General features: G+C 70.8%; 47 protein-coding genes (1 of these 47 only partly in view). 23 read left to right on the top strand and 24 right to left on the bottom strand.

The genetic code is table 11. From position 1 onward, the window contains the following. Nucleotides 1-1047 precede the first annotated feature (1047 nt). The 3 genes from MXD62_RS15045 to MXD62_RS15035 form a co-directional block, all read right to left on the bottom strand. Complete coding sequence (locus MXD62_RS15045; RefSeq protein ID WP_248829878.1) at nt 1048-1692, bottom strand: dihydrofolate reductase family protein; 645 nt, start codon at nt 1690-1692, stop codon at nt 1048-1050. 325 nt (nt 1693-2017) lie between these two features. Further along, nucleotides 2018-2368: a hypothetical protein gene (locus tag MXD62_RS15040; RefSeq protein ID WP_248829877.1), complete on the bottom strand. Its 351-nt coding sequence runs from the start codon at nt 2366-2368 to the stop codon at nt 2018-2020. A gap of 336 nt (nt 2369-2704) precedes the next feature. Continuing rightward, nucleotides 2705-3784: a GlxA family transcriptional regulator gene (locus tag MXD62_RS15035; protein ID WP_248829876.1), complete on the bottom strand. Its 1080-nt coding sequence runs from the start codon at nt 3782-3784 to the stop codon at nt 2705-2707. Between the two features lie 130 nt (nt 3785-3914). On the opposite strand from MXD62_RS15035, the gene MXD62_RS15030 reads away from it, so the two are divergent. Further along, entirely contained in the window at nt 3915-4976 is a 1062-nt protein-coding gene (locus MXD62_RS15030; RefSeq protein WP_248829875.1) for an NADPH:quinone reductase, read from the top strand. 61 nt (nt 4977-5037) lie between these two features. On the opposite strand, the gene MXD62_RS15025 is transcribed toward MXD62_RS15030, so the two are convergent. Together MXD62_RS15025 and MXD62_RS15020 are read right to left on the bottom strand one after the other, a co-directional pair. Then, entirely contained in the window at nt 5038-6435 is a 1398-nt protein-coding gene (locus tag MXD62_RS15025; RefSeq protein WP_248829874.1) for a YhgE/Pip domain-containing protein, read from the bottom strand. Nucleotides 6436-6574: 139 nt separating this feature from the next. Beyond that, nucleotides 6575-7273: an alpha/beta hydrolase gene (locus MXD62_RS15020; protein WP_248829873.1), complete on the bottom strand. Its 699-nt coding sequence runs from the start codon at nt 7271-7273 to the stop codon at nt 6575-6577. Nucleotides 7274-7442: 169 nt separating this feature from the next. Here MXD62_RS15020 and MXD62_RS15015 point away from each other — a divergent pair, with 169 nt between their 5' ends. Next, the gene (locus tag MXD62_RS15015; protein WP_248829872.1) at nt 7443-8018 is read left to right on the top strand and encodes a hypothetical protein; all 576 of its coding nucleotides are present in this window, start codon (nt 7443-7445) and stop codon (nt 8016-8018) included. Nucleotides 8019-8074: 56 nt separating this feature from the next. Here the strand turns inward: MXD62_RS15015 and MXD62_RS15010 are convergent, their stop codons facing one another. From MXD62_RS15010 to MXD62_RS15000, 3 genes are all read right to left on the bottom strand, one after another. Next, nucleotides 8075-9799, bottom strand: coding sequence for a SulP family inorganic anion transporter (locus MXD62_RS15010; protein WP_248829871.1), 1725 nt, complete (start codon nt 9797-9799; stop codon nt 8075-8077). 56 nt (nt 9800-9855) lie between these two features. Then, entirely contained in the window at nt 9856-10197 is a 342-nt protein-coding gene (locus MXD62_RS15005) for a metalloregulator ArsR/SmtB family transcription factor (RefSeq protein WP_248829899.1), read from the bottom strand. Nucleotides 10198-10340: 143 nt separating this feature from the next. Then, the gene (locus MXD62_RS15000; protein WP_248829870.1) at nt 10341-10505 is read right to left on the bottom strand and encodes a hypothetical protein; all 165 of its coding nucleotides are present in this window, start codon (nt 10503-10505) and stop codon (nt 10341-10343) included. 179 nt (nt 10506-10684) lie between these two features. Here MXD62_RS15000 and MXD62_RS14995 point away from each other — a divergent pair, with 179 nt between their 5' ends. The 3 genes from MXD62_RS14995 to MXD62_RS14985 all read left to right on the top strand — a co-directional run bounded on the left by MXD62_RS14995 (nt 10685) and on the right by MXD62_RS14985 (nt 15668). Next, nucleotides 10685-13138 (top strand): endonuclease/exonuclease/phosphatase family protein, encoded by a 2454-nt coding sequence (locus MXD62_RS14995; protein ID WP_248829869.1) that lies wholly within the window; start codon nt 10685-10687, stop codon nt 13136-13138. A gap of 350 nt (nt 13139-13488) precedes the next feature. Further along, nucleotides 13489-14697 carry a PLP-dependent aminotransferase family protein gene (locus tag MXD62_RS14990; RefSeq protein ID WP_248829898.1) on the top strand — a complete coding sequence of 403 codons (1209 nt, stop codon included), beginning with the start codon at nt 13489-13491 and terminating at the stop codon, nt 14695-14697. A gap of 11 nt (nt 14698-14708) precedes the next feature. After that, nucleotides 14709-15668: a D-alanine--D-alanine ligase gene (locus tag MXD62_RS14985; protein WP_248829868.1), complete on the top strand. Its 960-nt coding sequence runs from the start codon at nt 14709-14711 to the stop codon at nt 15666-15668. An 83-nt stretch (nt 15669-15751) separates the two neighbouring features. Here MXD62_RS14985 and MXD62_RS14980 read toward each other — a convergent pair whose 3' ends face one another. The 4 genes from MXD62_RS14980 to MXD62_RS14965 form a co-directional block, all read right to left on the bottom strand. Next, complete coding sequence (locus MXD62_RS14980) at nt 15752-16225, bottom strand: TspO/MBR family protein (RefSeq protein WP_368862403.1); 474 nt, start codon at nt 16223-16225, stop codon at nt 15752-15754. A 151-nt stretch (nt 16226-16376) separates the two neighbouring features. Beyond that, nucleotides 16377-17522 carry a transposase gene (locus MXD62_RS14975; protein WP_251081716.1) on the bottom strand — a complete coding sequence of 382 codons (1146 nt, stop codon included), beginning with the start codon at nt 17520-17522 and terminating at the stop codon, nt 16377-16379. Between the two features lie 113 nt (nt 17523-17635). Continuing rightward, entirely contained in the window at nt 17636-19543 is a 1908-nt protein-coding gene (locus tag MXD62_RS14970) for an Ig-like domain-containing protein (RefSeq protein WP_248829866.1), read from the bottom strand. Between the two features lie 363 nt (nt 19544-19906). Continuing rightward, nucleotides 19907-21022, bottom strand: coding sequence for a hypothetical protein (locus MXD62_RS14965; protein WP_248829865.1), 1116 nt, complete (start codon nt 21020-21022; stop codon nt 19907-19909). 949 nt (nt 21023-21971) lie between these two features. Between MXD62_RS14965 and MXD62_RS14960 the strand changes: the two genes are divergently transcribed. Continuing rightward, nucleotides 21972-23180 (top strand): ABC transporter substrate-binding protein, encoded by a 1209-nt coding sequence (locus tag MXD62_RS14960; protein WP_248829864.1) that lies wholly within the window; start codon nt 21972-21974, stop codon nt 23178-23180. A 41-nt stretch (nt 23181-23221) separates the two neighbouring features. Here the strand turns inward: MXD62_RS14960 and MXD62_RS14955 are convergent, their stop codons facing one another. After that, nucleotides 23222-23503, bottom strand: a complete 282-nt coding sequence (locus tag MXD62_RS14955) for a hypothetical protein (protein WP_248829863.1) — start codon at nt 23501-23503, stop codon at nt 23222-23224. A gap of 182 nt (nt 23504-23685) precedes the next feature. On the opposite strand from MXD62_RS14955, the gene MXD62_RS14950 reads away from it, so the two are divergent. Continuing rightward, nucleotides 23686-24750, top strand: a complete 1065-nt coding sequence (locus MXD62_RS14950; protein ID WP_248829896.1) for an NAD(P)-dependent alcohol dehydrogenase — start codon at nt 23686-23688, stop codon at nt 24748-24750. A gap of 54 nt (nt 24751-24804) precedes the next feature. Here MXD62_RS14950 and MXD62_RS14945 read toward each other — a convergent pair whose 3' ends face one another. The 5 genes from MXD62_RS14945 to MXD62_RS14925 form a co-directional block, all read right to left on the bottom strand. Continuing rightward, complete coding sequence (locus tag MXD62_RS14945; protein WP_248829895.1) at nt 24805-25419, bottom strand: class I SAM-dependent methyltransferase; 615 nt, start codon at nt 25417-25419, stop codon at nt 24805-24807. A 128-nt stretch (nt 25420-25547) separates the two neighbouring features. Then, nucleotides 25548-26462, bottom strand: a complete 915-nt coding sequence (locus MXD62_RS14940; protein ID WP_248829862.1) for an IclR family transcriptional regulator — start codon at nt 26460-26462, stop codon at nt 25548-25550. 27 nt (nt 26463-26489) lie between these two features. Further along, nucleotides 26490-27338: an SDR family NAD(P)-dependent oxidoreductase gene (locus MXD62_RS14935; protein ID WP_248829861.1), complete on the bottom strand. Its 849-nt coding sequence runs from the start codon at nt 27336-27338 to the stop codon at nt 26490-26492. After that, nucleotides 27335-28207, bottom strand: coding sequence for an SDR family oxidoreductase (locus tag MXD62_RS14930; RefSeq protein ID WP_248829860.1), 873 nt, complete (start codon nt 28205-28207; stop codon nt 27335-27337). Before MXD62_RS14930 ends, MXD62_RS14935 begins: the two co-directional genes overlap by 4 nt. A gap of 78 nt (nt 28208-28285) precedes the next feature. Next, nucleotides 28286-29443 (bottom strand): LLM class flavin-dependent oxidoreductase, encoded by a 1158-nt coding sequence (locus MXD62_RS14925; RefSeq protein WP_248829859.1) that lies wholly within the window; start codon nt 29441-29443, stop codon nt 28286-28288. Between the two features lie 423 nt (nt 29444-29866). Here MXD62_RS14925 and MXD62_RS14920 point away from each other — a divergent pair, with 423 nt between their 5' ends. Genes MXD62_RS14920 through MXD62_RS14900 form a run of 5 tightly spaced genes read left to right on the top strand, consistent with a single transcriptional unit; the run spans nt 29867 to nt 33671 of the window. Next, nucleotides 29867-30682 (top strand): SGNH/GDSL hydrolase family protein, encoded by an 816-nt coding sequence (locus MXD62_RS14920; RefSeq protein WP_248829858.1) that lies wholly within the window; start codon nt 29867-29869, stop codon nt 30680-30682. Beyond that, nucleotides 30679-31191, top strand: a complete 513-nt coding sequence (locus tag MXD62_RS14915) for a flavin reductase family protein (RefSeq protein ID WP_248829857.1) — start codon at nt 30679-30681, stop codon at nt 31189-31191. Before MXD62_RS14920 ends, MXD62_RS14915 begins: the two co-directional genes overlap by 4 nt. A 39-nt stretch (nt 31192-31230) precedes the next feature. Then, nucleotides 31231-31653, top strand: coding sequence for a cupin domain-containing protein (locus MXD62_RS14910; RefSeq protein WP_248829856.1), 423 nt, complete (start codon nt 31231-31233; stop codon nt 31651-31653). Between the two features lie 54 nt (nt 31654-31707). Then, on the top strand, nt 31708-32454 hold the full coding sequence (locus MXD62_RS14905; RefSeq protein ID WP_248829855.1) for an SDR family NAD(P)-dependent oxidoreductase: 747 nt from the start codon (nt 31708-31710) through the stop codon (nt 32452-32454). A 44-nt stretch (nt 32455-32498) separates the two neighbouring features. Continuing rightward, entirely contained in the window at nt 32499-33671 is a 1173-nt protein-coding gene (locus MXD62_RS14900) for an epoxide hydrolase family protein (protein ID WP_248829854.1), read from the top strand. 68 nt (nt 33672-33739) lie between these two features. On the opposite strand, the gene MXD62_RS14895 is transcribed toward MXD62_RS14900, so the two are convergent. Further along, nucleotides 33740-35389 (bottom strand): zinc metalloprotease HtpX, encoded by a 1650-nt coding sequence (locus MXD62_RS14895; RefSeq protein ID WP_248829853.1) that lies wholly within the window; start codon nt 35387-35389, stop codon nt 33740-33742. Between the two features lie 124 nt (nt 35390-35513). Here MXD62_RS14895 and MXD62_RS14890 point away from each other — a divergent pair, with 124 nt between their 5' ends. The 3 genes from MXD62_RS14890 to MXD62_RS14880 all read left to right on the top strand — a co-directional run bounded on the left by MXD62_RS14890 (nt 35514) and on the right by MXD62_RS14880 (nt 36521). Beyond that, nucleotides 35514-35903: an MmcQ/YjbR family DNA-binding protein gene (locus MXD62_RS14890; protein ID WP_248829852.1), complete on the top strand. Its 390-nt coding sequence runs from the start codon at nt 35514-35516 to the stop codon at nt 35901-35903. Between the two features lie 133 nt (nt 35904-36036). Beyond that, a complete protein-coding gene (locus MXD62_RS14885; protein ID WP_248829851.1) occupies nt 36037-36201 on the top strand; it encodes a hypothetical protein in 165 nt (54 codons plus the stop codon). A 125-nt stretch (nt 36202-36326) separates the two neighbouring features. Next, on the top strand, nt 36327-36521 hold the full coding sequence (locus tag MXD62_RS14880) for a hypothetical protein (RefSeq protein ID WP_248829850.1): 195 nt from the start codon (nt 36327-36329) through the stop codon (nt 36519-36521). On the opposite strand, the gene MXD62_RS14875 is transcribed toward MXD62_RS14880, so the two are convergent. Next, nucleotides 36496-38028, bottom strand: coding sequence for a PstS family phosphate ABC transporter substrate-binding protein (locus MXD62_RS14875; protein WP_248829849.1), 1533 nt, complete (start codon nt 38026-38028; stop codon nt 36496-36498). The genes MXD62_RS14880 and MXD62_RS14875 overlap by 26 nt on opposite strands. Nucleotides 38029-38384: 356 nt before the next feature. Between MXD62_RS14875 and MXD62_RS14870 the strand changes: the two genes are divergently transcribed. Then, entirely contained in the window at nt 38385-41624 is a 3240-nt protein-coding gene (locus MXD62_RS14870; protein WP_248829848.1) for a BTAD domain-containing putative transcriptional regulator, read from the top strand. 59 nt (nt 41625-41683) lie between these two features. On the opposite strand, the gene MXD62_RS14865 is transcribed toward MXD62_RS14870, so the two are convergent. Both MXD62_RS14865 and MXD62_RS14860 read right to left on the bottom strand, forming a co-directional pair. Then, the gene (locus MXD62_RS14865; RefSeq protein ID WP_248829847.1) at nt 41684-42541 is read right to left on the bottom strand and encodes an ABC transporter permease; all 858 of its coding nucleotides are present in this window, start codon (nt 42539-42541) and stop codon (nt 41684-41686) included. Beyond that, nucleotides 42538-43581 (bottom strand): ATP-binding cassette domain-containing protein, encoded by a 1044-nt coding sequence (locus tag MXD62_RS14860; RefSeq protein ID WP_248829846.1) that lies wholly within the window; start codon nt 43579-43581, stop codon nt 42538-42540. The genes MXD62_RS14865 and MXD62_RS14860 overlap by 4 nt, the downstream gene beginning before the upstream one ends. 145 nt (nt 43582-43726) lie before the next feature. Between MXD62_RS14860 and MXD62_RS14855 the strand changes: the two genes are divergently transcribed. Then, entirely contained in the window at nt 43727-44578 is an 852-nt protein-coding gene (locus MXD62_RS14855; RefSeq protein WP_248829845.1) for a DUF72 domain-containing protein, read from the top strand. Between the two features lie 40 nt (nt 44579-44618). On the opposite strand, the gene MXD62_RS14850 is transcribed toward MXD62_RS14855, so the two are convergent. Together MXD62_RS14850 and MXD62_RS14845 are read right to left on the bottom strand one after the other, a co-directional pair. Further along, nucleotides 44619-46142 (bottom strand): hypothetical protein, encoded by a 1524-nt coding sequence (locus tag MXD62_RS14850; protein ID WP_248829844.1) that lies wholly within the window; start codon nt 46140-46142, stop codon nt 44619-44621. Nucleotides 46143-46729: 587 nt separating this feature from the next. Further along, nucleotides 46730-48298 carry an ABC transporter substrate-binding protein gene (locus tag MXD62_RS14845; protein ID WP_248829843.1) on the bottom strand — a complete coding sequence of 523 codons (1569 nt, stop codon included), beginning with the start codon at nt 48296-48298 and terminating at the stop codon, nt 46730-46732. Between the two features lie 556 nt (nt 48299-48854). Between MXD62_RS14845 and MXD62_RS14840 the strand changes: the two genes are divergently transcribed. From MXD62_RS14840 to MXD62_RS14815, 6 genes are all read left to right on the top strand, one after another. After that, nucleotides 48855-49712: an LLM class F420-dependent oxidoreductase gene (locus MXD62_RS14840; RefSeq protein WP_248829842.1), complete on the top strand. Its 858-nt coding sequence runs from the start codon at nt 48855-48857 to the stop codon at nt 49710-49712. A gap of 63 nt (nt 49713-49775) precedes the next feature. Beyond that, nucleotides 49776-50573, top strand: coding sequence for an enoyl-CoA hydratase/isomerase family protein (locus MXD62_RS14835; RefSeq protein WP_020463678.1), 798 nt, complete (start codon nt 49776-49778; stop codon nt 50571-50573). A 363-nt stretch (nt 50574-50936) separates the two neighbouring features. Then, complete coding sequence (locus tag MXD62_RS14830) at nt 50937-52199, top strand: GGDEF domain-containing protein (protein ID WP_248829841.1); 1263 nt, start codon at nt 50937-50939, stop codon at nt 52197-52199. Nucleotides 52200-52247: 48 nt separating this feature from the next. After that, nucleotides 52248-57140: an FtsK/SpoIIIE domain-containing protein gene (locus MXD62_RS14825; protein WP_248829840.1), complete on the top strand. Its 4893-nt coding sequence runs from the start codon at nt 52248-52250 to the stop codon at nt 57138-57140. 122 nt (nt 57141-57262) lie between these two features. Then, complete coding sequence (locus MXD62_RS14820) at nt 57263-57532, top strand: hypothetical protein (protein WP_020463714.1); 270 nt, start codon at nt 57263-57265, stop codon at nt 57530-57532. 69 nt (nt 57533-57601) lie between these two features. Continuing rightward, a protein-coding gene (locus tag MXD62_RS14815; protein ID WP_020463715.1) for a hypothetical protein crosses the window boundary here: on the top strand, nt 57602-57671 show its 5' end (the start). Its footprint extends 218 nt past the window's final position; 70 of the gene's 288 nt are visible here — the first part of the coding sequence; its start codon is at nt 57602-57604; the stop codon falls past the right edge of the window.

Below are 57671 nucleotides of genomic sequence, written 5' to 3'. Positions count from 1 at the left end.
GACGGGACCCGCTCTTGTCGTAGCTGACCATCATGGTCCGATCACTCTGTCCCGAGTCCGAGATCTTCGGCTGGCGTGCGGCCACACCCCTCAACCTCTATCCCATCTTCCTGGCGTTCGTGTTGCCGGCGTAACCGGCTCCGCCCCTTCAGGGATGACCTGCAGGTTCAGGTTCGCATTAGTGCTGGTTGGGTGCACAAACCAGCACTGACCTGCGCTGGACCCGACTAATGGCGATCTTGAGGGTCGGGGACAGCGTTTCTACACGTGTTAGCTTTCCGCGCATGGCCGATCTTCGTGAGGGCTTGGACCCTCTCTGGGGCCTGTTGCCGACGAGCTGGAACCGCTCCATGGAAGCGGCACGCAAGGCCCCCGAGACACGTGCGCTCTACCTCGACGCCGCGACCGCACTGATCAACTACCTGGGATCAACTACCTGGCCGACTCCGCCAACCCGCCCGACGGAGTCGAGGAGATCACGAAGGCACAGGTCGAGGAGTTCCTGATCTGGTTCGGCACCGTGCCGACGCCACGCCGGCCGCAGGGCCGTGGCGACGCCTACGTGAACCAGACCTTCCGCGCCCTTCAGCAGTGGTTCAGGTGGCTTCTCGACGAAGAGGAGATCGCGCACTCACCGCTGGAGCGGATGTCACCGTCGAAGGTCGACGAGAAGCCCGTCCCGGTGCTGCACGAGGACGAGATCAGGGCGGTCCTGGCGGCATGCGCGGGCAAGACGTTCGTCGATCGTCGCGATCATCCGCTGTCTGCTCGACTCCGGCGGGCGACGCACCGAGATCGCCAAGCTCCGCGTCGAGGACGTCGACCTCACACGGAAGGTGCTGCACCCTCACCAGGTCCGCCGCTGGAACTCCTGGCAGCGGTGGACAACCATGGCCATGCTCGCCCACGCCTTCCTCACCGTCCTGGACACCGTGATGAACGCCGCCGGGCCCACCACCGACACGGCTGTAGTACCGACGCCGTGACGGAATGCCGGCCTGACGGATTCACCGCCGACGACACGGACTCACCTGCCGAGAGGCGGCTTCAGTCGTCATGCCCGGCACCGCGATCGGGTGCGCTCATGTCCCCCGTCCCGGGCGTGCCCTCGGCGAGCCCGTAGCGCAGGTACACGGTGCCCTTCGGGCCGGCTACCGGTGGTTCGAGGAGTGTGACGTTCGTGGGCACCGCGCCCCCGTCGAACACCTTCTTCCCGACGCCGAGCACGATCGGGTGCACCCAGAGGTCGAGACGGTCGAAGAGTTTCTCGCGCAGGAGGGTCTGCACCAGGTTCAGGCTCCCGACGACCTTCACGTGCTCGTGCCGGTCACGGATCTCGCGCACCGCGCCGGCCAGATCCGGGCCGAGCCGCGTGGACCCGGCCCACGAGAGGTCGGGCCTGCCGCGGGAGGCCACGTACTTCGGGACGCTGTTGAAGAGCGTGGCGATCTCGTTGTCCTCGCCGCCCTCCTGGTACGGCCAGTAGGCGGCGAAGATGTCATACGTCCGCCGGCCGAGCAGGAGGGCGTCCGTGCCCTCGTACGCGGCACCGACCTGCGCCCCGGCGACCTCGTCCAGCAGGGGCGCCTGCCAGCCGCCGAACGGGAACCCCACCGGGTCCTCCTCGGGGCCGCCGGGCGACTGCCCGACGAGGTCGAGGGTTGCGAACAGCTCGATGTGGATGAGGCCCATGCCTTACTCCCGATGAGTTGGTTGTCTCGGTCGAGAGGTAGACCTGTGGACGCCGGCAGACTCATCGCTGCGACGGCACCCAGCTTCGTACTCGTCGACCGCCTCGCCCGGCGCATCGGTCACCACCCCGTCCCGGGTCAGCGTCCTTGCGACGCCCGGCAGGTATGCCGTGCGCCTTGATCCAGGCCCGCACGTCCGATTCCTCGAACAGCACGTGCCGACCGATCCTGAAGCGCGCGGCACGGTACCCTGCTTACGTCACCAGGCCGGGACGCCGCACCGGCACTCCCGCAAACCCTGATCCGAATGTGGCCCATCCAGGGTGTCAGGGGCCGCCGGACAAGGCGTAGGAGACGAGGTGGGTGTCGTCCGGGTCAGCCACCCAGATGACGGTCGAGCACAGTGTCTCGCCAGCGACCACGGCCAAGTGCTCGGGACGGAACACAGTTGCGCCCCCCGGCGTGCGGCCGACGGCCACGAGCATTCCGCCTTCCAGATCGACCTCTGTCCTCGCCGCCGGACCGCCTCTCAGGTAGTCGCGACCGTCGCAGTACGTCAGCTTCTCCGGGAACCGCCCCGGAAAGAACTCGCCGTATTCCGAGTGCCGCCGGTCAAGGACGACACCCGCCGCGACGAGTAAACCCAGGACGATCAGCCCGACCACCGCCACGACCATGGGCAGAAACCGTCGGCATGAATCCCGCCCCCACGCCAAGATCGCGATCATGGTGACAGTGTCACACATTCCCTCCCACCTGGCGGACAGTGACGGGTGAGGCGGTTTCGGGGCCGGTCTGCCGGCGCTTGCCGCAAGCGGCATAGGTGCTTGCGTAAGCGCTCATGTAAAGCGGGCAATACCCGCCTTGGGCTGCTGGTCTGAGCGTAAGCGCCTTGGTTGCCGGAGCGGCGAGAACCAGCGAAACCGGCCTTGCGGCCCTCCTGTGCCGAGCCGCTGGCCGAGCCAGGGCTCTACCAGGGGCACCACACCCATGCTGACCTGCGACAGACCCGACTACCAACGATCCAGTGGATTAAGTACCGCGCTGCTGGACCCCGAACGAGGTGTGAGGGTCGCACCGCCGCGGTCACGGAAGGTCTGCCGGTAGGCAGTTGGTGAGACACCCGTCGCGGCTCGGAAGTGCTGACGCAGCGAGATCCCGGTCACGAAGCCCGTGTGCCGGGCGACCTGGTCGATCGGCAGGTCGCTGCTCTCGAGCAGATGCCTGGCCCGCTCGACCCGTTGCCCGGTCAGCCACTGCCCGGGTGGGAGGCCGACCTCGTCCCGGAACCTGCGGCTGAATGTCCGCACGCTCATTCGCGCGTGTGCAGCGAGCTCGGAGAGGCTGGTCGGCTCGCCCAGGCGACGGAGCATCCACTCCCGGGTACTGGCCGTGCTCGTCCCGGAGGGCGGCGGTACCGGGCGTTCGATGTACTGCGCCTGGCCGCCGTCGCGCCAGGGCGGCACGACACAGCGGCGGGCCGCGCGATTCGCGACCTCGCTGCCGTGATCGCGGCGGACGAGGTGCAGACACAGATCAATGCCGGACGCGGCGCCCGCCGAGGTCAGCACGTCCCCGTCATCGACGAACAGGACGTCGGGGTCGACCGTCACCCGGGGGAACATCCGGGCCAGGCGCTCGGCCTCGAACCAGTGGGTGGTGGCCCGGCGTCCGTCAAGCAGCCCGGTGGCTGCGAGCAGGAACGACGCCGTGCAGATCGAGACGACCCGGGTGCCCGCCGCGACCCTGGCGAGGGCCGAGGCCACCAGGGCGGCTGACCGGGGGTCGACCAACCTGCTCCGTTCGTCCGGCTCGTCCGATCCGGGCCAGCGGGACGAGCCGGACGGGCCGGTCTCCTGCGGATGGACCGGCGCGAGAACCACGGTGTTCGCCGTCCCCAGTATGTCGGCCGTGTGATCGACGGCGACGGTGAACCCGGCGGCCGTGCGTACGGGCTCGCCGTCGACGGTGCAGACGACGACGTCGTAGAGCGGATCGCCGGCCGGCCCGACCGCCGCCCCGAAGACACGGGCGGGTATGCCCAGCTCGAACGGGATGACGCCGTCAAGCGCGAGGACGGCGACGCGATGCATGGCCAGATCCTATCGAACAGTGACTATCAAGCCACTCCTGTCCACGCCCCGGCCGGGGCATCCTGACCTCACGACGCGGAGCGCACCAGGAACTGATCTGGGTCTGAGGAACGATGAGAGGACGAGATCGATGAGGGCGATCGTGTACGAACGCACCGGTGATTCGGAGGTGCTCCGGCTGGTGGAGCGTCCCCGTACGGATCCCGGGCCGGGCCAGGTCCGAGTACGGGTCGCGGTGTCGGGAGTGAACCCGACGGACTGGAAGGCCCGCCGTGGCGCGCACGGACCGGTCCCACCGGGCGGGCTGGTCCCGAACCAGGACGGCGCCGGTGTCGTGGACGCCGTCGGCGCCGGAGTCGATCCCGCCCGGGTCGGGGAACGGGTGTGGATCTGGGAGGCGGCCTGGCGACGGCCCGACGGCACCGCGCAGGAGGAGATCGTGCTGCCCGCCCGCCAGGCGGTACCGCTGCCACCCGGTGCATCCTTCGATCTCGGAGCCAGCCTGGGCATCCCGGCGATGACCGCGCACCGGACCCTCACCGTCCATCCGGAGGGCCCGGCCACGCTCGGACCGTCGGCGCTGGCCGGCCGGACCGTGCTTGTCGCGGGTGGCGCTGGCGCGGTCGGACACGCGGCGATCGAGCTTGCGCGCTGGTCCGGCGCGAACGTCGTGACCACCGTCAGCTCACCCGGGAAAGCGGCGCTGGCCGCCGCCGCAGGTGCCCACCATGTGGTCAACTACCGCGAACCCGACGCCGCGGAGGCGATCGGCAAGGCTGCGCCGGACGGCGTCCACATAGTCGTCGAGGTGAACCCAGGCGCGAACGCCGAGCTCAACCAGCAGGTCCTGGCTACCAACGGAGTAGTGGTGATCTACGCCGACGGCGGCGGGACGCATCTGCCCATCCCGATTCTGCCGTCCATGATGTCGAACACCCGCCTGCAGTTCATCCTCGTCTACACCATGCCGGACACGGCCAAACTCCAGGCTGTCAAGGACATCACAGCAGCGGCAGCAGTCGGCGCGCTGCGCGTCGGCACGGACGCCGGTCTCCCGCTACACCGGTTCCGGCTGGAACAGACCGCCGCAGCGCATGACGCGGTCGAGGCAGGAACCGTCGGAAAGGTCCTCGTCGACGTCACCCATGCCCCGAAAGATCCCGAACAAGTTCACCTTCCGGACGAGGAATAGTTTCTTCTCTTCCGCCCGGTTATTCGAGATCCAAAGAGGACGACCACGACGGTCCGTGCTCTCATTCGGCCCGTCCCTGGGCCCGATAGTCCTGGACGGCGCGATCGACGTACGCCAGCAGCTCCGGAGTCAGCCGGTGCAGCGCCCGTCGGTCGTACCAGCGGACGACAAGGGTGCCCACGGCGAGCCAGCAGAGCAGGCCGATCGCGGCCGCCACGACGCCACGGGTCAGACCCGCGTCAGCCTGGGCGCCGAAGTACAGGATCGCCCGGTCGCCGGCGAGGATCTGCCGCAGCGGCTCAGCCTCGCTGAGCAGCCGGAAGAAGCCGGGTAGTGCCTCCACGGGGACGGTCCCGCCGGCCGAGGCCAGGCCGGCGTAGACGAACAGCAGGATGGCGGCCAGCTGCCCGGGGGTGCCGAGCACCGCGAAGAGCACAATCGTCCCGGCGGCGACGCTCGCCGCGCACAGCCACGCGTACAGCCACAGCAGCAGCGGATGCGGCGCGTCCATGCCCACCGCGCCGGCCGCGACCGCGAGCATCAGGCCGGTCACCACCGCGGTCAGCACCGCCGCCATCGCCCATTTGATCAGCAGGGTCCGCCACCGGCTGATCGCCTTGGGCTGGAGCTGGGTCCATCGGGGGCCGACCTCGGAGGTCCCGTAGCCGAGTGCCGCGTCCACCGTGGAATGCAGGATGGTCCCGGCCAGGAACCCGCACATGAGGGTCAGCAGGGCCAGGTAGAAGGCGCTGAGGCCAAGCGCGCTGCTCGCGGGTGGGGGATGGAACTGGCTGGTCGTGACCGTCACCGGGTTCGCCAGGAACGCCTTCGTCGCGGCGTCGTGGGGCCCCGCGCCGGCCACCGCCGTGAGCTGGCCGCTGACCGTCCGCGAGGCGGCGGCGACAGCGGGCTGCAGGATGCCGGTGGCCAGGCTCACCCCCAGCGTGCCGGCCCGCGGGTTGGTCAGCAGCTGGATCGCCCCGGCACCCGCTGTCCCGGCCGACGGCGGACCGGCTGCCGACGAGCCGGCTGGCGGCAGACCGGCCTGTGTCAGGAGCGAGGCGGTGAAGTCGGGCGGGATCACGACGGTCGCGTACGCGCGCCCGCGGTTCATGGCTCGTTCGGCCTCGGACCGGGTCACCGGCTCCAGCCGCAGCCGGCCGGACACCGCGGGGCTCGCCCGCAGGCCGGTCTCGATCCGCCTGCCGATGTCGAGGTGTTCTGTTCCCAGCGTGGCCCCGCGGTCGCTGTTCACCACCTCGACCGGCAGGTCGCGCACATGAGCCAGCGGGTTCACCGCCGACGCGAGGTACAGCGCGGTCATCGACGCGACGACGACCGAGGCCAGGACCAGCGGCAGCACCCACACCGCGCGTTGGCGCAGCAGGTCGCGCACGCGAACCGGATAGTCGTCCCGCGGTGTCCCGTTCTCCGGACCCAACAGACTGTCTCGTCTCACTCAGGCCCCGTGGGCACACGGTTCACGGGCCGGCCAGAAGGCCGCCGGCCCGCCACCGGGACACGCGGGCATCGCGTCAAGCACTCTCGGGGAGGATCGGGCCCGGGGGGAGGCTTCCGGGGCGCGACTCGTCGTCAGGTCAGGCGGTCACCGACTTGACGGCCGCCCTGATCAGGTCCGCCACCACGGTCGGCTGGGAGAACATCACCAGGTGCGACGAGTCCACCTCGACCGTGTCGACGCCCGCGCGCTGGTAGCCGAAGCGCTCGACCTCAGGATTGATGGCGTGATCCGACGTGGCGACGATGCCCCAGGCCGGCCTGGTCCGCCACGCCGCGGCGGGTGCCTTCTCACCGAACGCCGCCGCGGACAACGGCCGCTGCGACACGGCGAGCACCGCGGTGACGGCCGGGTCGACGTCGTGGGCGAAGACCGCCCGAAACTTCTGGACGTCGACCGAGAGATCGACACCGCCCGGGAACGGTGTGGCGACCAGCGCCGCGGCCAGGTCGGAGTCGGGGAACCGCCCCTGGAGCTCGCCCAGGGCCTCGCCCTCCTCGAGGACGAAGCCGGCGAGGTAGACCAGGGCCTTCACGTTCTCGGCGACGCCGGCCACAGTGGCCACCGCGCAGCCGTACGAGTGGCCGACGAGGACGACGGGACCGTCGATCGCCGCGAGGACCGACCCGAGGTACTCGGCGTCGCCGACGAGCGAGCGGTTCGGGATCGCCGGTGCCACCACCGCGAGGCCGTCGGCGAGCAGCTCGGGAACCACCCTGGCGAAGCTGGACGCGTCGGCGAAGGCGCCGTGGACGAGGACGACAGTGGGCTGCGACATGCTTTTCCATCTCCCCTGGTCGAAGTTGTGCGGCCCGAGTACACCAGGGTGTACTTGACGATTTGTGTAGCGTCTCCGTACCGGGCGACCGCGCCCGTCGACATGCGATGCTGTCGAAGCGGGACCTGAAGACTCTTCGCCGCCAACTCCCGGGCGTGGACGTCGGGCGATGAGGATCCGTAGCGGTATCACGGCGCGGGCCGTCGAACTCGAACGGCTACACGCCGACGTACACCGACTGTGGGCGCGGCGGGACCTGAACGCGGACCAGTGGGATGCCTGGGCTCGGGAGGCGGACCGCTTCGACCTGGCGGTCCGCAACTTCTACGGCCCGTTCGACCGCGCCGCCAAAGCACTACGGAGCGGGGAGACCGACGAGGTCGAGACCGCCGTCCAGTTCCTCGAAGCCGATCCGTGGTGCTTTCGATCCGGCTACATGAAAGCCGAACTGATGCACCGCCTCGCCAACGGCCCCGATCTGGACGCCCATCACCATCGACTCCACGACGTCGTGGGCAGACGGCTGACGCACCCGCAACCCCGTCTCCTGCGCCACGCCGCCCGCCTGGCCGCCGCCGTGTGGGACGACGAGCTGCGCCGGCGAGTCGACCAACTTCCCTGCCCCGAACCCCCCAGGGCGCATCAGGTTCGGCTCTTCCTGCACCTCGTCGAACAACGGCTGCGGACCGAAGGCAGAACCCTCGACGGGCGCCCCGGTCGCGACAGCAGCCACCGACCGCGCTGACCTTGCGAGGGGGACGACACCGCCAGCCTGAGCCCGGAACGCCGATGCATCCTCGTTCACGAAGGGCCGTGGGGCTGGGCGGGGATGAGTGCTCGGGCGTATGCCAGCGCGGAGGGGGCGTCGGGAAACATCCGTCGCCGGTCACCGGACTCTGCTGTGATGCCATAGGCGCCGAGCGTCTGGTGGTGTTCAGGGCGGACCCCGGACAGCAGGGGCACGACTCCGCGTGCTTCGAGGTCGGTGAGGGCGACGGACAGCGCGGCGGCTCCGGTGGCGTCGACGGCGCTGACCCGTGACATCCGGATGAGGACCACCGAGTCGTCGTGAACGTGTTCCAGCGTGGGCAGCAGACGGTGGGCGGCGGTGAACGACAGCGGCCCGTCGATCCGGAGCACGGTGACCGGAGCGGGGCCGGTCCCGGGGCCGGAGCCGGAGCCGGGTCCTTGGGGACGGCTGTCGTCGTCGGACGGAAGGTGTTCCACCCACGCGGTGCCGGCGACCTGGCGAAGCGCCAGCGCCCCGGCGAGGGCCAGCCCCACGGCAACGGCCACGACGAGGTCGACCACCAGTGTCACCGCACCCGTCAGTACCATCACGGCCAGTTCACCGCGTCCGGCGCGGGCCAGGGCCCGGACGGCGTCGGTCTCCACCATGCGGATCGCGGTCGCCACCAGGACACCGGCGAGTGCGGCCAGGGGGATGTACCTGACCAGTCCCGCCGCCGCGGCCACCACGGCGGCGATCACGACGGCGTGGATGACGGCGGACAGCCGGGAGGCCGCACCCGAACGCACGTTGACCGCCGTCCTGGCGATCGCCGCTGTCGCCGGCATTCCACCGAACAGCGGCACGGCGAGGTTGGCGACGCCCTGGCCGAACAGTTCGCGGTCGGGGTCGTGGCGCCGCCAGCCGCCGGCCCCGTTCGAGCCCCGGCCCGGGTCCGACGATGCGCGCATCTCGTCGGCGACCGTCGCCGACAGTAGCGATTCCAGGCCGGCGAGTGCGGCGATGGCGGCGGCGGCCGGCAGCAACTCCGGGACCATTCCCGGGTCGAGGAATCCCCACGACGGCGCCTGCAGACCCGCTGGCAATGCCCCGACCCGGGCGACACCGTCGACGTGGACCAGTTCGACGGCGACCGTGGCGAGGGCAACGGCCGGCAGGGACATCGGCACCGAGGGCCGCAGCCGCGCACCCAGCAGCACCACGACGGCGACCGCGGCGCTTACCGTCACCGACGTCCAGCGCGGTTCGTCAGCGAAGCGGGCGAGGGCGCGGGCGGCCACCGTCACCACCTTCTCGCCCTCGGGTGTCGGCACCCCGAGGGCCGCCGGGACCTGCTGCAGGGCGATCACGGCGGCGATTCCGACGGTGAATCCGACGATCACCGGCATGGGCACGAGCCGTACCAGGCCGCCGACCCGCCCGAGCCCCAGCCCGACCAGGATCACCCCGGCCATGAATCCCGCCATCAGCACGCCGTCAACTCCGCGGGCGTGTACGACGGGTACCAGCACCACGGTCATCGCCCCGGTCGGCCCGGAGACCTGGAAGTCCGAACCACCGAAGACCGCGGCGAGCACGCCGGCGATGATCGCGGTCGCCAGCCCGGCCTCGGTTCCCATCCCCGAGGAGATCCCGAAGCCGAGCGCCAGTGGCAACGCGACGACGGCGACCGTCACCCCGGCCAGCAGGTCTTTGGCGGGAGCCCGGCGGACCGAGCGAACGGTGGCCGAGTCGGGCAGTACCGCCCGGAGCCGTTCCCACAAGGCCGCCGTCATGTTCCGCAAGAACGGCCGCCGCGACGGCGGGCCCGACAGCGCTTCGCCGGCGGCGTTCACTCGGACCTCGCGTCCGCGTCGCACAGTTCGGCCAGGAGTTCCTCCTGGCCGAGGAGAAGATCGGTGAGAATGCGCCGCGCGGCGCGCATCAGGTCCGCGACGTCGGTTCCGGCGAGGGCGTAGACGACCGTCGTGCTGTCGCGGGTGGCGGTGACGATGCCTGCGCGGCGCAGTACGGCGAGCTGCTGGGACAGGTTCGAGGGCTCGACGTCAATGGCCGCGAGCAGGGCCCGGACGGGCATGGGCCCGAGCTGGAGGAGCTCCAGTACCCGGATCCGCACCGGGTGGCCGAGCATGCGGAAGAACTCCGCCTTGGCCTGGTAGAGCGGCACCGACATCATCGTTTCCAGGAGATCCTTCTCGGGTTTGGCGCACCTGGGACGGCCGCGCGAGTGCGGCGCCCACCTGTCCGCAGAAGCATAACAACTTGAAGAAGTCTTCAATTCATCATCAACCAGCAGTGCGGGGGGTCACACCGGCCTCAGCGCCAGTACGTGGTGGTCGCGGGATGCCGGACCCTCCCACCGGTGACCGTCAGTCCACCGGGATGCGCGTTTCCGCAGTTCGGGCGCCAGCTGGTCAGCCCGAGCGGGACGGCGGCCGTCTGCGCGCCGACGGCGGACGGCTCCTGACTGATCACCGCCACACCAGGGCGATCATCGACCTGCCGACCTCGGCACTGCTCCCCACCAGCAGTGAAACATGATGGAAAGAGACGAGGAACATTTAGAATAATCACGGCAGTTCGTCAAAATTGGTACTTTCACCAGATCACGACGAGCACCATGCTCCTGGGGAGAATCTTCCCTTAGGAGCAGAACACCTGTGGCAACTCTCAGAGCACGCCGCTGGATCATGGCGGCGAGTCTGCCGTTAGTGGTCGCGGCCACCCTGACGACCCTCCCGGCTCCCGCTAACGCCCTCTCGACCGACGTCGTCATCTCCGCCGTCTACGGCGGAGGCGGCAACTCGGGAGCAGCCTTCAAGAACGACTTCATCGAGCTGGCGAACCGTACGGACAGCCCGATCAGCGTCGCGGGCTGGACCGTTCAATACGCCTCAGCGGCGGGTGTCGTCTTCCAGACGACGGCCCTGTCCGGCTCGATCCCGGCCAACGGCCGTTACCTGATCCAGGAAGCCGCCGGCGCGGCCGGCACGCTCGACCTGCCGACCCCCGACGCCTCGGGCAGCGTCCCGATGTCGGCCACCTCCGGCGTCGTCGCCCTGGTCACCTCCACCATCCCGCTGGTCGGCTGCGGCACCGCCTGCGCCACCGCGCCGAACGTCAAGGACCTCATCGGCTACGGCGCCACCGCCAACGTCGAGACCCTCGCCGCTCCCGGGCTGACCAACACCACGGCCAACGCCCGCGGCGGCGCGCTGGTCGACACCGACAACAACTCGGTCGACTTCACCTCGGGCGCGCCGAAGGCCACCAACTCGGCCGGTGTCACCGTGACCGTAGGCGATGACCCGACCGGCCCGACCGACCCGACCCCCGGCACCACCCGGATCCACGACATCCAGGGCGCCGGCCGGATCTCCCCGATCGTCGGCCAGAGCGTCACCAATGTGCCCGGCATCGTGACCGCCGTCCGCACCACGGGCAGCTCCCGCGGCTACTGGATGCAGGACCCGTCGGCCGACGCCGACCCGCTGACCAGCGAAGGCATCTTCGTCTTCACGGGCAGCACCACCCCCGCCGTCGCCAGCGGCGACTCGGTGCTGGCCACCGGCAGGGTCACCGAGTTCCGACCCGCCACCGGTTCGCAGGCGCTGACCGAGCTCGGCGGCCCGATCAACACCATCAAGCTGACCAGCGGCAACGCGCTACCCGCGCCGATCCCCGTCAGCTTCCCCGATGCCTTCACCAAGACGGGCAGTCTGGAGGCCCAGCCGCTTGAGCCGGGCGCGTACGTGCTCGACTGGCTGGAGGTCCACGAGGGCATGCGGGTCACCGTCGCCCAGGACACCCGCCTCATCAGCCCGGTCGACACCGAGTTCGGCGAGCTCTGGGTCACCCTGAAGCCGGCCCAGAACCCGACCCCGCGTGGCGGTTCGGCGTACGTCTCCTACGACGACCCCAACAGCGGACGTCTGATGCTCCAGGCCCTCAACGGCGCCCCCGCCGCCAACGTCGGCTCCACCCTCGCGGGCGGCTCGGTCGGCGTCGTCGACTACCAGTCGTTCGGCGGGTACGTCATCCAGGCCACCACTCTCGGCGCCATCACCGAGGGTGGCCTCAAGCCGCAGACGGTCACCCCGCCGAAGAAGGCCGGCGACCTGTCCGTCGTCACCTACAACGTCGAGAACCTCACCGTTGCCGACCCCGACGCCAAATACGCGCGTCTGGCCCAGGCCGTCGTCGTGAACCTCGGCAAGCCCGACATCATCGCCCTGGAGGAGATCCAGGACAACAACGGCACCGCCGGTGGCGGCGTCGTCGCCGCCGACCAGACCGTCGCCAAGTTCATCGCGGCGATCGCGGCGGCCGGTGGCCCGACCTACGGCTGGCGTTCGATCGACCCCAACGACGGCACCGACGGTGGCGCCCCCGGCGGCAACATCCGCCAGGTGTTCCTGTTCAACCCGGCCCGGACGACCTTCGTCGACCGTCCCGGCGGCGACGCGAACACGGCCGTGACCGTGCTCAAGGCGCGCCCGACCAGCAACCAGATCATGCTGTCGGCCTCCCCCGGCCGCATCAACCCGACCAGCTCCGTCTGGAACGCCAGCCGCAAGCCCCTGGTCGGCGAGTTCCTGTACGACGGCAACAAGCAGCTGTTCGTCATCGCCAACCACTTCAACAGCAAGGGCGGCGACTACCCCCTCGCTGCCGCGGTGCAGCCGCCGAACCGGACCTCCGAGGTCCAGCGCGTCGGCCAGGCGACGGAGGTGCGCGACTTCGTCGCCGACCTGGCTGCCAAGAGCGGCAACACCGCTCGCGTGGTCGTGCTGGGTGACATCAACGACTACCAGTTCAGCCCGACCCTGGCGACGCTGACCGACAACGGTGCGCTGCTGAGGACGCTGATCAGCGAGCTGCCCGTGAACGAGCGGTACAGCTACGTTTTCGACGGTAACTCGCAGACGCTGGACCACATCCTGATCAGCCCGACCATCAAGGGCTACTCGTACGGTGTGGTGCACATCAACGCCGAGTTCTCCGACCAGGCCAGCGACCACGACCCGCAGATTCTTCGGATTCTGACGGGGTGCGGGTCCGAGCCGCTGCCCGAGCGCTGCCACCCTGGTAGCCCCGTGGTGGATGTCAGGTAACACCCTCTCGCGGTAAGAAAGCGCCCGTCCTCTTCCCCGGGGGACGGGCGCTTTTTGTTTCACGCGGACTTGCGGCCCACACCCGGGGTAGGTCAGCTCCGCCGCTCGCACGGCTCAGAAGTGGGCTCTGAAGCAGGTAACTTCCGAGTACTTCCGCGCTCGGGCGCTCAGCGAGCTTCCGGTCCGGGGCGGCTGCCGGTCGTGACGCCGGGCGTCCGGCCCCAGAGCACGCGGGTAGGGTCACTCGTCGACGTCGACAACGGGGTGGACGGGTGGACGAGCAGCAACCGGTAAGCGGCACCGCGCCGACGGATCGCTGGTGGGGGGCGTACGCTGCCCGCGCGTCGGGGATGCTGGCGTCCGAGGTACGGGCCCTGTTCGCGGTCGCGAGCCGTCCGGAGATCGTGTCTCTGGCCGGGGGGATGCCGGCTGTGGACGCGCTGCCGTTGGAGGCGGTCGCGTCGACCATGTCGGATCTGGTGACGAAGCGCGGCGCGGTGGCGTTGCAGTACGGCTCCGCCCAGGGTGATCCGGGGCTGCGCGCGCGGATCTGCGACGTGATGGCCATGGAGGGCATCACCGACGCCCACCCGGACAGCGTGATCGTGACAGTCGGTTCCCAGCAGGCGCTCGACCTGCTCACCCGAGTGTTCATCGATCCCGGTGATGTCGTGCTCACCGAGGGGCCTACGTATGTCACGGCCATCAACACGTTCGCCGCCTACCAGGCGCGGGTCGTGCACGTGGCAATGGACGGCGACGGCCTCTCCCCCGACGCGCTGTGCGAGACCCTGAGCCGGCTCGCGGCCGAAGGCGCCCGGGTGAAGTTGCTCTACACGGTGCCGACATTCCAGAACCCGGGCGGGATCACCCTGACCCAGCCACGGCGGGCCGAGATCCTGGAGGCGTGCCGGCGGGCGGGGGTGCTCGTGGTGGAGGACAACCCGTACGGGCTGCTGTCGTTCACCGGCGAGCCGGTGCGGGCGATGCGCGCGGACGCCCCCGACGACGTCGTCTACCTGGGATCGTTCTCGAAGACGCTGGCGCCGGGGATGCGGGTCGGGTGGGCGCTGGCGCCGCCGCCGGTGACGGCCCGGCTCGTCCTGGCCGCGGAGTCCGCGATCCTGTCGCATTCCATGCTCACGCAGCTCGCGGTGGAACGGTATCTGGCGACCCAGCCGTGGCCGGAGCAGCTCAAGGAGTTCCGGGAGATGTACCGGGAACGCCGTGACGTCATGCTCGACACCCTCGCCGAGACGATGCCCCCGGGCACGACCTGGACCCGGCCGGATGGCGGGTTCTTCGTGTGGCTGACCGTCCCGGACGGAGTCGACACCAAGGCGATGCTGCCCCGGGCGATCGCCGCCCGGGTCGCCTACGTTCCCGGCACCGGCTTCTACGCCGACGGGTCGGGCCGCAACGCCATGCGGCTGTCGTACTGCTACCCGCCGCCGGAGCGCATCCGTGACGGCGTCCAGCGCCTCGCCAAGGTGCTCCGCGCCGAGATCGACCTCCGGCGGACCTTCGTACCCCGCCATGGCAGCACCACGGACGAGTGAAGGACACGACGATGACCGATCTTGGCCATGTGCTCGTCCTCGCCGGTGGCCTGTCACCCGAACGTGAGGTGTCGCTGCGCTCCGGGGGCAGGCTGCGGGACGCGCTGGCCCGGATCGACGTCGACGTCGAGCTGCGGGACGTCGACGCCGGGACGCTTCCCGCGCTCGCCGCCGACCCGCCCGCGGTCGTCTTCCCCGTCCTGCATGGAATCTCGGGTGAGGACGGCACCATCCGCGAAGTCCTGGACCTGTACGGCCTGCCCTACGTCGGCGCCGTGCCCGCGGCATGCCGGGCCGCGTTCGACAAGGCGACGGCGAAGGCCACGGTCGCGGCCGCGGGCATCGCGACGCCGGAGGCCGTGACGCTGCCCCGCGAGGTGTTCCACGACCTCGGCGCCGCCGCACTCATCGACCGGATCGCGGGCAGGCTGGGCCTGCCCGTGATCGTGAAGCCACGCGCCGGAGGCTCCGCGCTCGGTGTCGGGCGCGTCGACGACGCCGGGCAGCTCGCCGAAGCCCTGATGGCCTGCTTCGGCTATCACGACTGGGCACTGATCGAACGCGCCGTGACCGGGGTCGAGATCGCGGTCGGTGTCATCGACACCGGTGACGGCCCGATCGCCCTGCCCGCCGTCGAGGTCGAGCCGGCAGGCGGGGTGTACGACTACGCCGCCCGGTACACCGCCGGCGCGACCACCTTCCACATACCGGCCCGTCTCGACGGCGCGGTGCTGCACGCCGCCGCGGAAACCGCGGTCACCGCGCACCGGACACTGGGCCTACGCGACCTCTCCCGCACAGACATGATCGTGGACACGAACGGCACAGCCCAGCTCCTCGAAGTGAACGTGGCCCCGGGCATGACCGACACCAGCACCTGGCCAATGGCCCTGCACGCCGCCGGCCTCGACTTCGCGGTGGTAGCCCGCGACCTCGCCGCCCAGGCCCGGGACCGCGCGGCCCGCCGCTGACGTCCCGAGCGGGGACAGCGGTGGACCGACACGTAACCCGGTTTTTCACCGACGGGCCCCGGCCCGGGAGAGTGTCCACTCAGTCAGTGGCCGGGGTTGCGGGCGGCGATCGCGGCGTTCAGCGCGGTGGCGAAGCCGGTCCAGGCGAGGTAGGGCAACAGCGCCGCCCCGGCCAGCCGATCGGCCCGCCAGGCCCTGGCCACGAGGGTCGTGTTGGCCGCGTCCAGCGCGAGGATCTCCGCGAGCGCGAGGCGCGGGCGTCGGGCCCGAAAGAACAGCGGCGTCCAGGCGGCGTTCAGGGCAAGGTTGATCCCGAACGAGCGCCGGAGCCGCTTCCGCTGGTCGTCGCTGGTGCTGCCGTCGAGCGCCCGCGCGCCGGCGAAGGCGATCAACGCGTAGATCGGTGTCCAGACCGCGGGAAACGCCGCCCGGGGCGGCTGCCACCCAGGTTTGTCCAGCGACAGGTACCAGGCCGAGTCGGGCCTGGTTGCGACCGTGCCGACGCCGGCGGCGGCCGCCGTGGCCGCACTCGTCCTCACCAAGGTCGAAGTACTCATCCCAGCCTGGTACCCGCAGGAGCGAGGCCTGTCCCACGGACCTGCGCCACACTGCCACGATCGAACATTGACATCCTCCCCGGCATTCATGCCGGGGATTCCCGCACCTCGCGATGCGGGTTCCTGCTTCGTCAACGGACGCCTCCTCGCTTCAGGAGCGAGGCGGTCTCACTCCATCTCCACAGGCAGCCACCGCGAGCCCCGCGGCCAGAATGTTCCGCGCCGCATTCACGTCCCGGTCGTGAACTGTGCCGCAGCCGCGGCAGGCCCATTCCCGGACGTTCAACGGCATCTTCTCGACGATCGACCCGCACACCGAACAGGTCTTGCTGCTCGGGTAGAAACGATCGATCGCGATCACGGTGCGGCCGTACCAGCCGGCCTTGTACTCCAGCATCGTCCGCAGCTCCGACCACGATGCGTCGGAGATCGCCCGTGCGAGCGCATGGTTGCGGACCATGTTGCGGACGGACAGGTCCTCGATGACCACCGTTTGGTTCTCGCGGATGATCCTCGTGGACAGCTTGTGCAGATGATCCCGGCGACGGTCCCGGATACGGCCGTGGACCTTCGCGACCCTCGCGCGGGCTTTCGCCCGGTTCGCCGAGCCCTTCTCCTTGCGGGACAGTTCCCGCTGTGCGCGTGCGAGCCGAGCCCGGTCGGCACGCTCGTGCCGGGGGTTGGTGACCTTCTCCCCGGTCGACAGAGTGACCAGACTCGTGATCCCCGCGTCGATCTCCACCTGCCCCGATGTCGGAGGCAGGGTGGTGATGGTCTCCTCGACCAGGATCGAGATGTGGTACTGGCCGCGACTGTTCCGCGACACCGTCACCTGCGACACGTCCGCGCCGTCGGGCAGCGGACGCGACCAGACGATGTCCAGCGACCGGTCCTGCTTGGCGAGGGTGACAGCACCGTTCCGGTAGCTGAAGCAGTTCCGGAAGTAGGTCGCCGAATCGAGGGTCTTGCCCTTCTTCTTGAAGGACGGGTAGCCGGCCCGCTTCTCCCAGAAGTTCACGAACGCCGACTGAAGGTGCCGTAGCGTGGCCTGCAAGGGTCCTTTCGACGGCTCGGCGAGCCATGCCGTCTCCGGGCCCCGTTTCCACGCGGTGAGCATCTTGTCGGTCTCGGCGTGCGTGATGCGGCGCTGTTCCTGGAACCACGCGCGAGACCGCTCGGCGAGCGCCCGGTTGTAGACGTAGCGGACGCAGCCGAAGGTGCGGGCGAGCTGCTCGGCCTGCTCTGGGGTCGGGTGGAAGCGGTAGCGGTACGCCCGCTTCACCACCCTGCTCCCCATAGCTGACAGGATACCGTCTTTGCCTGTCACTCTGTCGTTGATGCGCTATCCCCGCACTGAAGGACGGGGCCTGCGCGCTACGTTCCCCGGTCAGCGGCCCAGCTCGACTGCCCCTACCTGCACTGTCCGGATCGGGGGCCGGTCACGGTGTTGTCTGTCTGGCGCAGGGTCGGGGTGTTCCCGCTGCAGCCGAGCGGGCCACCGACCCGGTTCGCGGTGAACGCGGGGACGGCATCCTCGGGGAGCAGGCCGCTGCCGCTGTTGTTGCCGATCTGAACCGGCCCACTGACCGTGTAACCGGAGACCTGCATTCCGCCGGTGTTGCCACTCACGTTCAGCGGCCCGTTGATACTGCCGCCCGGGCAGGGCAGGTGGTCTGAGCCGATCAGGACATAACCGGTGCTGCCCCGAACCGTGACCGGCCCGCTCACCGACACCTGGCACAGCGTGAGCGCCGCGGCGCCGTCGCTGGACACCGGTCCGGAGATCTGGGCCCCGGTTACGGCAAGCGCACCGCCCGGTTTGATCGTCACCGGCCCCGACTGCCTGCCGCCAGGCCCGAAGCAGAGGGACTGGCCGGCTGCCACCGTCAGAGGTGCGTTGTGTGCCGTGGTGATGCAGGGCTGGCTGAAGCCGACCGTGATGGTGGTCGGTGCCGCGGTGGCGCTGGGCTTGAAGGTCGGGCCTCCGCTGTAGCTGGCCGTGATCTGGTGTGCGCCGGGCTGCAGCCTGGTGGTGCTGAAGGTGGCCTTCCCCGCGGTCAGCGGAACGGTCGCCAGCGGAGTCGCCCCGTCGGAGAACGTCACGGTTCCACTCGGGCTGCCGACATCGGGCACACCCGGCTGCACCGAGGCTGTCAGGTCAACGGGCCGCCCGAACAGCGGGGTTGTGGTGTTCGCCGTCAGCGAGATCGACGTGTCATGATCGAAATCGGCGCACAGCGCGAAGCCGCTCGCGACCTGGTCGCCCGTGCCACCGGACCCGCCTGCCGCGATGATCGCACTCCAGGACGTGGGATTGGTCGACCCGTTGACAACGGGATCGCCGGCCGAGTCGCTGGGGTAGCTGCCGCGCAGGTGGGTGCCGCCGGTAGGACTCCCCCCTGTGACACCCTTCTCCAGGTGCTGGCCGCCTCCCAGCAGGGTGCGACCCGCCGGGCAGCTCGCGGTCATGATTGCGTAGGTGCTGCCCTCCTGCGGGCCGAGACCAACCGTCCGGACCACCGAGATGTCCATATCACCGGGCTCGGCGCACACGGCGTACGCGAAGGTCTGCGCAGTCGCCTCGGCCCGCCCGCCCGCGATACCCATGGCGGTCCAGTACCGGGGGTTGGTCGCCCCGTCCGGAAGCGGGTTCCCCTGCGCGTCGCTGGGGAAGCTGCCCACCGTCTTCAGGCTGGCCGCCTCCGGGGGCAGTGTGTGCCCGCCACCACCCACCACGACGGTCCCCTCGGGACACGCAGTGGTGACCTGGGCGGAGCCAAGCTGGCGCGGGGCGGGGACGGAGGCGACTGAGATCACCCGGTGGTCGAGCTTCGTCCCTTCGGCGCACATCGCAAAGCTGGTGATCTTGTCGCCCTCTTCGGCCTGCCCACCGAAATTGCCCAGAGCCGCCCAGAACTGCGGGTTCTGCGCACCGTTCGTGCTCATGGTTCCGCTTGCGTCACTGGGGAAGGTCCCCTTCGCCCGCAGCCCGTTGATCGGCGGGACCGGGTCGGTGGCATCAGTCCTGCTGCCCCACATACCCCCACTGACCAGCACACTGCCCACCGGACACGAGGTCACCGCAGTCGCCCACGCCGACGGCGCACCCGGGACGGGAAGGTTGGCGGTGGTCACATGGACCACCGGCTCAGCCGGCGTACCCGCCTCAGGTACACCCGGCGTCGGTGCCGCGGCGGCAGGCGCCGCCGCGGCGAAGACCAACGCGAGTGCGGACAGCCCGACGACCACACCACCCGGCGACGATCTCGTCGCCGACTTCGGCCCACCCAGGCCCTCGGTCCAGCCCCTGCGAAGCATCTCCCCGCCCCCCCGGAATCACCTGGTTGATCTCAGACGCGGCAACAGCCCGCACCCGACTTGGAGCCCACCCAGGTGACGACGCGGGACCGGACACGCCAGGAGATCATCCGCGGCTGCGGATCGTCACCTGCCTGAGCGACAGGACCGTACTACTTGCATCGACGCAAATGCGAGAGATTACTGGCAAAAGTTTCCGCATCCGCGGAATAAGCCGACAGGTCGCCACTGCATGCGATAGATCCACCACGTCAAGTTGCCCGGCAGGCGGGCCGCGCGTCGGGCGCCGCGCCCGTCTGCCGGGTTCGTGCCGTTACTCCCCGACCTGAGCAGCCGTGGCCGCGCGCGCCGGTCGGTTGCCGGTCAGTTGCCGGTCATGCACAGCGCCCAGACATGGGATCTGGTGGCGCTCGTCGAGCCCATTCCGCCGGTGTGCGTGGTGGACGTCCAGTCGGCCGGCGAGCTGGTGAGCGGGTTACCGCTCCCGTCGCTGGGGTAGCTGCCGTTCAAGTGATCACCCTGCGCTCCGGGTGCGCTGAAGTCGGACGTCGTGATGTCGCCCCCGCTGATACCGGCGCCGCCGCTGATCAGCGTCCCGTCACCTTCCCCGCAGCCGACGGTGGTCTTCTGGGGCGCACCGACGCTGGTCGGGCCGCTTGACTCGTTGTACCGCACGGTGACGGTCACGCCACTGACGTCGATGTCATCCCCGCTGCAGATCGCATACGCGTAGGTGGTGTTGGCAGAGCCTGTGGTTGTGGAGCCATACAGGCCGCCCGCCGCCCAGGAGTCCGGGTTGGTCTCCCCGTCATCGGCGGCGATCCCACCGTTGTCGTGCGTGCTCGCACCAGTGCCGTCGAAGTAAGTGGGGTAGCTGACGACAGGCTTGAGGGCCCCCACGGTGCCCGGGGTGGTTCGCGCCCCGCCGCCCAGCAGTCGCGTGCCCTCTGGGCAGGTCGCCACCGCCAGGTCGATCGTCCCACCAGCGGCGGTCGGCCCGGCGACGCTGTTCATCACGATCTGGGTGCCCGTGACCGTGTCACCGGGGTCCAGGCACATGACATACGGCGTGGAACCGAATGCGGCATCGAGGCCGCCGCCCGACCCACCTGTGCCGCCGATGGCTCGCGCCTGCGTCGCATCAGTGTCGACGACCCCGGCCGAGTAACCGGGGGCGACGTACTCAGCAGTCCCGTCAAAGGGGACGATTCCCTTGACGTGCAGATTGCTCTGCGCTGTTCCGGTACCGACAGTCTGGTTGATCCCAACACCGGAGACCACGTCGTCGATGTCACCACCGGTCCGGCAGTTCGCGTTGCTCGTGCTCTCCGAATTGGCCGAGCCCGGCCCAGCCGTGGCACCGGGACTACGCACCGTGATAGTGGTTGACGCATATGCGGTTCCTGGCAGCGTGACGGCCAGCGCGGCCCCCAGGACGAGCGCCGTGAACAAGGGGGGACGTAGGGATTTTTTCGCCATCGCCTTCTTCCTTGCCGGAGAGATGGAATTGCCTACCAACCGCGACCTGGCGAGAGAGTGAGAGCCGGCCACCGAATTATTCCGCGCCGAATTTCTTGCACAGCAAAAAGCGCGACCTGGACCTTCTTGGAGCTGCGTCCAAGCACCGGCTGACTGACCGCCCAGTCGGCTCTCCGCAGCACGAACACGCCCAGCGGCACCGGAGCCGCACCGCTCGCTCCGCAGGGGAACCCCGGAGCGCGTGCCTACTTCACTGACCTCTCACGCCCAACCCTCCACAGCAGGAGGGATCCTCGGTAGCGGCAGCATAAGCCATTACATGTTGCGGATACGTGGTTTTGGCGATGCTTTCTCCGCATCTGCGGATTCACGTTGCTCGCGCCGTCACAGGCTGGTCGGGTCTGGAACGGAGCCGACATGCGCGATGCACGGATAGTGATTATCAGACGACTTACCGGAGTGACGATCCGGGATGAGGAGTGACCACCGCGCGATCAGCGCGAGAGCGGCCAGGTGGTCGAGCGCATCCCGCCCCTGCGCGGCCCCTCGGCAGGCTTGCCGCCCCCGGCCAGCTCTCGACCGTACGCCGGACGTCCTCAGCCGGCTGACACCGGGAGATGACGCTTCTCGGACAAAGTCTTCCTATGTGACCAAATCACCCAAGGGTTAGCGGTCACTACCGTTGGCGAAGTCCGCTGCGGAGAGAGTCCCGCCGACGAGTCGGCGCGGAAATCGCGCGGCCGGGCCAATCGCCCTCGCGCCTTCGCTCCCGCCTCGAAGGCGAGTCCGACCCGCCCCTCGGAACGTCGAGCGGGGCCGGTCGCTACCATCCTGAGCTGCGACATCGTCTAAATAGGCTAGAGAAATGACCTGACCGACGGCGGAAGACAAGCTGGTGCGCCGCACCGATGCCCTCCACCGTCTTCGTCGATCCATCGTGGAGGTACGGGTGCGCTTAGGTAGAACGACACGGTTACTTGGCGTGGCTGCCGCGGTTCTCGTTGCGGCAGTCACTGGTTGCTCCTCGACACCGGGGGCGGCAAACGCCGCGACGTGCGACAGCCCTGGCGTCACCCCCGGCGAGGTGAACCTCGGCCTGGTGTTCTCCGATTCGGGCGTGGGCAGTGACGCGTTCGCCTCGGCCCGAGCCGGGGCAGACGCCCGGTTCGGCCTGGCCAACGAGGAGGGCGGGGTACACGGCCGGAAGATCGTCTACCAGTGGCGTGACGACGCGAACGACCCCACCCAGAACGCCCGCGTCATCCAGGAGCTCCTCCGCGGCGACAGTACTTTCGGCCTCGTGACGATCACCACCGCCTTCGGCAACGCACCGGCGGACCTGGCGAAGCAGAATGTTCCCGTCATCGGGTTCGGTCTGCCGACCTGGGCCGGATACCAGAACATGTTCTCCACCATGTACCAGGCCTCGCCGGTCACGATCGGCCGCTACCTCCGGGACAGCGGCGGCAGCAAGGTCGGCGTCGTGATCACGGGGTCGTCGGCGTCCACTTTGGATGTCATCAAGATGTACAAGAGCGCCTTCGAGTCGGTCGGGCTCACCGTGACCGACACCATCTCCTACGCGCACAGCGCTGACAGCCCGGCCCACGTGGCCCAGCAGCTGGCGGCCTCCGGCGTCAACGCGCTGGTTGGCTTCACGACCACCGAGGATCTCGCCGAGATCATGGGCGCCGTACGTACGGCGAACCTGAACCTCGCCACCACCGTCTCGTTCACCGGGTACGACCAGGGCCTGCTGCCCACCCTGGGCCCGGCACTCGCGGGCGTCTCGATCCCCGCGTACTTCCGCCCCTTCGAGGCGGGCGGCGCGGCCATCGACCGGTACCGCGCCGCGATGGTCCGCTACGCGCCGGAAGCCACGCAGCCAGAGCAGCAGTTCGCGATGAACGCGTACATCTACGCCGACATGTTCTTGCGCGGACTCGACCTCGCCGGTGACTGCCCCACCCGCGACGGATTCATCAGCGCGCTGCGGTCAGTGTCCGACTACGACGCAGGCGGCCTGATCGAACCCGTCGACCTGGCCACGAACCGGACCGGGGCGCTCAACTGCTACGCCTTCGTCCAGGTCAACCCCACGGGCACCGGGTTCCAGGTCGCCCGCCCACGCCTCTGCGCCGACGGCACGAGCGGCTGACGTGGGTGGACGCTCTCGCCGGGGCGCGCGCGAGAAGATGGTTACGGTCGCCGGAGTTCGAGCCTGAGGTCACGGGTGCGCTCGGAGAACCGGCCGGTCGCCGAGGTCTCCCGCAGAAGTCCGCGCAGGTCGCGCTCGAACGCCCCCCGCCGGTCACCGAACAGGCGGGGGGCCGCGCTGGACAGCGAGAACACCGGGGCGACCACCTCGTCGGCGCTGCGTTCGACGACGAGCCCGCCGGCCACGTCCAGCCGAGTGGGTTCCTGGGACCCGGCCGCCCGAAAGATGTCGTCCTCTCCCGAAAGGGTGCCCTGGGGCAGCACACACGATCAGAAACTATGCCCCGACCTGGGTAAATAGATAAATGTAGTTAGTTCCGACGACTGATCGAGCGAAAAACTTCCCCGAAAGCGCGTGATCTGCCTGGAACGCGCGCACGCTTGGAACTGGCAACTCGGGGTAGAACAACGCATGTTCCGGCGGAGCGAAGGAGATCGCCGTGCTGATGAAAGCGGCCCGAATGTACGGGTACCATGAGCCACTGCGGCTCGAGGAGATTCCGGTGCCTGCTCCTGGGGTGGGCGAGGTCCTGATAAAGGTGGCGGCGGCCGGGATCTGCCGCAGCGACCACCAGTTGCTCGAGGGCTACTTCCAGCCGGCCGCACCGATGGAGTTCCCGGCCGTACCCGGGCACGAGGTCGCAGGCCGCGTGGCCGGAATCGGCTCTGCCGTACCGCGTTCGGCGGGCCTGTCCGAAGGCGACCTGGTGGTGGTCAACCCGGGGTGGGGAGATGGAACGTGCCGCCAGTGCCATGCGGGCAATGAACAACTGTGTACCGGGACCGGTGGATGGATCGGATTCGGCCCGCCCGGTGGCTTCGCGGAATACGTGGTGGTTCCCCATCGGCACCTGGTCCGGGTGCCGGGCGGCGACCAGAAGGCGGAGAATCTCGCGCCGTTGACCGATGCCGGGCTGACTCCCTACCGCGGGGTGAAGAAACTGCGGGCGGCTGGAAAACTCGGACCGGGGCGCACCGTGGTGGTCGCCGGCATCGGCGGACTCGGCAGCTACGCCGTGCAGTACGCAAAGCTGCTCGGCGGTGGAGCCACCGTGGTTGCGTTCTCCCGCACCGACGAGAAGCTGGAGCTCGCCCGGCGCAACGGTGCCGATCACACCGTGAACACCCGTGACCTGAGCTCCAGTCAGGTACAGGACGACCTGGAGAGGCTCACCGGACGGCGGACGGTCGACGCGATCCTGGACTGCGCCGGTGCCCCCGCGTCGATCGCGCTCGACTTCGGGATTCTCGCGGCCGAGGGAGCAGTTGCCTCGGTGGGACTCATGGGTACCAAGGTAGAGGTACCACTGAACGTGATCGTGGGCACCGAACTCTCCTACTTCGGATCGTTCTGGGGCAACTACAACGACCTCACCGAAGTCCTTTCCCTTGCCGCGGCGGGGCGGATCAGACACGCCGTCACCACGGTGAAGTTCGAGGACATCAACGATAACCTGGGAGCACTCGCCCGCGGTGACGTCGTCGGCCGTCAGGTGATCGTCTTCGACTGATCCGGTGTCGGCGGCCCTACCGGGCGCTGCCCGGGACCGCGCCGACCACCGCTGTCAGTCCGTTTTGGACGCGATGCCCTCGTAGGCGAAGCCGAAGAACTCGGGCCCGCCCATCCGGTAGGTCTCGATGGTGTCGAGAGTGAGCCCGGCGTTCTCGATCAGCCTGTCGACCGGCCGGTTCAGATGGCAGCCGCCGAAGCACCGCCCCCAGAGGGGAGTGAGGCGGTCCTGCCACCGGGCGACACCGGGTCTCGGTGAACGGCCGTGTTCGACGAAGTGCAGCGTCCCGCCGGGGCGCAGCACCCTGTGCACCTCACCGAGCGCGCGTTCGACGTCCGGGATGGTGCACAGCGTCCAGGTGACCAGTACGTGGTCGACCGACGTGTCCGGGACGGGGAGCCGCTGGCCGTCGTCGCCGACGAACTCGACCGGGACGGCGGTGGCGGCGAGCCGGCCGGCGGCCAGCCTGCGACCGACCACCGCGGGTTCCACGGCGAGCAGCCGGGTGACCTGCGGCGGGAGATGGGGCAGGTTGCGCCCGGAGCCGAACCCGATCTCCAGGACCTCGCCGGTCAGCCCGGAGACCACCCGCGCCCGGGTGGTCTCCACGGGCCTGCCCAGGGCAAGGTCGATGAACCGGGGAAGCACCTGATCGTCGTAGAAGCCCATCGTCTCTCCCTGTCGCGGCATGGGTGTCCGGCCCCCTGTCCCGGCATTGGTACCCGGGCGCGAGCTGACCATCAAGGCATGTTGCTCCCGCGCCGGCGGCAACGGGGCGGGCGGCGCCGGGCCCAGGGTCAGCTCCCCGCCTGGTTGGGTGGGCGTCCACCGATCTCCCGGGTGATCGCCGTGGTGGCCGCGGTCAGCCGCCGGCCGTAGGGAACGACCTGCTGTGGGCTCAGGCGGTGCGGGAAGCCCGCGAGGGTGACCGCCAGGCACACCCGGCCGGCGCCGTCGAAGACCGGCGCCCCGATCAGGCTGAGCTGGTAGGACTCGATGCCGCCGAGGTCGACGAGCAGGTAGTCGTCGTCGACGCCCCGGGCCTGGATGACGCGTTCGACCGCGGCACGGACCTCGGCGTCACCGTCGCCCGCGGCCAGTGTTCTCAGCGCCCGGGCCAGGCTGTGGTGCCGGTCGTCGTCGAGCGCGACCGTGTAACCGCGGAGCCGGATCGCCTTGATGGCGTCGCGGTAGATGCCGAGCCGGTGGTCGTCGGGACGGGGGCTCAGCCGGCGCAGCCACCGCTCGACGGTCTCGGTGTCGGACCAGGCGATGAAGACCGTCCCGAGCGGCGGCGACAGCGGAACCCGGTTACCGGGCCTTGATCCGAACCCGACGGGCGTCGCGGCGTGCCCCTCGACGGCGAGGACGACGATGTCCTCGCCCATGACGGAGCTCGCCACCGCCTGGACACCGAGCTCGTCGCTGAGCCGGCGCATGTGCGGCCGCGCGAGCTCGAGGGCGTGGCGCCCGGATCCGGCGGCCGCGTCGCCGACGGCCACCAGGGCGGGCCCGAGGCGGTAGGTCTTGTCCTCCGGGTCGCGCAGCAGCCAGCCGGCGTCGCTGAGGGTGGCGAGCATCGCGTGGGCGGTCGCCTTGTTCATCTCCAGCCGCCGGGCCAGCTCCGACAGGCCGAAAGGCCGGCCGGGATGCTGGCTCAGGAAGGTGATGAGCGCGACGGTCCGCTCGACCCCCGGGGCGGGCCGCGGCATCAGGCGGGCCTGCGCCGCGCGGTCACGTCATGGCATCGACGCGCCGCCGTTGGGCCGCAGGACCTGGCCCGTGACGAACCGGGCGGCTTCGGAGGCCAGGTACAGCGCGGCGTGGCCGACGTCCTCCGTCGTCCCGATGCGCCGCAGCGGCGCCAGATCCCGGCTCCGTCCCAGGAATCTTTCGCGCTTGTCCTCATCGACGGTCCCGTCCTCGGCGGCGTAGTGGCGGCGCGTGATGTCGGTCTCGACCAGACCCGGCGCGATGGCGTTCACCCGGACCCCGTCCGGGCCCAGCTCCTTCGCCAGCGTACGAGTGATCTGGACCACCCCCGCCTTCGAGATCGAGTAGGCCACCAGGCGGGCGGGGGCGGTGTCGAACGCACCCGACGCCATGTTGATGATGCTGCCCGCCCGCTGGCTCCGCATCACGGCCCCGGCCGCCTGGCACCCGAACAGCACGCCCTTGAGGTTGACGGCCAGCACCCGGTCGAGCTGTTCCTCGGACAGATCGAGCACCGGGACGTCGATGATGATTCCGGCGTTGTTGCACATCACGTCGACCCGTCCGTGTTCCGACGCCGCCGCGCGCACCAGGTCGTGGACCTGGTCCCGGCGCGACACGTCGACGGCGGCCGGCGCCGCCGACCCGCCGACGGCGGCGATCTTCTCGCTCGTCGCCGCCGCGGCCCCGGCGTCGACGTCCGCGCACACCACCACGGCGCCGGCCGCCGCCAGCACCCGGGCGACGCCCCGGCCGATGCCGTGGCCCGCCCCGGTCACGATCGCCACCCGGCCGGTGAGGTCGAACGCCCGGCCCAGCGCCCTGACCGGCTCCGCGCGTCCGTCCTCCTCGAGGGCCGCCCCGTCCCGGGTCATGACGGCGTGGCCGTCGAGGGCGGCACCGCCGGGGGCGACGTCGCCGGAGCAGCCGGTGCCGCCGACGACAGTCCGGAGCCCATGTAGGCGAAGCGGGCGGTGGCTCCGCCGTCGACCACGAGGGTCTGGCCGGTCACGTGCCGGGAGAGGTCGGAGCACAGGAACAGGGCCGCGCCGGCGATGTCGCGCGGCTCGCCCGAACGGCCCAGCGGCTCCACCGCCGGCGGCGGGGGGACGTCCCCCCGTGCCTGTAGTGCGCGCATGATGCGCGGCGTCCGGATGGAACCGGGTGCCACGGCGTTGACCCGGATGTTCGACGGGCCGAGCTCGACGGCCGCCGTGCGCACGAGAGACAGCAGGCCGGCCTTGGCCGCTCCGTAGGCGGCGTGGTTGGGCGCGCTGGTAAGGCCGCTGACCGAGGCGGTGAACACCATCGCCCCGCCGCCGGCGGCCACCATCTGCCGGCCCACGATCTGCGTGATGAGGTGGGCGTGCCGCAGCACCAGCCCGAAGGTCGCGTCCCAGTCCTCGTCCGTCACCTCCAGCAGCGTCGACCACAGGGCCATGCCGACGATGTCGACGACGGCGTCGAGGCGCCCGTAGGCCGCGAGGGTCTCGGCGACGATGCGCTCGACGTCGTCGCGCCGGCGCGCGTCGGCGACGCAGGGTAAGCCACCCACCTCGGCCGCTATCTCGCGGGCGAGGTCGGGATCCACGTCGACGCACGCGACCCTGGCTCCCACCGACGCCAGCGCGTGGGCGGTGTGCCGGCCGTTGCCCTGGCCGGCCCCCACGACCATCGCCACCCGTCCGTCGAGGCGCAGCAGCCCGGGGTAGTCGGGGATCGCCGATTCATCCAGCCGTGTCATCGTTCCCGCCTCCGCTGCCGCCTCTGTCTCTGCCGCTGCCGCTGCCGCTGCCGCTGCCTGCGATCGGGATCATCGGGATCAGGTGGCGGTCACCGAGGTCGAGACCTGGACCTCGCGACGTTCGAGCTCGGGGATGACGTGGGTGCCGAGGAGCTCGATGGTGCGCATCACGGCCTCGTGGGACAGCCGGCCGAACTGCACGTAGCAGAGCAGCCGGTCGACCCCGAGCTCGGCGTAGCGGAGCATCTTGCGCAGGCACTCGTCGGGATCACCGACGATGATCATGTCGGCGTCGCTGAACTGCCTCGGATCCGGCGGCGCGTTCCGCCGCTGCTCGAGGATCGGGAACATCTTCTCCCGCTCCTGCTCGGAGGCGTGCGGGAACTCCCACTCCAGCGTGAACTCGGCCAGGTTCCGGTACCACCACCAGGTGGCGTCCCAGATCCCGTTCGCCTCGGCCTGGGCCATCGTGTCCGCGCAGTGGACCAGCGTGTAGGCCGCGACCTGGTTGTTGGCCACGCGCGTGATCGGCCGCGCGGTGGCAGCGGCCCGCCGGTAGAGCTGGATGGTCTGCGCCATCTGTTCCAGCGGCCGCATGATCGACAGTGAGAGCAGGCCGAGGCCCATGGCGCCGGCGGCCTGGGCGCTGCCCGTGCTCGACGCCGCCATCCAGCAGGGTGGGTGCGGATCCTGCACCGGCTTGGGGGTGACCATGCGGACGGGGACGTTGCCCGCCGCGGGGAATCGCCAGTGTTTTCCCTCGAACGAGAAGTATTCGGATTCCCAGGCCTCGACAATGGCCTGGATCGCCTCACGTACCTGATCCTTGCTCTGCGGGATGTCGACACCGAAGGCGGTCTGTTCCATGGGGGTCGAGCGGCCCGTCCCCCATTCGACACGCCCATTACTCAGGACGTCGGCCGTGGCGACCTTCTCGGCAACACGCACGGGTGACGTGAACGCGTGCGGCAGCAGTGTCACCCCGAAGCCGAGCCGGATCCGTTCGGTGACCTGCGAGAGCGCCCCGATGAGGACCTCGGGCGCCGAGCAGTGGGACCGCCCCTCGCGGAAGTGGTGCTCCACGTGCCAGGAGGTGTGGAAACCCATCTCGTCGGCAAGGCGGATCTGGGCTATGGCCTCGCGGTAGGCGGCCTGCTCGGCCTCGCGCTGCCCATGGGGATGGGGCTTCGACCACGGCTTCGGGACGTCCACCTCGTACAGCAGATCCAGTTTCACGGCGGCCTCGTTTGTTATAGCAAACGGCGTGGTTGGTACAGTGACCACCATAAGCGCCGCTCCGTCGATGTCAACGGGGTCGCCGCCAGACAGCTCGACCCGAACTCCAGCCCTAACCCAGCCGGTTGACACCCCCACTCCCAGGTCGTTACGTTCCTGAACGCAAGATGGTTGTTCCAGATACGGAACAATGCGGCGGTCTCGAAGCGTCAGGCATCCGGGCCACGCAACGGTGAATGCGAGGTCGTGATGCCGTCGCTTGATCCACGCCCATTTCTCCGGGGTAGCCCGTTCGCTGGTACGCCGGAGATTCCCTACCCGCGCGCGGTTACCACGGACGCGCCGCGCCTGCCGGGCGGAACATGGCAGGCGGCCTCCATTCCGGTCGGAGTCCGGCTCGAATTACAGGGCGACGCCGAGGCGGTGGTCGTCGCGTATCGCACCGAGTGCGACGCCCGCGGCCCACGCGGCCCCGGCGTCGGCCAGACCTTCGAGATGTGGGTGGGCGACTCACTGCTGGCGACCGCCCCGGCCGTCCACGGCGAGGGCACCGTGGAGCTGCCCCTGAACGCCGGCACGCGGACGACGACCGTGTACCTGCCCGAACGCATGCGCCCGACCGTGCTCTCACTCGCCCCGGTTGGCGGTTCCCTCGAACCGGGACCGCCCCGTCCACGGTGGCTCGCCTACGGTGACTCCATCGTCGAGGGCTGGGTCGCCAGCTCGGCGGGCTCGTCCTGGCCCGCGCGGCTGGGCCGCCGGCTGGGCCTCGACGTCTGCAACCTCGGCTACGCCGGCGCCGCCCGCGGCGAGATCCCCTCCGCCGAACACCTGGCGAGCGTCCCGGCGGCACTGATCAGCATCAGCTACGGCACCAACTGCTGGTCGACGATCCCGCACACCGCCGAACTGCTGCGCGCCGGGCTGGACGTCTTCCTCACCGTGGTACGGCAGGGGCACCCGGACAAGCCGATCGTGGTCACCACGCCGATCCGCCGCCCGGACGCCGAGACCACCCCCAACCGCGTCGGCGCCACGCTCGACGATCTACGGGTCGCGATGGCGTCCCTCGTCCAGGCACGCATCGACGGCGGCGACCCGTCGCTCACCCTCGTGCACGGCGAGACCCTGCTGGACGAGTCGCTCCTGGCCGACGGCGTCCACCCCGGAGACGACGGCCATGCGGTCATGGCCGACCGCCTGGAACCCGTCCTGCGGAAGGCGGGGCCGGGGACATGAGCGGCACACGGCCCCCGAACCACACCGACGACCACACGAACGCCTTCCGGAACGCGCTTGGAACGTTCGCGACGGGAATCGTGGTCGTCACCGCGTCGCACCCGGCCGACGGTCCCGTGGGTCTCACGGCCAACTCGTTCAGCTCGGTGTCGCTCGCTCCTCCGCTCGTGCTGTTCTGCGTGGCGCACACCTCCACCACGTGGCCGTCGATCCGGGCCACCGGCCGGTTCTGCGTCAACGTCCTCGCCGACGGCCAGGAGGAACTGTCACGCCGGTTCACCGTGCGGGGTGAGAATCGCTTCCGCGACGTCCCCTGGCGGCCCGCGCCGTCCGGCGCCCCGATCCTGCCCGGCGTCGCGTCGTGGATCGACTGCCGCATCGAGACTCTCCACGAGGCCGGCGACCACACCATCGTCGTCGGGAAGGTCCGCGATCTCGCGGTCGACGACAAGGGTGCCGCTCCGCTCCTCTACTACCGAAGCGGCTACGCCAGCCTGACCGTCAGATAACCATTGATGGTCACGAATCGAACTGGAAGGAGCGTTCTGATGGACGGCGACACCGACCGGAACGGCGAAGAGGAGAGACCTCGACAGTTCTTCTTCGACGTCAACGAGCTCCCGGGCCGTACCAACGTGGATATCATGGGGGATTCCGAGGAAACCCGGCAGTACCTGGACCTGTTCGGCCGCGACCTGGTTACCAGAACGATTCTCCAGTCGCCGGAACTCTGCGTCTACCATGAGACCGCCGCGCCGGGCGAGAAGGTCAAGCCCCATCGCCACGGTACCCATCAGCTGAACTACGTCCTCCGCGGCGAGCTGATCTTCGGCAGGCGGCGCGTGGGGGCCGGCATGGGCTTCTTCACGCCCGACCTTCTCTATGCCTGGCGGGCCGGTGACGAGGGCGCCGAGTGGATCGAGATCCACGCCGGCCAGCCTGGCATTTTCGTCGATCAACGGTCGTCCTGACCGCCGCCCTGACCCAGCGCCCTGTGGCCATCTACCAAACGAGGGATGTCAGTCGTGACAGATTTGTTCGAGGGCAAGGTCGCCCTCATCACCGGCGCCGGATCAGGCATGGGCCGGGCGATCACCATCCGGCTGGCGGGGGAAGGCGCCTCGGTGTTCGCCCTCGACATCGACGAGGGCCGGCTGGCCGAGACGAAGGCGCTCACCGTGGGCACGGTGTCGGTCCGCCAGGCTGACGTCAGCGACCCGGCTGTGTGCGCCGAGGCGGTGGCCGCGTGCGTCGACGAGTTCGGGCAGCTGGACGTACTGGGCAACGTCGCCGGTATCTACCTGGCCGAGCACACCACGAAGGTGACTCTGGAGCAGTACCGGCGGGTGATGGGCGTGAACCTCGACGCCTACTTCTTCCTGGCTCAGGCCGCCATTCCGCACCTGTTGGAGACGGGTGGCAACATCGTGAACATCGCCTCCAACGCCGGTATTCAGGGGCTCCCGTACTCCGCCGCCTACTGCATGAGCAAGGGTGGCGTCATCCAGCTCACCCGGGCGCTGGCCGTCGAGTTCCTCAAGACGCCGCTGCGCGTCAACGCCATCGCCCCGGCGGGCACCAACACGAACATCGCGTCGGCGATGACGTTCCCGGCCGGCATGGACCCCGACCTTGCCCGTCGTATGGCGGGCCTGCGGGGCCTGGCCGAGCCGACCGAGGTCGCCGCGCTGTTCTCCTTTCTCGCCTCGGGTGCGGCCCGGTCGGTGACCGGCGCCGTCTACACCATGGACAACGGCCTCACCGTCAGCTGACCGCCGGCCGTCTCACCTGGTAATCGTGGCCGGAGGGTGAACACGTGGCGGTCGAGCCTTTTCGCATCCACATCAGCGAGGACCGGCTGGCGGTGCTCGGCGACCGGCTGCGCACCACGGTCCGGGCGGAAGAGCCGGGGCGGGACGACAGCTGGCACTACGGCGTGCCCGCTCCGTACCTGCGCGAGCTGACCGAGTACTGGGCCACACGGTACGACTGGCGCGCGCACGAGGCGGCGATGAACCGGTGGCCGCACGTCCGGGGCGAGATCGACGGTGTCACCGTCCATGCGCTCCACGAACGCGGCTCCGGCCCCGCACCGCTTCCGCTCGTCCTCACCCACGGGTGGCCGTGGACCTTCTGGGACTTCCGGAAGGTGATCGAGCCGCTCGCCCATCCCGAACGTTTCGGCGCCGATCCCGCGGACGCCTTCGACGTCGTCGTGCCGTCCCTGCCCGGCTCGGTCTTCTCGTCGCCCTCCCCGGCCGGAGTCGGATTTCGGCAGACCGCCGTGCTGTGGGTGAAGCTCATGGCCAAACTCGGCTACCAGCGTTTCGGCGCGCACGGCGGCGACTCGGGCGCGTACGTCACCGCACAACTCGCCCACGAGTTCGCGGAGCGGCTCGTCGGCGCACATCTGACGTTCCCCGCGCTGCTCGGCACCGACCTGGGCGGGGTGAGCCGGGACGACTTCGCGCCCGAGGAAGTCGACGACTTCGACCGGCAGCGCCCCGCGACGCTCAACCTCACGCACTTCCTGACGCACACCTTCGAACCCCGGACCCTGGCCTGGGCGTTGCAGGACTCCCCCGCCGGCCTGGCGGCCTGGATGGTTCAGCGGCGGCGGGCCTGGAGCGACTGCGGCGGCGACGTGGAACGCCGCTTCAGCAAGGACGATCTCATCACGAGCTTCGCCCTCTACTGGCTCACCGGCACCGTTGGCGGCTCGCTGCGGTTCTACGCCGACTCGTTCCAGCGGCCGTGGACCCCCTCGCACGACCGTCGGCCCGTCCTGGAGTCACCGACGGGCATCGCCGTGTTCCCGTACGAGCTGACGCACGTGCCCCGCGCTCTCGCGCGGCGCGAGGCGAACCTCGTGCACTGGACCCGGATGAGCCGTGGCGGCCACTTCGCAGCGGCTGAGGAACCACAACTCGTCGTGGCGGACATCCGCGCGTTCTTCCGGCCGCTGCGCGCGGCCGGGCTGTCCCCCTGACGTCCGCCGAGACATCCGCTGTCGCGGGGCATCATCCTCACCGCACCAGGCCGGGTTGAGGATCGGGCTCAGGGGGCGCACACGAACAGCAGGGCTCCGGCGAGGAGCACCGCGGCGGACAGCAGATAGCGTGCGGCGAAAAGCCAGCACCGGACGGTTCCGGCCTCGGCGCCGGTCACGGTGCGCAGTTCGACGTACGGATGGGGCGCGCGCAGATACCACCCGGTCACCACCACCTCGTCTCCGACGAAGGACTGGGCCCGGGTCAGCGCGAACAGGATCCCCCCGCCCGGCGCCGGGTGGCGGTACACGACGGGCACCGTCCCGCTGGCGTCCGCGAGGACGAGGTCGGGCGAGGTCACGAACCCGCCCCGGCCCACGATCGTCCCGCGCAGGCTGACCGGTATCGCGCCGAGTGGCCCGGCGTCGAGCCGGTCGAGCAGGTCGGTGAGCCGTCCGACCGGCTCCGGAGTGCCCAGCGGCGCCCGCAGGACCGCGCGGATCAGCAGCAGCGCACCGGCGGCCGTCACCAGCCCGGCGAGGAAGCCCAGGTCGTAGTGGTCGGGCCCGCGGCGGGCGAGGATCAGCGCGGCCCCCAGGCAGATCCAGCCGCCGAAGTACACGGGCAGCTCCACCAGGAACTGGCCGCGGGCCCGGACCCACTCGCCGGGGCCTCCGCGCGCCGCGGCCCGGGCTCCCCGCCACTGCCGGGGCGCACCGGGCAGGCCACTCGACTCCAGTGCGGCGATCCGGGTCGAGACGAGGGGATGGGTGGAGAGGATCTCCAGCCAGCGCGCCCAGGGGCTGGTGGCCTCCCAGCGCAACGCCCGCACGAGGCGCTCGGGGGGCAGCTCCGGGCCGATCAGGCCGACGGACGGCGCCGAGCCGCTGCTGGCGATACCGAGGGCACCGACTGCCCGGACCCTGCTCTCCCGGCGGGCCAGCCGACGGGCCGCTCTTTTCTCGTCGCTCTCCCGCAGCGCGTGGACGCGGGCGGCGAGATCCTGATCCCGCTCCCCCATCCCGTACACAATCTTGACGAGGGCGGAGCACAGTGCGTCGCCGTCCCCGGTCATCGCGCAGGAAGCGTGGTCGGCCCCCAGCTCGCGGGCGCGCGAGAAGCTGAGCAGCGCCAGCTCGGAGAGCAGGTAGGCGGCGGACCCGATCAGCCTGACCGGGTCGTTGTCCCCGGACTGGTCGCTGCTGCGCGCGCCGGCCGCCGCGTAGTACATGAGGGTCGGCACCACGCACAGCGCCGTCATCACGGCGAAGTCCCGATTCCTTATGTGCCCGATTTCGTGCGCGACGACCGCCTCGACCTCGCGGTCGTTGAGCCGGTCGAGCAGCCCGCGGGAAATCCGGATACGTGCGTCCCGCCTGGTCCGGCCGAAGGTGAACGCGTTGGGGTCGCCGTCCTCGACGATGCCGAGCCGGACCAGCGGAATGCCGGCGAGCCGGCACTGCCGGGCGACGATCGCGGCGACCGGCTCGTCGCTGAGATACCCGTCGGCGCCACGCTCCAGCTCGCGGGCCGGGGCCAGCCACTCCACGACCCGCGGCCCCACCAGGTACTGCAGGACGGCGAGGCCGGTCACGACGGCCACCGGCACAAGGACCGGCACCGGTGTGAAGACGGTCAGCAGCCAGCAGGCCAGGATCAGTACACCGCCCAGCGCCGACAACGCGGCCAACGAACGCTGCCAGACGTAACTCGTCACGCTCCGCCCCCGAATCGGCCGGACAACTCAGCCAGACAGCCCGGACCAAGTTACCCAAAAGCGTTCCCGGATGCCGGAGGATAGCCTCGTCGCATGCTGCGGGCGCGTTCTCGGGGGGATCTCGATGGCTGACGCTGACGATGTGAGCCGGTTGGCACTGGCACTGCCGCACGTGGTGGAGATCGAGAGCGAGGGCTTTGACTTCCGGGTGGAAGGCAAAGGGTTCGTCTGGTCGTATCCCGAGCGCATGCCGGGGAAACCACGCCTGATCCGAACTGACATCGCGGTGCTGTTCGTCGGCGACGAGGCCGAAAAGCAGGCGCTCCTGCTCGGCGAGCCTGACATCTTCTTCACCACTCCGGCCTACGACGGCCTGCCCCTGGTGATGGTGCGCCTGGCAGCGGTGACGGTCGAACGCCTGCGGGAGCTCGTGACCGACGCCTGGCGGATGCGCGCCCCGGACGCGCCCGTCGGCGAGCTCGGCCAGCAGGACGAGCAGCCAGCTCTGGGCTGACCTGGCCCGATCACCAGTAACTGTCGCCGGCGTCGCGCTCGGCGGCGATCGAGCTCCTGGCCACCATCCTCGATCAGGCCCGGGCCGCGCACCGGGCCTGATCGAGGAGGTCTTCGCACCCCACCTGCCCACCGTGCCGGCGGACCGGCTGCGCGGCCTCAACGCGCTGCACGCGGCGACCGACGTCTACACGTGGAAGTTGCTGCGCCGCGACCTGCGCCTGAGCCGGCCGGAAACCACCCGGACGATGACCGCGCTGGTACGCGGCGTGCTGATCCGTGACGTGCCGGACAGCTGAGCGGCCCTGCGCCGCGACGCCGGCGACGGCCGGCTCATCGCCGAGGTGGAGGACGTCGACCCAAACCAGCGGCAGGGACGGCGGCCGCCCGGCAGGGCACGACCGTCGTCGAGCTGTTCGTCCCGATGACGCGCCTGGTGCTGCTCGGCGGGGTGTCCTCGCCGCACGCCGAGGAGATCGCCCTGGCGATCTGCGCGGAGATCCTTGCCGTCCTGACCGCGCGGATCACGATCTGGTCAGGCTCCGCCGGGTCTCACTCCGGTCGGCATCCCGCCCACCGTCGCCGGTGGAGGTTCAGGATCCCTCCTGGCAACGCCTGAAGCCTTCCGGGCTGTAGCACGGCAGGTCACCGTGATCCTTGATGGCGTTCTGCCCACCGCCCCTCGTCAGGTAGTCGAGGAAGCTCACGGTGAGGGAGCCGGCGGGCGGCTGCCCGAAGGTGTACGCGTATTCGACCTCCGCGAAGGGATAGGCACTTTTCCCGATCGCCTCGATCGACGGTTCCTGCCCGTCGATGCGCACGGTGTGCAGGCCCTCGACGGCCTCGGCGGTACGCAGTTCGCCGTACCCGATCGCACCCGGCAGCCTCGCCACATTTCTCAGTACCCGCTCGGTGCTGTCGAGCTCACAGCGGATGACCTTGTCCTGTGGGAAATTCTTGTGCTCGCAGTCCTGCGAGGTGAAGGCGGGTTCGCCCATGCCGGCGAGGATGCGGCGCCGGAACAGGTCACGGGTACCGGAGTTGGCGTCACGGCTCACCAGCAGGATCGGGAGGTCGGGGCCGCCGACCTGGTTCCAGTTGACGACATCGCCCCGGTAGATGCGGCGTATCTGCTCGATCGTCAGGCTCCTGACCGACACTTTGTCGTTCACCACGACGGCGAAGGCGGAAATGGCCACCCGCTCCCCATGAAGCCGCACGTCAAGCTGCGAACGGGCACCGTCATGGATGACGATCATGGCCGGGGATCCCTTGTCGGACTCGCCCGCCTCCACCAGCCGCAGTGCCCCTTCGTTGCTGCCGCGCGCCTCCACGGTGATGTCCGAGTCGGGGCAGTCCGACTCGTATCTGCTGGCGATTTCCTGCACCACCGGCGCGAAGGCCGTGGACCCGTTGACGGTCAGCCGCCCCGTGGCGCAGCCGATGGGCGGAGGTGGATCGTCGCCCACGACGATGATGCTCGCCAGCACCATGACGCAGAGGGTGAGCACAATGGTGATCAGGCGAGCGGGCCGACTGAACAGGGGCGGCTTGTCATCGACTGTCGTGCTCCGGTTGGGCTTCACCGCCCCTTCCTGGATCCCGCCGGCGACGCGGACGGCACAGCCGACGCTACCGCCGGTCAGGAGCACCAGAAGCTTGTAGTGCTCACCCCTGTCGAGCGGGACACGAGGCAGGTAGATCGTGTTGCCGCTGTGCCGCATCCCCCTCGAAGGCGCGAAGTGCTCCATGAGGTGGTCGGCGTTGGGCTGGGTGACGGTCACACCCCTGACGATGCGATCCGTGAAGACGGCGGTGAGACCGTGCAGGTCGCCGCCGGTGTAGTCGTTGCCGGCGACGCTCTGCGCGCCGTCATTCTCGACCCGCAGCAGGACGAGGGTGGCGTCCGACATGTCGGGGAGATCGTTGAACAAGCCCAGCCGTATGTTTTCCTGGCCCTGCCCGTCACGGTTGTCGCCGCCGATGGGCATGTCCATCTGCACGCGGTAGCCAATGCGCCTGCGGCGCGGCACCCGGCGCTCGTACCAGACCACCGCGAAGGACGCCACTATGCCGAGCGCCGCGGTAAGCACGGCCACGACATTCTCGGCGCTCAGCCAGCTCACGATTCAGCTCGCCCCCGAATGCCCCACCGGCCCGACGTGTCGATTTGAGTACCGTATGGGCCTCGACACGGGCGGAGAGAGCCGCGGTCTACTCGGTCGCCTGATATTCGCCGCGAATTCATCCGGTGATACGGGAGACGGCTGCCGATGTGCCGTGTGGCCGGCCAGCCGCACGGTCGTGCCCCTCCCCGGCCACATGGCGCATCCCGAGCCCGGCGGCCAGGCGTCCCGAGCGGGACTGCCGAGTGCCCCTTCCCAGCGCGGCCGGAGCACCCGGCCGGCGATCACCACGGCCCTGACCGCCCGGCCGCCCCTCCGCCACGACGATCACAGTTCGCCGCTCTAGAGTGACCGGGGTGGGCATCGGCCTCACTCTCCTGGACGGGGTGCACTGGAACGGCATCCCGGTGGTCGGCGACCGGCCGCGGGCGCTGCTGGCGGCGCTGGCGGCGGAGCGAGGGCGTCCGGTGCGGGCCGAGCGGCTGGTGGAGCTGATCTGGCGCGGGGAGCCGCTGGCCAATGCGACCAAGGGTCTTCAGGTGGTCGTCTCCCGAACCCGGGCGGCCTGCGGCGGCGCCGCGGTGGTGCGCGACGGCGAGGGCTACCGGCTCGACCTGCCCCCGACCGAGGTCGACAGCTGCCTGCTCAGCTGGCTCGTCGCCGAGGCTGACACCCTCCTCGCGGCTGATCCGCCCGCCGCCGCCGAGCGGGCCCGGGAAGCGCTGGCGCTCGGCGCGTCGCTGTTACCGGTGCCGGGGGGCGACCAGGGGCCGCTCGCCGACCTGCGCCGGGCGGCCGGCCGCGATCTGGCGACGGCCCGGCTGCTGCTGGCCCGGGCGGCGAGCCGAACAAACCGGCACGCCGAGGCACTGGGGCTCCTGGAGACGGCGCACGCCGAGCGGCCCGACGACGAGGCCCTGCTCGTCGATCTGCTGCGCAGCGAGGCCGCCGTCCGCGGGGCGGGCGCGGCTCTGGAGCGCTTCGAACGCTACCGGCGGGACCTGCGGGAACGGCTCGGTATCAGCCCCGGGGAGGCACTCACCCGGCAGCAGCGCGACCTGCTCGTCGCCGACCAGCCCGTCCGCGACGGCATCCGCTACGACGCCACTCCCCTGCTGGGCCGGCAGCGCGACGTCGACCGGCTGCGGACGTTGCTGGACCGGTCACGGGTGGTGTCGATCGTCGGGCCGGGTGGTCTCGGCAAGACCCGGCTGGCGCATGTGCTCGCCCGGGAGAGCACCTTGCCGATGGTGCACGTCGTCCACCTGGTCGGGGTGACGGCGCCCGAGGACCTGCTCGGCGAGGTCGGTTCCGCGCTCGGTGTCCGCGACTCGATCGGCGAGCGCCGGGTGCTGTCCCCGGGCCAGCGCGCCGACCTGCGCACGCGCATCGCCGCGCAGCTCTCGCGCGGGTCGAGCCTGCTGCTGCTGGACAACTGCGAGCATCTCGTCGAGGAGGTCGCCGAGCTGGTCGCCTTCCTCGTCACGGCCACCGCGGACGTCCGGGTGCTCACCACGAGCCGGGCGCCGTTGGCGATCAGCGCCGAGCGGGTCTACCTGCTCGGGGAGTTGGCCCGTACCGACGCGATCGAGCTTTTCCGCCAGCGCGCCACCGCGGCCCGGCCCACCGTCCGGCTCGACCCCGAGGTGGTCGACCGGATCGTCCACCGGCTCGACGGTCTTCCGCTGGCGATCGAGCTGGCGGCGGCGCGGGTCCGCGCGATGTCGGTGGAGGACGTCGACCGGCGGCTGGCGGACCGCTTCGCCCTGCTGCGCGGCGGCGACCGCGGCGCGCCGGACCGTCACCGCACGCTGTTCGCGGTGATCGACTGGTCGTGGAACCTGCTGGCCGAGCCGGAACGGCGGTCGCTGCGTCGGCTGGCGCTCTTTCCAGACGGGTTCACCCTCGACGCCGCGGAGGAGGTGCTCGGCCCCGCTGGTGAGGGGGCTGGTCCGGAGCCCTTCGACGCGGTCGACGCCGTGCAGAACCTCGTCGACCAGTCGCTGCTGAGCGTGCGTGAGTCGGCCGACGGGGTCCGCTACCGGATGCTGGAGACCGTCCGCGAGTTCGGCCGGCTGCGGTTGGCCGAGGCCGGCGAGCAGGTGTCGGCGCGGCGGGCCCAGCGGGCCTGGGCGGTCGGTTACGTCACCCGGCACGGCGCGGACCTGCTCAGTGAGCGGCAGTTCGCGGCGATCGACGCGGTCGCGGCCGAGGAGACGAACCTCGCCGACGAACTGCGGGCCGCGCTGGTCGACGGCGGTACCGAGGCGGTCGTGCGGCTGCTGGCGGTGCTCAATCCGTTCTGGGAGATCCGAGGCGATCACACGCGGATGATGGTGCTGGCCAACGCGGTCGCCGAGGCCCTGCACGACTGGGCCCCGCCGCCAGCGGCGGCCTCGGCGACCCTGGCCAGCCGGATCGCCGTCCTGCGGACGAAGATGCTCATGACCGTCAGGTACTCGGAGGAGGCCTGCGAACTGCTGGTGCCGCTCGATCCGGCGGACGCGGAGAACACGTGGCTGGCCGGTTCGGTGCGGGCGCAGCTCGCGCTCGATCCGGCCCGGCCCGCGGACACCACGGCACGGCTGGAACGGCTCGCGGACGACGCCGACCGGCACACGCGCCTGGCCGCGCTGATGTGGCTGACCCATCTGTGGGAGAACGACGGTATTCCGCGGACGGCGGCGGCCTGCGCCGAACGGGCGCTGGCGCTCACCGCGCCGCAGGACGGCCCGTGGATCGCGGCCGTGCTGCGCACCCAGCTCGCCGCGCTGTCGATGCAGCTCGGGGACGTCACCACCGCCCGGTCGTGTGCTCGCGAGGCACTGCCCGTCCTGGAACGGCTCGGCGCCCACGACGACGTCGCGCAGCTCAGGGTGCTGCTGGCGTTCGACGCCATCAACGACGGCCGGCTCGAAGCGGCCGAGAGCTACCTCGCCCAGAGTGTCTCGGAGGACAGGACGGGGCTCGGCGGCAGGATGATGGCCACCGCCGAGGCCGAGATCATGATCGCCCGCGGCGACACGACCGGTGGTCTACGCCGGTACGTGGACGCGGCGGAGGAGATGCGGGCCCTGCGGCTGCCGGGCGTGGAACCCACCGGCCTCGAGCCCTGGGTGCTCGTGTGCGACGCGGCGACGGTGGCCGCGTTCGCCCGGCACGCGAGCACGGCCGACGACCTCGCCACCGGTCACAGCCTGTTCCGGGCCTGCCTCACCCATTGCGTCGAAGCGTTCCGACGCGGGCAGGACGGCGCCGACTACCCGGTGTACGGGACGGTGCTGTTCGCACTGGGCGCCTGGGGTCTTCGGGAGAACCTCCCGGCGCCCGGAGACGGTCTGGCCGGGATGGCCCCGGAGGAGGCGGTCCGGCTGCTGGCGCTCGCGGAACGGTTCGCCTACCCCGCGACGATCCCGTCGATGGGGTGGTCGCGGATCGAGCCGCTCGCCGAGCGCCGCGCGCCCGGCACGCTCGCGGCGGTCCGGGCGAGCGTCGCCGGACGGCGGCCGGCCCAGGTGCTCGACGAGGCCCGCGCTCTCGTCGAGCATCTGGCCGAACGCCTGACTGGATGGCTGGATGGCTGGCCGGGCAGTTGACCGGGCGGGACGCCGTCCGGGCGTCGCCCGTCCATCGGGTGGGGGCACCGGATTCACGGCTAGAGGTGCCGCTTGTAGCTGAGGACCGACAGCGGCATGAAGATCACGATCACGCAGAGGCCGGCGAGCAGCGTCCAGCCGACCTGCCCGGTGATCACTCCGTTGTTGGCGAGGTCGCGGGTTCCGGAGACCAGGTGTGACACCGGGTTGATCTTGGTGAAGGACTCCAGCCAGCCCGGCAGCGTGTCCGCCGGCACGAAGGCGTTGGAAAGGAAGGTGAGCGGGAAGAGGATCATCATCGAGATCCCCTGCACGCTGCGGGCGCTGCGGGCCAGCGTGCCGATCCAGGTGAACGCCCACGCGAGCGCCCAGCCGGTGAAGACCGCGAGCACGACCGCGCCGACCACACCGAGCACACCGCCGCCCGGCCGGTAGCCGAGCAGCAGGCCCATCAGGTAGGTCAGCACCGCCGCGATCAGGTAGCGGATCAGATCCGCCATCATCGGCCCGGCGAGCGGCGCGATCCGGGACATCGGCAACGACCGGAACCGGTCGAAGACGCCCTTGTCCATGTCCTCCCGCATCTGCACCCCGGTGGCCATGCAGGTGGTGAGCACGGTCTGGGCGACGATGCCGGGAATCAGCAACGGCAGGTAGCTGTCGACGTCACCGGAGATCGCGCCACCGAACACGTAGGCGAACATCGCGGTGAACAGCAGAGGCTGCAGCGCCACGTCGAAGAACTGCTCCGGGTTGCGGCGCATCTTCTTCAGCGCCCGCCACGCCATCGCGAAGGTCTGGTTGAAAGTGTCGCCCAGCCCGGGGCGGGCGCGCGTGCGGGCCACGGCGGCGGCCGGGTCGACGGCTGGCGCCGATCGCGGGCGGGCGGCGGACGGTTCGGCTACGAGGGTGTTCATCGGGCCTTCTCCATGACGGGCTTGTCGGGACTGTTCGTGTCCTGGCCGGGGACGGCGCCGGCCGGGCCGGCTGAATCGGTCCCGGTGCCGTCCCCGGTGTCCGTTCCGTGGCCGGTTAGGGCGAGGAAGACCTCGTCGAGGCTGGGCTTCGCGACACTGACCGAGGCGATCGGGACGGCGGCCTCGCGCAGCGCGATCAGCACGTCGGCGGCGCGGTCGGCGACATCGAGCGGGACGTTCATCCGGCCCGACTCGGGGGTGGTGACCGGCTCCTCGCCGAGCACCCGGAACACCACCTCGCGGGCGAGCGCCTGGTCGGCGCCGGGGGCGAGCTGAAGCTGCAGGGTCGAGTCGCCGACCTGGGTCTTCAGCTCGTCCGGAGTGCCCTCGGCGACCTTGCGGCCCTGGTCGATCACGCAGACCCGGTCGGCGAGCTGGTCGGCCTCGTCCAGGTACTGGGTGGTGAGCAGGACGGTGCAGCCGTCCTGGACGAGGCCGCGGATGGTGTTCCACATCTGGCCGCGGGTGCGCGGGTCGAGTCCGGTCGTCGGCTCGTCGAGGAAGATCAGCGGCGGTCGGGTGATGAGGGAGGCGGCGAGGTCGAGGCGGCGGCGCATACCGCCGGAGAACTCCGAGATCTTCCGCTCGGCGGCGTCCTCCAGGCCGAACTGCTCCAGCAGCCGGCGCGCGGTGGCGCGAGCGTCCGCGGCCTTCAGGCCCTGGAGCCGGCCGAAGAGCCACAGGTTCTCGGTGGCGGAGAGGTCCTCGTCCACCGAGGCGTACTGGCCGGTCACGCCGATGAGCTGGCGGACCCGGTGCGGCTGGGCGGCGACGTCCACACCGAAGATCTCGGCCCGGCCGCCGTCGATCGGCAGCAGGGTCGCCAGCATCTTCAGCATCGTCGTCTTGCCGGCGCCGTTCGGCCCGAGCACGCCGAAGATCTCGCCATGCCGCACCTCGAGATCGATCCGGTCGACGGCACGGAAATCGCCGAATCTCTTGACCAGGCCATCGGCCCGGACAGCGGGTGTGGCTGTCACGCGTCGTCCTTCCATGGTGCTCAGCAGCTGGGAAGCTGGGGACGACGCTAGACAGCGGCGGTATCACCGCCCCTACACCCCGGTTTCACCGACCTTCAGCCGACCGGCGCGGGCCGGCGCGATCCAGCGACGGAGGGCACGAGACATGCATCTGCACGTGGGGTGCGCGATGTGGAGTCACAAGTCCTGGCAGGGGCGCCTGCTGGCCCATCCGCTGCCGGCCCACGAGCGCCTGCGGCACTATGCCGCCTGGTGTAACGCGGTCGAGGGGAACACCACGTTCTATGCGACCCCGGCCCGGGAGACCGTGGCCACGTGGGCGCGGCAGACCGACCCCGGCTTCCGGTTCGTGGTCAAGCTACCGAAGGTCATCACGCACGAACGCCACCTCACCGACGTCGACGAGGTGCTTCGCTCGTTCCTGAACGCGATGGAGCCGCTCGGCCCGCGGGCGCACGCCCTCTGGATTCAGCTGCCGGGAGCGTTCGGCCCGGCCGACGTGTCGCTGCTCGCCCGCTTTCTGCGCCGGCTCGACACGTCCCACCGGTACGCGGTGGAGGTCCGCCATCCGGCCTTCTTCGCCGACCCGCGCGCGGCGCGCCTGCTCGAGGACGCACTCGCCGCCGTGGGCGCCGAATGGATTCCGTTCGACACCACCGAGTTCTTCCGCAGCCCGCCGACGAGCGACGCCGAACGGGACGCCTGGGCGAAGAAGCCCCGGATGCCGCTGCGGTCACTCGCGCTGACCGACCAGCCGATCGTCCGCTACCTCGGCCGCGACGACTCCGCCCGGACGGTCGAGGACTGGCGGCGCTGGGTCGACACCACCGTCACGTGGCTGCGCGAGGGACGATCACCCACCGTCTTCATCCACACCCCGGACAACGCCGACGCTCCGCTGCTCGCCCGCCGTTTCCACGACGAGGTCCGGGCCCGCGTCCCCGAACTCGATCCCCTGCCTCAGCCGATACCAGCCGAGCCCCTGACCCTCTTCTGACCGCACGCCAGGTACCGCACACCGTTTGACGTCGCCGGCGTCAGGCGTCCCAACGGCGTCGGGCGCCTCGTCCGCCGCTCCGGAACGGCCCCCTGGAAGTTCGATCACCGTTGCGACCTCGCCCCTGGTCAGAGCATGTATCTCCTTGATCGCATGACGCATCTGCCGCCAGGCGCGTGACGCATCTGCCGCGGCGCGCCGGGTGGCTTCCGGGCCAGGGCTGGGAAGGCTTCCGGGGCCGAGGCCGCCCCCGGTTCCGGTTCCGGTCTCCGCGGAGCGCGCTGGCGACCGACGAGACGGCCAGCGCGGCCGCGCCCCCGAGAAAGGGGAACGACGGCGGGATGTACCGGTAGTCGAAGCCCGCGACCATGGGCGGGAGCAACAGGGACAACACTCCGAACACGACGAATAGCCCCAGTGGTGCGCGCGGGACGCCGGGCCTGGCCGGGAGCAGCGTCCCGAGCAGCCCGAGCACGCCGGCCAGGAGCAGCACACCGAGCATCGGGGCGGGCATCCGCACGTGCCGCTGGTACCAGACCGCCCAGGATGCCGCCGGTTCGTGCGCCGCGGTGGCGAAGGGGCCGCGCTCGTAGGCCCGCAGATCCGCCGCGAATCCCGGTCTTCCCTCAAGTGGGAGCGTCGCCGTGCCGAACAGATAACGCTCGGCGACTCCCCGGTTCGGATAGTCCTCGAGCCGGGATTGGAAGGTACGCCCGAAGTCGCGCCCGACGACCCGGAGATAGTCGAGCGGCTGCGCGAGGATGGCGTGAAGCGCGAAATCCCGCGCGATCCGCTCCTTGTTTCGGTCGAACGTGCCGCCGGGCAGGCGGTAAAGCGGCGTGTCCGTGTGCCAGATGTAGTCCGATGGCGGCCGGCGGTCGTCCACCGGCCCGTCGGGGCAGAGAACCAGCAGCTCAGGACGCAGATCCAGCTTCGCGCAGTCGGCGAAGGTGGTGGTGCGGGAGTAGAGGAAGATCCCGGTGCTGCCCGATGTGCCGAAGGTGCCGTGCTCGGTCAGATGCCAGGCGCAGTACCCCGTGAGCGGGCACAGCAAGGCCACCGAGAACACCGCGACCGTCCGCCATCCGGGCCGACAGAGCAGGAGCCACACCGCCGCGACGACCGCGAGAGGAAGGCCGATCGATCTGGTCACCGCGGCGCCGGCCAGGCAGGCACCGGCAACGGCGGCGGCCCGCGGGCGTAACACCGCATGCCAGGAGAGGGCCGTCGCGGCGCCCGCCAGGAGACCGGTGAAAAGGGTCTCCGACAGCACCATGTGTTCCAGCGCGATCTGGTAGCCGTCGAGGAGCTGCGGTGCTGAGGCGGCCGCTGCCGCCCACCCGGGAAGCGAGAGGTGACGTAACAGGGCGTAGACGGCGACGCCGACGGTCAGGCCGATGACGTGCTGGAACACCACGACCAACGTGAAACTGTGCAGCGGCCGCAGGACGAGCAGGAACAGGCTGTAGCCCGACGGCCTGATCACATAGGGCTCGGGCCGCAGCGCCAGCCTCACGTACTCGAGACTGTCGTTGAACCACAGCGCGGGTCGATACCCGACCATCGCGATGATCCTTATCGTCGTACCCAGCGCGAACAGGCCGACGAACAATGCATGCGCACGTAAGACCGCGAGGGCACGATGAATTACGATCCGGACTCCTGGCGGAATTGCGGCGGTTCCGCCGGAAGGGATCGCTAAAGCCACCCGTCCGGACACAGATCAGAACGTACACCGTGCTCGCCCGAGTCACTTTCTCCCTCGCAACCCGTGCGAGCTCCACCCTGGTCCACCCTGGGCCCGTGACCTGCAAACTCAATCGGCGCCGCGAGCCGAGGCAAGTCGGTTGACAACGTGAGCCACAAATCACACTACCCACGGTAATCAAAAAACGCATCACGCCCGCGCCGGCCGCCGCGGCGACGAAATACACCCGGCGCACGATCATCTAACCGTTCGCAGGAAACGATCAATGACGTGACCTGCGAAAACGAGGCCGCGCGTCCTCGGTCACCGGCGAGGCCCGTGCCCGGCGAGGACGACGTCCGCCCGGCACCGCCGCCCGAGACCGCCCTGGCGCGCGCCGACGATGATCGACGCGCGCCAGTGACGGCCCGGCAGGCGGTGTATGTCGTGCCGTTGTCAGGCCGTCATGACTGGATCCACAGCTTCTCCGGCAGCAGCGATCCGAGGCCGTACTGCGTGACACCGCCGACGTTCCTGGCCGAGATGGCGCCGAGCGGCCCGCGCGCGAAGAAGATCATCGGGACCACCTCCGTCAGCCGGGCCTGCACGCGGTCATAGGCCTTCTTCCGCTCCTCCACGGTGGTCGCGGTCCGTCCCGCCAGCAGGCTCTCGTTCAGCTGAGGATCGTCGAGCATGGACAGGTTCGCCGACGAGCCTCCGAGGAGAGTCGTCGGCAGCCGGGGGTCGGGGTCCAGGAACATCGAGGACGTGAGGACCGCGTCGTAGTCGTGCGACGTGCGCAGCGCCGAGAACTCGGCGACCTCTATGACCCGGACCTGGAACTTGACGTTCTTGAACGCGCTCAGCTGGGCCTGGATGTTCTCGGCCATCTTCCGGTTCTCCGACGCCGGAGTGGTGGTGAACGAGAAGGAGACCGGCTTGCCCTCGGCGGCGAGCTCGTCGAAGAGCTTCTGGGCGGTCGCCTTGTCCGTCTTCTGCAACGGCGTGGGCGAGTAGAACGGCGATGAGTCGGTGAACAGCGTGGTGGCCATCCGCGCGCTGCCGTTCCAGACGGCGAGGTTCAGCGCGTCCATGTCCAGCGCCTTCGCGACCGCCTGACGTGCGCGCACGTCGTCGAACGGCGCCCGGCGCGTGTTCAGCGCGGCGACGATGCCGCCGCTGGCCGGCAGGAAGTCGACCGACAGCCCCGCCTCGTCGGCCTTGCCGAGGTTGATCCAGCTCGAGTCGACCGCCAGGTCGGCACCACCGGTGAGCAGCGTGTTGTAGCGCTGGTTGCTGTCCTGTGCCGGGCGCAGGACGAGGGAGTCGAGGTACGGCCTGGGCGCGTCCCAGTAGCGGGGGTTCTTGACCAGCCGCATGTTGTCCTGGCGGGCCCAGCTCTGCAGGGTGAACGGCCCGGCGCCGATCGGGTTCTTGTCGAAGGCCGGCCCGCCCTTCCGCAGGGCCGCCGGCGAGGCGATCCAGTTCAGCGTCGAGGTGACGACGGCCTCGGAGTACTTCGGCACGGGGGTGACCAGGGTGACCCGCAGCGTGACGTCGTCAACCACCTCGGACGAGGCGATCATCGCCGCATCCGCCCGGCTGGCGGAGCCGGTGGCCGGTTCCTTGGTCCGGTCCCAGTTGAACTTCACGGCATCCGCATTCAGCGGAGTACCGTCCGAGAACACCAGCCCCGGCCGCAGCTTCAGCTCGAACGTCTTGCCGTTGTCGGCGGACTCGAACGACTCGGCCATCGAGTAGTGGATCTCACCCGCCTCGTCGTCGGTCATCAGTGTTCCGTACAGGGCGTTCCCGATGAGGGCTCCGCTGGCGTAGACGTTGCCGATGACCGCCGGGTCCATCGTGCGCGGCTCGCTCAGCAGCAGGATCCGCGCTTCGCCACCCGCCACAGGCTCACCCGTGGCCCCCGACGCGGACGTCCCGGTATCGCCACCTCCTCCCCCGCAGGCCCCCAGCAGCAGACCCGTACAGCAGACGAGAGCGGTGACGAGTAATCGCGCGCGGTGAATCATCTTCGACCCCTTCATCGGTGTTCGTGATCAACGAAATCCGGCAAGATCATAGTTGGGAATGTGCGGCTGGAGCGGCGCCTGTCTGACGACCCTGGCTACCGACCGCGCCTACCGGGCCCGCCTACCAGGCCCGCCTGCAGGGCCCGTCTGCCGGGCCCGGTCACCGGCGCCGCGCCTCGGCGCACGCGCGGTCGTGGGACGCGGTCGAGGCGGCGACCGAGATGGCCACTCGTCAGGTCAGTCACCACGGGTTATATCTTCACCTATTTTTCGTCGGCTCCGCAGCCGCTTCGGCTCGATAGCCATGCCGTTCCCGCTCAGCGGCGGTCCCTGGCGGCACGGCTGCGTGGTAGGCCTTGACCTGTGTTTTTGTCGCGGCCGGCTGGATCCGTTCGCGGGACGGCTCCGGCGCGGACGGACCGCACCCCTACGCCAGCCGCGGCCGCAGCCGCGTCGGACCCAGCGCCACAGATGCCCTCCGATATCGATGCTGGCACCCAGTGCCGCATTGGGCGTAGAGTGCCCAACGCCAGCGGAATGGCGGCGAAAGGACGACATGGAGCTCAGCGGGGTCGGGATCTGGAGCCTGCACCTGCGGTTCGGGGATCCGGCCGAGGCGGCCGACGCCGCCGCGGAGCTCGACGACCTGGGATTCGCCGCGCTCTGGTTCCCCGACGCCGGCGGCCCGGCCTTCGACACCGCCGGACGGCTGCTCGCGGCGACCCGGCGCACCGTCATCGCGACCGGCGTGCTCAACCTGTGGATGCACAGCCCGGAGGAGACCGCGGCCCGGACCGCGTCGCTCACCGCGGAACACGGCGACCGGTTCCTGCTGGGCATCGGGGTCAGTCACGCCGACGTGGTCGACGCCGGCGAACCAGGCCGCTACCAGCGGCCACTGGCCGCGATGGGTGGCTTCCTCGACGCGCTCGACGCGGCGCGGCCATCCGTGCCGTCGACCGGGCGGGTGCTGGCCGCGCTCGGCCCGAAGATGCTCGCGCTCGCCGCGAACCGGGCCCGCGGCATCCACCCGTACCTGGTCACCCCGGAGCACACCCGCCGCGCCCGTGAGGTGCTCGGCGCCGGCCCGCTCGTGCTGCCGGAACAGACAGTGATCCTCTGCGGGACGAGGGAAGAGGCCCGCTCGATCGGGGCCGACTGGCTGCGCAGATACCTCACGCACCCGAACTACGCGAACAACCTGCTCCGACTGGGCTTCTCGGCCGAGGATCTGGCGTCCGTCAGCGACCGGCTGTTCGACGCGGTGGTGGCCTGGGGCGACGAGGAGGCGATCATGCGCAGGGTCAACGAGCACCGCGCCGCCGGCGCCGACCACGTCGCCCTCCAGGTGCTCACCGAAGACGCGCGGGTCCTTCCCCGCGAACAATGGCGCCGGATCGCCGCCGCCGTGTGATCGCACCGCCGGGCGACGCCTGGCATGCCATCATCGCGAGCGGCGGCACGAGGGAGGAGCAGCATGACCGATGACCTGGGAGCGGCGGGCCTGCGTTTCGAGCGTGACGGAGCCATCGGCTGGTGTGTGATCGACCGGCCGGCCGCCCGGAACGCCCTGACACCGGCGATGTACTTCGGCATCAAGCGGGCCGTACAGCTGGTCAACACCTCGCCCGACCTGGCCGCGCTGATCATCACCGGCACCGGTGACGTGTTCGCCCCCGGCGGCGACCTCGGCAGCAGGTCCGAGCCCGGCGACAACCTGCCGCCCGACCTGCGCGGCGAGGACGTCCTGCCGTTCCTCACCATCCGGGACAGCCGGGCGCCGGTGGTGGCCGCCGTCAACGGCATCTGCCAGGCCGGTGGCCTGCTGATCGCCATGATGGCGGACATCGCGGTCGCCAGCGACCAGGCGACGTTCCGGGTTCCCGAGCTGCTGCGGGGGATCCCCGACGCCACCTATGCGGCCGTCCTGCCCGCCCACGTCGGCATCGCGGTGGCCCGTGACCTGCTGTTGTCGGCGCGCCGCTTCGACGCCGCCGAGGCCCAGCGGCTGGGCGTGATCAGCCGGGTCGTGCCGCACGACCAGCTCCGCGAGGCCGCCGTCCAGGCCGCCGGGGAGATTCTGCAGACCGCCCCGGCGGCCCGCATGCATGTCAAGCGCATGCTGAACGAGCGCTATGGGCTCATCGACTACCAGACCATGTTCTGGGCGATGCAGCAGTCGCCCGAGCCACGTGAGGGCATGCGCGCGTTCATGGAGAAGCGGGCGCCTGAATGGGTCCCCGAGCAGTTCGCCGGCGACGGCGGGCGGCGCTGACCTCACACCCGTTCCGCCAGCTGAGAGGTTTACGGCCCGGGACTTCCAGTGCGCGATACCTGGGCTGCTCCAGATGCCGGGCAGCCCAGGATGCCGCGCGGTTCCAGATGCCGGGCAGACCGGATAGCTGGGGATATTCGTCGGCTTCTTTGCCGTCCGGCACAATAATTCGACGCCCGGAACACTACCGAAAAGCATCGGTCACACTCCACCGGACCCTTTTCCGGACGGGGCGACAGTCCGGCGTCAAGGATCACGGATATCGGTCGGGCCGTCGGCGGTGATCCCGCGCGCGGCTGCCGGAGGAAATGGAGAACCTGGCGCAGCCGCGGCTTCGACGTCCCGAGAGGGGAATCAGAATCGGTGATCACCGACGACGTGGCCGCCGCGGTCCTCGACTCGTTACCGTCACGCATCGCCGTACTGGGGCCAGATGGAATGGTGGTGCGGCTCAACGACGCGTGGCGGCGCAGCGCCGCGGCCGGGCTGGCGGTCGTCCCCGTCCGCCCCGGGGCGAGCTGGCTGGCCGCCTGCGAGGCAGCCGGGCGGAGCACGGAACCGCTGCGGACACTGGCCGGGCTGACCCGCCGGATGCTGGACAACCGCCGCGACCAGGTCCGCGTCGAGATCCCGCTGGCCACCCCGCGCGGCGAGCGCTGGCTGGACGTCCGGATCAGGGCGCTCAGCCGCGGCGACGGGCTGGTCGTCGTGGTGGACGACGTCACCGATCGCCACGACCGGGAGGCCGTGCTGCGCCACCGGGCGACCCACGACCCGGTGACGGGGCTCCCGAACCGCTCGGCTCTCCGTGATCTGATCGCCGAGGCGCTGGCCGCGCCGCAGACCGTCGGTTCCGGCCAGATGGCACCCCCCGGGGTAACCAGGAACAGCGGCCGGCGGACGTCATCCGAACGGGTGGGCCTCGCCGGCTTCGAGGCGCGGACGGTACCCGTTCGGACCGGTCGGCCAGACCCGGCGGAGCCGCCGACGGCCGACCGCACCGCGGGGGTCGAGGGAAATGAGGCCGAAGCGACCCCTCTCGGGGCCGGGGCCGCGGGGGTGGAGGCCGAGGGGGTGGAGGCCGAGGGCACCGGGAGCACGGCCGAGGGCACCGGAGTCGCGGTCCTTTTCCTCGATCTCGACGCCTTCGGGCGCGTCAACCAGCGGTTCGGCTACGCGGTCGGCGACGGGACGCTGCGCGCGGTCGCGCTCCGGTTCGCCGAGGTGCTCGGGCCCGGCGCGGTGCTGGGTCGCTGGGGCGGGGACGAGTTCGTCGTCGTGACGACCGAGGTGACCGGCCACGCGGCGGTGGCACTGGCCGACCGGCTGACCTCCTGCCTCGTCGACCCACTGGTCGTGGACGACCACCGGGTCCGGGTCACGGCCAGCGTCGGGATCGCGTTCGGTGGGGGGCTCCGATCGGGTCATGGCGAGGTCGCGCCGCTCGGTGCCGACCACGCCGCGGGCCTCGGCACCCCACCGGCCCCGGTTCACCGGCCGCTGGACGGCGATGCGCTGGTGAGGATGGCCGGCGAGGAGATCGTGAAAGCGCGCTCCCGGGCCCGCGAGACCCGTCGCGGCCGCAGCCGCCGCCAGAATCGCTCGAAATCAGGCGACTCTTCGTAAGAAGTTACAGAGAGCACACTGTCGGCTTCGACTTGTATCGTGCCCGCCATGTGGATCACCATCGATGTCGCGGGCGTCGCGGACACGTCCCCTCGGGCGTCTGCCCGCGCCCGCCTGGTGCCTGCCGACAGTCGGCGGGCCACCAGGCGGACGGTACTGCTCCGCGCCGACGGGGCAACGCCGCTGGGCACGATCGCGGCCGCGCTGGCGGAGCGCGCGCACGGATCCGAGCGGCGGCCGGGAGGTCGGGGGCGGGGGCGGTCGCCCGGAGCGGTGCAGGGCGCCCGCGAGCCCCCGGCGGTGATCCACGTCGATGGCGCGGAGGTCGACCCCGGGCTGCGGCTGGACGCCTCGCCCCTGCGCGACGGCTCCGTTCTCAGGCTCGGCGCACCGCTCGGCCCACCGCTCGGCGCTGGGCGCAACGAGCCGGTGGGGCTTGTCGAGCTCCGGGTCACCGGTGGTCCCGGCGCCGGCATGGTGCACCGGCTCCTGGCCGGCGAATACGGCCTGGGGTCGGACCCTGCCGGCGGCGTCGTGCTGCGCGGCCATTCCACGCCGCGGCGCGCGTTGTCCCTGCGGGTCGGCGTCGACGGCTCCTGCACGATCACCCCCCGTGCGGGGGCGACGGTGTGGATCGACGGGTGCCGCCGCGACGGCCCCGTCTCCTTCCCGGCCGGTGAACGCGGCGGTGCCGGGCCGCGGGCCACCCTGCGCGTCGGTGGGGCGCGGCTGCTGCTGACGGTGCCCGACGAGCCGGACGCCCTGCTCCAGCCGGCTCCGGCCGGGCCGTACCTGGAGATCAGCCGCGAGCCGCGGATGCTGCGTGCCCCGGGCGGTTCCCGGTACCGCCTCCCCACGCCGCCGGTTCCGCCGCGGCCCGCACCGCCCCCGGTGCTGGCAACGCTCCTCCCCGCCGCGGCCGCGACCGGGATGGCGGTACTCCTCCACGCCTACTACCTGCTTCTTTTCGCGGCGCTGGCGCCGCTCTCCCTGGTCGGCTCCTACCTGGCGGCCCGGCGCCAGGCAGCGCGGGAGCACCAGCGTGAGCTGGCGGAGTACCAGCGGATCCGGGCCGAGATCGACCGGGACGCCACCGCCGCGCTCGACCGCGAGGCCGCTGCCCTCCGCCGCGCCCATCCGGACCCGGCGGCGACGCTGCTCCGCGCGCTGGGCCCGCGGCGTGGTCTCTGGGAGCGCCGTCCCGAAGACCCTGACTTTCTCCACCTGCGCGTCGGCACGGGCGACCTGCCGGGCGGTGTCGTCCTCGACGACCCCGCCGCGCCGGATCACCGCCGGCAGACCCGGTGGCAGCTGCGGGACGTCCCGGTGACGGTGCCGCTACCCGAGACCGGGGTCCTCGGGGTGGTCGGGGCGGGGGACTTCGCCGGGGTGGTCGGGTCCTGGTTGACGGCGCAGGCCGCGGTGCACCACAGCCCACGGGATCTCGCCGTCCACCTCGTCGTCGGGACCGCGTCCCCGGCGAGCTGGGAGTGGGCGCGGTGGCTGCCGCACTGCCGCCCGCCCGACGGGCCTCCGGGAGCGATCCTCGTCGGGGCGGACGGGCCAGGCCGGGCGCGGCGCGTCGACGAGCTCGCCAGCATGATCGACGCCCGGCTGGCCCGCACCGGAGGCGGCGGTGCCGCGCAGGTGCCGCGCGATCCCGCGGTGCTGGTCGTCGTCGAGGGCGCGGCGTCGATGCGGGCCGCGCTGATCCCGGTGCTTCGCTCCGGGCCCCTCGTCGGCGTCTATGTCGTGTGCCTCGAACGTGATCCGCGGCTGTTGCCGCCCGAATGCCACACGGTCGTCGAACAGGTGCCGGGCGGGATGCGGGTCCGGCGGCAGGGGGCCGAGGGCGTCGACCAGGTCTGCCCCGACCTGGTCGCCGGCGAGCCCACCGGGGGCGGCGATCCGCACCCTGCCGGCGAGCCGACGGGCGGCCCGGGCACGAGCGCCGGCCTGGACGCGGAGATCTCCGGTCCCGCGGCCGCGGCCTGGTGCGAACAGCTGGCACGCGCGCTGGCACCGGTTCGCGACCCCGGCCCGCGCGAACGCGGACCGGCCTCCGCACACTCGGAGACCAGACTGCTGGAGCTGCTCGACCTCGACCCGCCGACCGCCCGTGCGCTCGCCCCGCGCTGGATCACGGAGCGGTCCCCGGGGCCGGTCCCCATCGGGGTGTGCCCCGCCGGGCTGGTCAGCCTCGACCTGAGCCGCGACGGGCCGCACGCCCTGGTCGCCGGCACGACCGGATCCGGCAAATCGGAGTTCCTGCAGTCGCTGGTGGCCTCGCTGGCCGTCCGCAACCGGCCGGATGAGATGACCTTCGTCCTCGTCGACTACAAGGGCGGCAGCGCGTTCGGCGACTGCGCCCACCTCCCGCACACCGTCGGTCTGGTGACCGACCTCGATCCGCACCTGGTGCGGCGTGCCCTCGACTCCCTCGCCGCCGAGCTGCGCCGCCGCGAGGCGCTGCTCGCCGATGCCGGGTGCAAGGACATCGACGACTACAGCCGGGCGCCGCGGCCCTCCCACCCGGCGCGGCAACCGCTGCCGCGCCTCGTCGTGGTCATCGACGAGTTCGCCGCCCTCGTCCGCGAGCTGCCGGAGTTCGTCTCCGGGCTCGTCGGGCTCGCCGGGCGCGGCCGGTCGCTGGGGATCCACCTGGTGCTCGCCACCCAGCGGCCGGCGGGCGTCGTCTCGCCGGAGATCATGGCCAACACCAACCTGCGGGTGGCGCTGCGGGTCACCGACCAGGCGGAGAGCATCGACGTGCTGGGCCTGCCGGACGCCGCGCTCATCCCCGGGTCGTCGCCGGGCCAGGCCATCGTGCGGGTCGGCCAGGGCTCCCCGCTGACCTTTCAGACCGGCCGGATCGGTGGGTCCCCGCGCCGCGCCGAGGCACCGGCCGTGGCACCGGTCGTGATCGAGTCGCCCTGGCCGCCACCGGCCGATCTCGCGGACACCGTCGCCCGCGCCGAGAGCATCGCGGCGGGGCCTGGCCACGAGGCCGAGATCGCGGAGCGCGCCGGCGAGGAACCGACGGATCTGCGCGCGCTGGCCCGGGCGCTGCGGGAGGCGTCCCGGATCTGCCGTGTCCCGGGGCCGCGGCGGCCGTGGCTGCCCCCGCTGCCCGTCCGGATCACGATCGACGATCTCCCCACGGACGGCTCGCCGGGCTCGGGCCCGGGTGGGCCAGGGCTGCCTCCCGTCCCGCTCGCGCTCGCCGACCTGTGCCTGGCCCAGGCCCAGCCCGTCTTCGCGATCGACCTCGAGCACGGGTCCCACCTGATGATCCTCGGGTCCCCGCGTTCCGGCCGCTCCACGGTGCTGCGCACCTTCGCCGGATCGCTCGCCAGGGCGGTGTCCCCCGCCGACGTCCACGTGTACGGGCTGGACTGCGGGAACAACAGCCTCGCGCCGCTGACCGCTCTCCCCCACACCGGAGCCGTCGTCGGCGTCGGCGAGACCGAGCGGGTCCACCGCCTGCTCGCCCGGCTGGCGGACGAGGTCACCTGGCGGCAGGAGGTTCTCGCCGCCGGCGGCTTCGCCGATCTGGCCGAAGCCAGGCTCGCCGCCGGGGCTCGCACCATCCCGCGCCGGCCGGGCGGTGCGGGCGGCGCACGGCCAGGGCGGCTGCCCTACCTGGTCCTTCTGCTCGACGGGTACGAGGGATTCCTGGCCTCCTTCGAGAGCTTCGACGGAGCGGCGGCGGTCGACCGCCTGCTGGCGCTCGCGCGGGACGGCCCCGCTGTCGGCCTGCGGATCCTGGTCACGACCGACCGCCGCGGTCTCACCGGCCGGCTGCCGTCCACCATGGAGCAACGGCTGGTGCTGCGGATGGCGGAACGCGCCGACTACGGCCTGGCGGGCCTGGCGGGGTCCCGGATCCCCGACGCCCTGCCACCCGGTCGCGGCTTTCTGATCGGAGGGCCGGCCGGCCGCGTGGCACCCGTGTGGCGCGACGCCGCCGGCCCCGTCGAGCTGCAGGTCGCCCTGTTGACCAACGACCCCGCCGGGTCCGCGCAGGCGGGCATGCTGCGCCGGATGGCGGCTCCCAGCGGCCGCCGGGAGCCGAGCGCCGTCGCGAAGGGTGCCCCGGTTTCCTCCGCCAGCCCGTTCCCGCGACCGCACACAGGCCCCGGGCCAGGTCGGGCCCCGCGCCCGCAGGTTCCGCGCCCGCAGGTTCCGCGCCCGTTCCGGGTGGACGTTCTGCCCTCGCGGATCAGCGCGCGAGAGATCGCGGAGCTGCAGCTGACCGGACCGGAGCCGGGCGCCACGGCGGGGCCGGGCCGGCGAGTCCCGGTCATCCTGGGCGTCGGAGGCGACGAGCTGGCACCCGTCGGCATCGACCTCGACTTCGACGGCCCCGGGTTCGTCGTGGCCGGCCCGTCCCGGTCGGGGCGCAGCTCGACGCTGATGAGTATCGGGCGCGGCCTGCTCGGCGTGGGATCACGGCTCGCGGTCGTCTGCCCGCGCCTGTCTCCGCTGCGTGGCCTCATCGACCCGGCGGTGGTCCAGCTGGTGGAGGGCATGGCGCTGGAGGAGGCCCTCCGGCGGCTCGGTGGCCCCGGTCAGACGGTCGTACTGGTCGACGACGCGGAGCTTGTCTCGCCCACGCCACTCGGCGACGAGCTCGCCGCCTTCCTGCGCGGAGGACACAGCGGCGGGCTGGTGGCCGCCGGCACCACCGAGGATCTCGCCGGCCAGTTCCGCGGCTTTCTGGTCGATGCCCGCCGCTCGCGAAGTGGTCTGCTGCTTTCTCCCGGCGGCCCCGCCGACGGCGACCTGCTCGGCGTTCGACTGCCGCGAACCGTCTGCGGGCCGGGGCCGCCCGGGCGGGGGCTCCTGGTCCGAGGCGGCACGATCACACCTGTCCAGGTAGTCGAACCATCACCGGAAGAAGCGGCGCGACCGCCACCGCACCCCGAAAGTCATAGTTGATGCATCAGTCCGACACCAAAGGTAACATCACGCTGTCGATCGGAGCACATCAGGACCATCTCCCGGACAGCAACCTACCGCCTGTGCATCCGACCCCATGACCCCGGACGGACGGACCACCCATGCGCACTGTCACCACCCCCGCGGCTCAGCACGCGGCCGGCCAGATGACCCAGCGGCTCACGGATCTCCAGACAACGACGGCGAGCCTCGTCGCCCGCGGCAACACCCTGGCCGACCCGACGAACTGGGAGGGCCCGAAGGCGCAGCTGTTCCGCACGCAGATCTGGCCCGAGGTGCAGAACACCCTGTCCGCGCTGCAGACGAACCTCGCCGACCTCGCCCGCACCGTGACCGAGATCAACCAGCGGACCGCGCTGGCCGGTAGCTGACCGCCCCGACCAGCGCTCCCAGGCGCGACCCGAAGAGCCCGACACGCCCCTCTGCCCCAGGAGCATCCGATGACGACAACCTCAGGCGTCACCGTCCGGGCGACGCCACAGGCGTCGACCGCCGTCGACGATCTCGCCG

Source organism: Frankia sp. Mgl5 (genome assembly GCF_023242985.1).
Classification (GTDB): Bacteria; Actinomycetota; Actinomycetes; order Frankiales; family Frankiaceae; genus Parafrankia; species Parafrankia soli.
This window is presented reverse-complemented; position numbering and strand designations above follow the sequence as displayed.

Bases quoted from the DNA above. Each gene is read 5' to 3' on its own strand.
- MXD62_RS14965 (WP_248829865.1), bottom strand. From the start codon at position 21,022: ATGGCGAAAAAATCCCTACGTCCCCCCTTGTTCACGGCGCTCGTCCTG.
- MXD62_RS14990 (WP_248829898.1), top strand. From the start codon at position 13,489: ATGCTGGCGTCCGAGGTACGGGCCCTGTTCGCGGTCGCGAGCCGTCCG.
- MXD62_RS14975 (WP_251081716.1), bottom strand. From the start codon at position 17,522: ATGGGGAGCAGGGTGGTGAAGCGGGCGTACCGCTACCGCTTCCACCCG.
- MXD62_RS14910 (WP_248829856.1), top strand. From the start codon at position 31,231: ATGGACGGCGACACCGACCGGAACGGCGAAGAGGAGAGACCTCGACAG.
- MXD62_RS15040 (WP_248829877.1), bottom strand. From the start codon at position 2,368: ATGGTCGTGGCGGTGGTCGGGCTGATCGTCCTGGGTTTACTCGTCGCG.
- MXD62_RS14825 (WP_248829840.1), top strand. From the start codon at position 52,248: ATGTGGATCACCATCGATGTCGCGGGCGTCGCGGACACGTCCCCTCGG.
- MXD62_RS14935 (WP_248829861.1), bottom strand. From the start codon at position 27,338: ATGACCCGGGACGGGGCGGCCCTCGAGGAGGACGGACGCGCGGAGCCG.
- MXD62_RS14850 (WP_248829844.1), bottom strand. From the start codon at position 46,142: ATGGTCGGGTATCGACCCGCGCTGTGGTTCAACGACAGTCTCGAGTAC.
- MXD62_RS15030 (WP_248829875.1), top strand. From the start codon at position 3,915: ATGAGGGCGATCGTGTACGAACGCACCGGTGATTCGGAGGTGCTCCGG.
- MXD62_RS14880 (WP_248829850.1), top strand. From the start codon at position 36,327: ATGACGCGCCTGGTGCTGCTCGGCGGGGTGTCCTCGCCGCACGCCGAG.
- MXD62_RS14890 (WP_248829852.1), top strand. From the start codon at position 35,514: ATGGCTGACGCTGACGATGTGAGCCGGTTGGCACTGGCACTGCCGCAC.
- MXD62_RS15015 (WP_248829872.1), top strand. From the start codon at position 7,443: ATGAGGATCCGTAGCGGTATCACGGCGCGGGCCGTCGAACTCGAACGG.
- MXD62_RS14845 (WP_248829843.1), bottom strand. From the start codon at position 48,298: ATGATTCACCGCGCGCGATTACTCGTCACCGCTCTCGTCTGCTGTACG.
- MXD62_RS14840 (WP_248829842.1), top strand. From the start codon at position 48,855: ATGGAGCTCAGCGGGGTCGGGATCTGGAGCCTGCACCTGCGGTTCGGG.
- MXD62_RS15020 (WP_248829873.1), bottom strand. From the start codon at position 7,273: ATGTCGCAGCCCACTGTCGTCCTCGTCCACGGCGCCTTCGCCGACGCG.
- MXD62_RS14865 (WP_248829847.1), bottom strand. From the start codon at position 42,541: ATGAACACCCTCGTAGCCGAACCGTCCGCCGCCCGCCCGCGATCGGCG.
- MXD62_RS14855 (WP_248829845.1), top strand. From the start codon at position 43,727: ATGCATCTGCACGTGGGGTGCGCGATGTGGAGTCACAAGTCCTGGCAG.
- MXD62_RS14985 (WP_248829868.1), top strand. From the start codon at position 14,709: ATGACCGATCTTGGCCATGTGCTCGTCCTCGCCGGTGGCCTGTCACCC.
- MXD62_RS14950 (WP_248829896.1), top strand. From the start codon at position 23,686: ATGAAAGCGGCCCGAATGTACGGGTACCATGAGCCACTGCGGCTCGAG.
- MXD62_RS14940 (WP_248829862.1), bottom strand. From the start codon at position 26,462: ATGCCGCGGCCCGCCCCGGGGGTCGAGCGGACCGTCGCGCTCATCACC.
- MXD62_RS14930 (WP_248829860.1), bottom strand. From the start codon at position 28,207: ATGACACGGCTGGATGAATCGGCGATCCCCGACTACCCCGGGCTGCTG.
- MXD62_RS14980 (WP_368862403.1), bottom strand. From the start codon at position 16,225: ATGAGTACTTCGACCTTGGTGAGGACGAGTGCGGCCACGGCGGCCGCC.
- MXD62_RS14945 (WP_248829895.1), bottom strand. From the start codon at position 25,419: ATGGGCTTCTACGACGATCAGGTGCTTCCCCGGTTCATCGACCTTGCC.
- MXD62_RS14915 (WP_248829857.1), top strand. From the start codon at position 30,679: ATGAGCGGCACACGGCCCCCGAACCACACCGACGACCACACGAACGCC.
- MXD62_RS14820 (WP_020463714.1), top strand. From the start codon at position 57,263: ATGCGCACTGTCACCACCCCCGCGGCTCAGCACGCGGCCGGCCAGATG.
- MXD62_RS14835 (WP_020463678.1), top strand. From the start codon at position 49,776: ATGACCGATGACCTGGGAGCGGCGGGCCTGCGTTTCGAGCGTGACGGA.
- MXD62_RS15010 (WP_248829871.1), bottom strand. From the start codon at position 9,799: ATGACGGCGGCCTTGTGGGAACGGCTCCGGGCGGTACTGCCCGACTCG.
- MXD62_RS15045 (WP_248829878.1), bottom strand. From the start codon at position 1,692: ATGGGCCTCATCCACATCGAGCTGTTCGCAACCCTCGACCTCGTCGGG.
- MXD62_RS14970 (WP_248829866.1), bottom strand. From the start codon at position 19,543: ATGCTTCGCAGGGGCTGGACCGAGGGCCTGGGTGGGCCGAAGTCGGCG.
- MXD62_RS15005 (WP_248829899.1), bottom strand. From the start codon at position 10,197: ATGTCGGTGCCGCTCTACCAGGCCAAGGCGGAGTTCTTCCGCATGCTC.
- MXD62_RS15035 (WP_248829876.1), bottom strand. From the start codon at position 3,784: ATGCATCGCGTCGCCGTCCTCGCGCTTGACGGCGTCATCCCGTTCGAG.